The organism is Streptococcus sp. FSL K6-1323 (assembly GCF_038630745.1).
Lineage (GTDB): Bacteria > Bacillota > Bacilli > Lactobacillales > Streptococcaceae > Streptococcus > Streptococcus salivarius_D.
On record NZ_CP152039.1, the window covers coordinates 185,343 to 243,013 of the forward strand.

The 57,671-nt window shown below is 40.1% G+C and carries 54 protein-coding genes and 4 pseudogenes (2 of these 58 cut by a window edge); 49 read left to right on the plus strand and 9 right to left on the minus strand.

The window, feature by feature from the left end; genetic code table 11:
* The 15 genes from hslO to NST80_RS01110 form a co-directional block, all read left to right on the plus strand.
* Positions 1 to 656 carry the 3' portion of an Hsp33 family molecular chaperone HslO gene (gene hslO, locus NST80_RS01040; protein WP_013989978.1) on the plus strand. 211 nt of this gene lie to the left of the window's left edge, so the window shows 656 of its 867 coding nt (coding positions 212-867); the start codon falls outside the window, past its left edge; its stop codon occupies positions 654 to 656.
* On the plus strand, positions 649 to 1,626 hold the full coding sequence (gene dusB, locus NST80_RS01045; RefSeq protein WP_342504616.1) for a tRNA dihydrouridine synthase DusB: 978 nt from the start codon (positions 649 to 651) through the stop codon (positions 1,624 to 1,626). The genes hslO and dusB overlap by 8 nt, the downstream gene beginning before the upstream one ends.
* A gap of 163 nt (positions 1,627 to 1,789) precedes the next feature.
* The gene (locus NST80_RS01050) at positions 1,790 to 2,233 is read left to right on the plus strand and encodes a zinc-dependent MarR family transcriptional regulator (RefSeq protein ID WP_064521138.1); all 444 of its coding nucleotides are present in this window, start codon (positions 1,790 to 1,792) and stop codon (positions 2,231 to 2,233) included.
* Position 2,234: 1 nt separating this feature from the next.
* On the plus strand, positions 2,235 to 2,942 hold the full coding sequence (locus NST80_RS01055) for a metal ABC transporter ATP-binding protein (RefSeq protein ID WP_183138082.1): 708 nt from the start codon (positions 2,235 to 2,237) through the stop codon (positions 2,940 to 2,942).
* On the plus strand, positions 2,935 to 3,747 hold the full coding sequence (locus NST80_RS01060; protein ID WP_342504618.1) for a metal ABC transporter permease: 813 nt from the start codon (positions 2,935 to 2,937) through the stop codon (positions 3,745 to 3,747). Before NST80_RS01055 ends, NST80_RS01060 begins: the two co-directional genes overlap by 8 nt.
* Before the next feature lie 164 nt (positions 3,748 to 3,911).
* Positions 3,912 to 4,850 (plus strand): AEC family transporter, encoded by a 939-nt coding sequence (locus tag NST80_RS01065; protein WP_037600155.1) that lies wholly within the window; start codon positions 3,912 to 3,914, stop codon positions 4,848 to 4,850.
* 154 nt (positions 4,851 to 5,004) lie between these two features.
* Positions 5,005 to 7,191: a PTS transporter subunit IIBC gene (locus NST80_RS01070; RefSeq protein WP_342504619.1), complete on the plus strand. Its 2,187-nt coding sequence runs from the start codon at positions 5,005 to 5,007 to the stop codon at positions 7,189 to 7,191.
* A 97-nt stretch (positions 7,192 to 7,288) separates the two neighbouring features.
* On the plus strand, positions 7,289 to 8,104 hold the full coding sequence (locus NST80_RS01075) for an endonuclease/exonuclease/phosphatase family protein (RefSeq protein ID WP_037600399.1): 816 nt from the start codon (positions 7,289 to 7,291) through the stop codon (positions 8,102 to 8,104).
* Between the two features lie 103 nt (positions 8,105 to 8,207).
* Positions 8,208 to 9,557: a glucose-6-phosphate isomerase gene (locus NST80_RS01080; RefSeq protein WP_022496539.1), complete on the plus strand. Its 1,350-nt coding sequence runs from the start codon at positions 8,208 to 8,210 to the stop codon at positions 9,555 to 9,557.
* Between the two features lie 184 nt (positions 9,558 to 9,741).
* Positions 9,742 to 10,542 (plus strand): SDR family oxidoreductase, encoded by an 801-nt coding sequence (locus NST80_RS01085; protein ID WP_022496540.1) that lies wholly within the window; start codon positions 9,742 to 9,744, stop codon positions 10,540 to 10,542.
* Between the two features lie 62 nt (positions 10,543 to 10,604).
* Positions 10,605 to 12,431, plus strand: a complete 1,827-nt coding sequence (locus NST80_RS01090) for a PTS sugar transporter subunit IIA (RefSeq protein WP_079119902.1) — start codon at positions 10,605 to 10,607, stop codon at positions 12,429 to 12,431.
* A complete protein-coding gene (locus NST80_RS01095) occupies positions 12,431 to 12,928 on the plus strand; it encodes a transcriptional regulator GutM (RefSeq protein WP_022496542.1) in 498 nt (165 codons plus the stop codon). Before NST80_RS01090 ends, NST80_RS01095 begins: the two co-directional genes overlap by 1 nt.
* A complete protein-coding gene (locus tag NST80_RS01100; RefSeq protein WP_022496543.1) occupies positions 12,925 to 13,467 on the plus strand; it encodes a PTS glucitol/sorbitol transporter subunit IIC in 543 nt (180 codons plus the stop codon). Before NST80_RS01095 ends, NST80_RS01100 begins: the two co-directional genes overlap by 4 nt.
* Before the next feature lie 16 nt (positions 13,468 to 13,483).
* Entirely contained in the window at positions 13,484 to 14,464 is a 981-nt protein-coding gene (locus tag NST80_RS01105; RefSeq protein ID WP_022496544.1) for a PTS glucitol/sorbitol transporter subunit IIB, read from the plus strand.
* A 94-nt stretch (positions 14,465 to 14,558) separates the two neighbouring features.
* Positions 14,559 to 14,921 (plus strand): PTS glucitol/sorbitol transporter subunit IIA, encoded by a 363-nt coding sequence (locus tag NST80_RS01110; protein WP_022496545.1) that lies wholly within the window; start codon positions 14,559 to 14,561, stop codon positions 14,919 to 14,921.
* 353 nt (positions 14,922 to 15,274) lie between these two features.
* On the opposite strand, the pseudogene NST80_RS01115 reads toward NST80_RS01110, so the two are convergent.
* Positions 15,275 to 15,763 (minus strand): annotated as a pseudogene (locus NST80_RS01115) (transposase); the annotation flags it as partial.
* Between the two features lie 78 nt (positions 15,764 to 15,841).
* Here NST80_RS01115 and NST80_RS01120 point away from each other — a divergent pair.
* The 3 genes from NST80_RS01120 to glmS all read left to right on the plus strand — a co-directional run bounded on the left by NST80_RS01120 (position 15,842) and on the right by glmS (position 19,174).
* Positions 15,842 to 15,991, plus strand: coding sequence for an IS110 family transposase (locus NST80_RS01120; protein WP_230578903.1), 150 nt, complete (start codon positions 15,842 to 15,844; stop codon positions 15,989 to 15,991).
* A 46-nt stretch (positions 15,992 to 16,037) separates the two neighbouring features.
* A complete protein-coding gene (locus NST80_RS01125; RefSeq protein ID WP_022496547.1) occupies positions 16,038 to 16,721 on the plus strand; it encodes an IS110 family transposase in 684 nt (227 codons plus the stop codon).
* Between the two features lie 635 nt (positions 16,722 to 17,356).
* On the plus strand, positions 17,357 to 19,174 hold the full coding sequence (glmS, locus tag NST80_RS01130) for a glutamine--fructose-6-phosphate transaminase (isomerizing) (RefSeq protein WP_022496548.1): 1,818 nt from the start codon (positions 17,357 to 17,359) through the stop codon (positions 19,172 to 19,174).
* Between the two features lie 344 nt (positions 19,175 to 19,518).
* Here glmS and NST80_RS01135 read toward each other — a convergent pair.
* Positions 19,519 to 20,768: pseudogene (locus tag NST80_RS01135) on the minus strand (ISL3 family transposase).
* A gap of 314 nt (positions 20,769 to 21,082) precedes the next feature.
* Between NST80_RS01135 and NST80_RS01140 the strand changes: the two are divergent.
* The 12 genes from NST80_RS01140 to groL all read left to right on the plus strand — a co-directional run bounded on the left by NST80_RS01140 (position 21,083) and on the right by groL (position 35,263).
* Positions 21,083 to 21,955: an Rgg/GadR/MutR family transcriptional regulator gene (locus tag NST80_RS01140; protein ID WP_037600167.1), complete on the plus strand. Its 873-nt coding sequence runs from the start codon at positions 21,083 to 21,085 to the stop codon at positions 21,953 to 21,955.
* Between the two features lie 153 nt (positions 21,956 to 22,108).
* A complete protein-coding gene (locus tag NST80_RS01145) occupies positions 22,109 to 23,686 on the plus strand; it encodes an ABC transporter ATP-binding protein (RefSeq protein ID WP_022496557.1) in 1,578 nt (525 codons plus the stop codon).
* Between the two features lie 155 nt (positions 23,687 to 23,841).
* Positions 23,842 to 24,558 (plus strand): YebC/PmpR family DNA-binding transcriptional regulator, encoded by a 717-nt coding sequence (locus NST80_RS01150; RefSeq protein ID WP_002883635.1) that lies wholly within the window; start codon positions 23,842 to 23,844, stop codon positions 24,556 to 24,558.
* 125 nt (positions 24,559 to 24,683) lie between these two features.
* Positions 24,684 to 25,022 (plus strand): preprotein translocase subunit YajC, encoded by a 339-nt coding sequence (locus NST80_RS01155; RefSeq protein WP_022496558.1) that lies wholly within the window; start codon positions 24,684 to 24,686, stop codon positions 25,020 to 25,022.
* Positions 25,023 to 25,150: 128 nt separating this feature from the next.
* Positions 25,151 to 25,900, plus strand: a complete 750-nt coding sequence (locus NST80_RS01160) for an isoprenyl transferase (protein ID WP_060972221.1) — start codon at positions 25,151 to 25,153, stop codon at positions 25,898 to 25,900.
* A gap of 12 nt (positions 25,901 to 25,912) precedes the next feature.
* Positions 25,913 to 26,707, plus strand: a complete 795-nt coding sequence (locus NST80_RS01165; protein WP_342504620.1) for a phosphatidate cytidylyltransferase — start codon at positions 25,913 to 25,915, stop codon at positions 26,705 to 26,707.
* Between the two features lie 16 nt (positions 26,708 to 26,723).
* Entirely contained in the window at positions 26,724 to 27,986 is a 1,263-nt protein-coding gene (gene rseP / locus NST80_RS01170) for an RIP metalloprotease RseP (RefSeq protein ID WP_064525471.1), read from the plus strand.
* A gap of 70 nt (positions 27,987 to 28,056) precedes the next feature.
* The gene (locus NST80_RS01175) at positions 28,057 to 29,919 is read left to right on the plus strand and encodes a proline--tRNA ligase (protein ID WP_175060430.1); all 1,863 of its coding nucleotides are present in this window, start codon (positions 28,057 to 28,059) and stop codon (positions 29,917 to 29,919) included.
* 481 nt (positions 29,920 to 30,400) lie between these two features.
* Positions 30,401 to 32,341, plus strand: coding sequence for an ABC transporter substrate binding protein (locus NST80_RS01180; RefSeq protein WP_193757476.1), 1,941 nt, complete (start codon positions 30,401 to 30,403; stop codon positions 32,339 to 32,341).
* Positions 32,341 to 33,144, plus strand: a complete 804-nt coding sequence (locus tag NST80_RS01185) for an ATP-binding cassette domain-containing protein (protein ID WP_002883592.1) — start codon at positions 32,341 to 32,343, stop codon at positions 33,142 to 33,144. Before NST80_RS01180 ends, NST80_RS01185 begins: the two co-directional genes overlap by 1 nt.
* A 167-nt stretch (positions 33,145 to 33,311) precedes the next feature.
* Positions 33,312 to 33,599 carry a co-chaperone GroES gene (groES, locus tag NST80_RS01190; protein ID WP_002886462.1) on the plus strand — a complete coding sequence of 96 codons (288 nt, stop codon included), beginning with the start codon at positions 33,312 to 33,314 and terminating at the stop codon, positions 33,597 to 33,599.
* A gap of 44 nt (positions 33,600 to 33,643) precedes the next feature.
* Entirely contained in the window at positions 33,644 to 35,263 is a 1,620-nt protein-coding gene (gene groL, locus NST80_RS01195) for a chaperonin GroEL (RefSeq protein WP_049553846.1), read from the plus strand.
* 83 nt (positions 35,264 to 35,346) lie between these two features.
* Here groL and NST80_RS01200 read toward each other — a convergent pair whose 3' ends face one another.
* The 4 genes from NST80_RS01200 to NST80_RS01215 form a co-directional block, all read right to left on the minus strand.
* The gene (locus NST80_RS01200; RefSeq protein WP_045769223.1) at positions 35,347 to 36,192 is read right to left on the minus strand and encodes a superinfection immunity protein; all 846 of its coding nucleotides are present in this window, start codon (positions 36,190 to 36,192) and stop codon (positions 35,347 to 35,349) included.
* A gap of 90 nt (positions 36,193 to 36,282) precedes the next feature.
* Positions 36,283 to 36,588, minus strand: coding sequence for a DUF2752 domain-containing protein (locus NST80_RS01205; RefSeq protein ID WP_013989997.1), 306 nt, complete (start codon positions 36,586 to 36,588; stop codon positions 36,283 to 36,285).
* Positions 36,588 to 36,920, minus strand: a complete 333-nt coding sequence (locus NST80_RS01210) for a TM2 domain-containing protein (RefSeq protein WP_013989998.1) — start codon at positions 36,918 to 36,920, stop codon at positions 36,588 to 36,590. The genes NST80_RS01205 and NST80_RS01210 overlap by 1 nt, the downstream gene beginning before the upstream one ends.
* A gap of 184 nt (positions 36,921 to 37,104) precedes the next feature.
* A complete protein-coding gene (locus NST80_RS01215) occupies positions 37,105 to 37,974 on the minus strand; it encodes an RluA family pseudouridine synthase (RefSeq protein ID WP_118172033.1) in 870 nt (289 codons plus the stop codon).
* Between the two features lie 65 nt (positions 37,975 to 38,039).
* On the opposite strand from NST80_RS01215, the gene pbp2a reads away from it, so the two are divergent.
* The 5 genes from pbp2a to NST80_RS01240 all read left to right on the plus strand — a co-directional run bounded on the left by pbp2a (position 38,040) and on the right by NST80_RS01240 (position 42,111).
* Entirely contained in the window at positions 38,040 to 40,367 is a 2,328-nt protein-coding gene (pbp2a, locus tag NST80_RS01220; RefSeq protein ID WP_014633641.1) for a penicillin-binding protein PBP2A, read from the plus strand.
* A 48-nt stretch (positions 40,368 to 40,415) separates the two neighbouring features.
* Positions 40,416 to 40,568 (plus strand): 50S ribosomal protein L33, encoded by a 153-nt coding sequence (gene rpmG / locus NST80_RS01225; protein ID WP_002886472.1) that lies wholly within the window; start codon positions 40,416 to 40,418, stop codon positions 40,566 to 40,568.
* An 8-nt stretch (positions 40,569 to 40,576) separates the two neighbouring features.
* A complete protein-coding gene (gene secE, locus NST80_RS01230; protein ID WP_002883656.1) occupies positions 40,577 to 40,753 on the plus strand; it encodes a preprotein translocase subunit SecE in 177 nt (58 codons plus the stop codon).
* Between the two features lie 200 nt (positions 40,754 to 40,953).
* Complete coding sequence (gene nusG, locus NST80_RS01235; protein WP_002883644.1) at positions 40,954 to 41,493, plus strand: transcription termination/antitermination protein NusG; 540 nt, start codon at positions 40,954 to 40,956, stop codon at positions 41,491 to 41,493.
* Positions 41,494 to 41,622: 129 nt separating this feature from the next.
* Complete coding sequence (locus tag NST80_RS01240; RefSeq protein WP_118172034.1) at positions 41,623 to 42,111, plus strand: phosphatase PAP2 family protein; 489 nt, start codon at positions 41,623 to 41,625, stop codon at positions 42,109 to 42,111.
* A gap of 131 nt (positions 42,112 to 42,242) precedes the next feature.
* On the opposite strand, the gene NST80_RS01245 is transcribed toward NST80_RS01240, so the two are convergent.
* Together NST80_RS01245 and NST80_RS01250 are read right to left on the minus strand one after the other, a co-directional pair.
* Complete coding sequence (locus tag NST80_RS01245) at positions 42,243 to 43,052, minus strand: Cof-type HAD-IIB family hydrolase (RefSeq protein ID WP_118172035.1); 810 nt, start codon at positions 43,050 to 43,052, stop codon at positions 42,243 to 42,245.
* Positions 43,045 to 43,812, minus strand: coding sequence for a DeoR/GlpR family DNA-binding transcription regulator (locus NST80_RS01250; RefSeq protein ID WP_070847121.1), 768 nt, complete (start codon positions 43,810 to 43,812; stop codon positions 43,045 to 43,047). Before NST80_RS01250 ends, NST80_RS01245 begins: the two co-directional genes overlap by 8 nt.
* 193 nt (positions 43,813 to 44,005) lie before the next feature.
* On the opposite strand from NST80_RS01250, the gene leuS reads away from it, so the two are divergent.
* From leuS to NST80_RS01270, 4 genes are all read left to right on the plus strand, one after another.
* Positions 44,006 to 46,507 carry a leucine--tRNA ligase gene (gene leuS / locus NST80_RS01255; RefSeq protein WP_070847119.1) on the plus strand — a complete coding sequence of 834 codons (2,502 nt, stop codon included), beginning with the start codon at positions 44,006 to 44,008 and terminating at the stop codon, positions 46,505 to 46,507.
* A gap of 98 nt (positions 46,508 to 46,605) precedes the next feature.
* Positions 46,606 to 47,061 carry a MarR family transcriptional regulator gene (locus NST80_RS01260; protein WP_070655672.1) on the plus strand — a complete coding sequence of 152 codons (456 nt, stop codon included), beginning with the start codon at positions 46,606 to 46,608 and terminating at the stop codon, positions 47,059 to 47,061.
* A gap of 56 nt (positions 47,062 to 47,117) precedes the next feature.
* Complete coding sequence (locus NST80_RS01265) at positions 47,118 to 48,350, plus strand: acyl-CoA thioesterase/BAAT N-terminal domain-containing protein (RefSeq protein ID WP_070849284.1); 1,233 nt, start codon at positions 47,118 to 47,120, stop codon at positions 48,348 to 48,350.
* A 141-nt stretch (positions 48,351 to 48,491) separates the two neighbouring features.
* On the plus strand, positions 48,492 to 48,905 hold the full coding sequence (locus NST80_RS01270; RefSeq protein WP_070849287.1) for a YjdF family protein: 414 nt from the start codon (positions 48,492 to 48,494) through the stop codon (positions 48,903 to 48,905).
* 93 nt (positions 48,906 to 48,998) lie between these two features.
* Here the strand turns inward: NST80_RS01270 and NST80_RS01275 are convergent.
* Positions 48,999 to 49,151: pseudogene (locus NST80_RS01275) on the minus strand (GTP cyclohydrolase); the annotation flags it as partial.
* Positions 49,152 to 49,253: 102 nt separating this feature from the next.
* On the opposite strand from NST80_RS01275, the gene NST80_RS01280 reads away from it, so the two are divergent.
* The 10 genes and pseudogenes from NST80_RS01280 to NST80_RS01325 all read left to right on the plus strand — a co-directional run.
* Positions 49,254 to 50,120 carry an ABC transporter ATP-binding protein gene (locus NST80_RS01280; RefSeq protein ID WP_070849290.1) on the plus strand — a complete coding sequence of 289 codons (867 nt, stop codon included), beginning with the start codon at positions 49,254 to 49,256 and terminating at the stop codon, positions 50,118 to 50,120.
* Positions 50,120 to 50,962: an ABC transporter permease gene (locus NST80_RS01285; protein ID WP_183138088.1), complete on the plus strand. Its 843-nt coding sequence runs from the start codon at positions 50,120 to 50,122 to the stop codon at positions 50,960 to 50,962. Before NST80_RS01280 ends, NST80_RS01285 begins: the two co-directional genes overlap by 1 nt.
* Positions 50,963 to 50,980: 18 nt before the next feature.
* Entirely contained in the window at positions 50,981 to 51,436 is a 456-nt protein-coding gene (locus NST80_RS01290) for a LytTR family DNA-binding domain-containing protein (RefSeq protein ID WP_002886486.1), read from the plus strand.
* A 9-nt stretch (positions 51,437 to 51,445) separates the two neighbouring features.
* Positions 51,446 to 51,877 carry a DUF3021 family protein gene (locus NST80_RS01295; protein ID WP_037610676.1) on the plus strand — a complete coding sequence of 144 codons (432 nt, stop codon included), beginning with the start codon at positions 51,446 to 51,448 and terminating at the stop codon, positions 51,875 to 51,877.
* 81 nt (positions 51,878 to 51,958) lie between these two features.
* Positions 51,959 to 52,668 (plus strand): annotated as a pseudogene (locus tag NST80_RS01300) (MerR family transcriptional regulator).
* 211 nt (positions 52,669 to 52,879) lie between these two features.
* On the plus strand, positions 52,880 to 53,563 hold the full coding sequence (locus NST80_RS01305) for an ABC transporter ATP-binding protein (RefSeq protein ID WP_002886489.1): 684 nt from the start codon (positions 52,880 to 52,882) through the stop codon (positions 53,561 to 53,563).
* Complete coding sequence (locus NST80_RS01310) at positions 53,532 to 54,833, plus strand: FtsX-like permease family protein (protein ID WP_080562482.1); 1,302 nt, start codon at positions 53,532 to 53,534, stop codon at positions 54,831 to 54,833. The genes NST80_RS01305 and NST80_RS01310 overlap by 32 nt, the downstream gene beginning before the upstream one ends.
* Positions 54,834 to 55,017: 184 nt before the next feature.
* The gene (locus NST80_RS01315) at positions 55,018 to 56,472 is read left to right on the plus strand and encodes a nicotinate phosphoribosyltransferase (RefSeq protein WP_002886494.1); all 1,455 of its coding nucleotides are present in this window, start codon (positions 55,018 to 55,020) and stop codon (positions 56,470 to 56,472) included.
* A gap of 11 nt (positions 56,473 to 56,483) precedes the next feature.
* Complete coding sequence (gene nadE / locus NST80_RS01320) at positions 56,484 to 57,305, plus strand: ammonia-dependent NAD(+) synthetase (protein WP_002886496.1); 822 nt, start codon at positions 56,484 to 56,486, stop codon at positions 57,303 to 57,305.
* Positions 57,306 to 57,320: 15 nt separating this feature from the next.
* Positions 57,321 to 57,671, plus strand: partial view of a DUF805 domain-containing protein gene (locus NST80_RS01325; protein WP_002886497.1) — the 5' portion only. The gene runs 93 nt beyond the window's last position; 351 of the gene's 444 nt are visible here — the first part of the coding sequence; its start codon is at positions 57,321 to 57,323; its stop codon lies off the right edge, out of view.

Below are 57,671 nucleotides of genomic sequence, written 5' to 3' on the forward strand. Positions count from 1 at the left end.
CTTTTGGGCATATCATCTCAGTAGCTGATACCAAAGGACATGTTAAGGGCTACATCCAAAATCCAGGCGTGGACATCAAGAAAACAGCGACTGGTGAAGTTTTGGTAGGACCTTTCATGGGGCAAGGGCAGTTTGTCTCAATCATCGATTATGGAACTGGTAATCCTTACACGTCATCAACACCACTTATTTCTGGTGAAATTGGTGAAGATTTTGCCTACTATTTGACGGAATCTGAGCAAACGCCATCTGCTGTTGGTCTTAATGTACTTCTTGACGAAGAGGACAAGGTTAAGGTTGCTGGTGGTTTCATGCTTCAGGTCTTGCCAGGGGCTAGCGAGGAAGAAATCGCTCGTTACGAAAAACGCATCCAAGAGATGCCAGCCATTTCAACGCTTTTGGAGTCTGATGACCATATCGAAGCTCTCTTGAATGCTATTTATGGGGATGAGCCTTTCAAACGTTTGTCTGAAGAGGAGCTTAGCTTTGACTGTGATTGCTCACGTGAACGCTTTGAAAATGCCCTCTTGACGCTTGGTAAGGATGAACTTCAAGCTATTAAAGATGAAGATCATGGTGCTGAAATCATCTGCCAATTCTGCCAAAACAAGTATGAATTTTCAGAAGCTGACTTGGAGGAACTCATCAATGACTAAACTTAATTCGTCCTTCATGATTGGAAATGTAGAGATCCCTCACCGAACAGTCCTAGCTCCTATGGCAGGCGTGACCAACTCTGCCTTTCGTACCATTGCAAAAGAGTTTGGTGCTGGTCTTGTGGTAATGGAGATGATTTCTGAAAAAGGTCTCCTCTACAATAATGAGAAAACTCTCCACATGCTTCATATTGATGAGAATGAACATCCAATGTCTATCCAGCTGTTTGGTGGAGATGCTGAAGGCTTGAAGCGAGCAGCCGACTTTATCCAGACCAATACCAAGGCTGATATCGTTGATATCAACATGGGTTGTCCGGTCAATAAGGTGGTCAAAAATGAAGCAGGTGCCAAGTGGCTCAAGGATCCAGATAAGATTTATCACATTGTCAAGGAAGTCACGTCAGTGCTTGATATTCCTTTGACTGTTAAGATGCGTACGGGTTGGTCAGATAGTGATTTGGCTGTGGAAAACGCTCTTGCAGCTGAGTCTGCAGGTGTTTCTGCTCTTGCCATGCACGGGCGTACCCGTGAACAAATGTATACTGGTCACTGTGACCATGAGACGCTGGCTCGTGTTGCTAAAGCTATTACTAAGGTTCCATTTATCGGAAATGGTGATGTTCGTAGCGTTCAAGATGCTAAACTTATGATTGAAGAACTTGGTGTAGATGCGGTTATGGTGGGGCGTGCAGCTATGAACAACCCATACATCTTCACGCAAATCAACCACTTCTTCGAAACGGGAGAGGAATTGCCAGAGCTTCCATTTGATAAGAAATTGGACATCGCTGAAGACCACCTCAAACGTTTGGTAGATCTTAAAGGTGAGATGATTGCTGTCCGTGAATTCCGTGGTCTTGCACCACACTATCTTCGTGGAACAGCGGGAGCAGCTAAGGTTCGTGGAGAAGTCTCACGTGCCGAGTCTGTGGCTCAGGTCGAAGAAATCTTTGCAACTTTACGATAAATCTATATATGATGAAAACTTAACCAGCTTGGTTAGGTTTTTATTTTACCTTTATTCTTTCTTGATAGTGATGATAGCCCACAGTTAATCTTTTTCTTGGTCCACCCTTGCAAAACCTCTGTGTTTTCGATATAATTAACTGGTTAAGTAAATGGAGAAAGCAATGCTAGAACTAGAAGAACAAGTAAATCAATTGATTAATCAGATTTTGCTCAAGGCTGAAAATCAGCATGAGCTCCTCATTGGTCAGTGCCGTAGTCAGGTTAAGTTGACCAATACTCAGGAGCATATTCTCATGCTTTTGTCTGAGGGACGAAAGACCAATTCTGAGTTGGCTAAGACCCTCAATGTTAGTCAGGCTGCTGTTACCAAGGCAGTTAAAACCTTGGTCAAAGAGGGCATGTTGGAGGCTAAGAAAGATAAGGATGATGGGCGCGTGACCTACTTTGTCTTGACACAAGAAGCTCAACCCATAGCCCAAGAGCATGAGGAACACCACCAAGAGACCTTGGGGGTCTATCGGTCTGTATTGGAACAGTTCGATAATCAAGAGCGTCAGGTGATTGGACGTTTCTTGACAAAATTAGCAGAAAAAATCGAGGATTAAGATGCGCTATATTACAGTTGAAGGACTGAGCTTCCAGTATGATGCGGAGCCTGTTCTGGACAATATTCACTATCATTTGGATTCTGGGGAGTTTGTAACCCTAACTGGGGAAAATGGAGCTGCCAAGTCAACGCTTATTAAGGCTACCCTAGGAATTCTTAAGCCTAAGAAGGGAACTGTAACCATCTCTGAGACCAATAAAGATGGCAAAAAGCTTCGTATGGCCTATCTTCCCCAGCAAATTGCTAGCTTTAATGCAGGATTTCCGAGCACGGTCTACGAGTTTGTGAAGTCTGGCCGTTATCCTCGTAAGGGCTGGTTCCGTCGTTTGACTAAGCACGACTTGGAGCATGTTCAACGTGCCCTAGAGTCTGTTGGTATGTGGGAAAATCGTCACAAGCAGATTGGACATCTCTCAGGTGGCCAAAAGCAGCGTGCTGTTATTGCGCGTATCTTTGCTTCAGATCCTGATATCTTTGTTTTGGATGAACCAACGACAGGGATGGATGCAGGAACAGCCAATACCTTCTATGAACTCATGCACCACTCTGCCCATAAGCATGGCAAGTCTGTCTTGATGATTACCCACGACCCAGAGGAAGTCAAGGAGTACACAGACCGTAATATTCATCTGGTTCGTAACCAGAAATTGCCTTGGCGTTGTTTCAACGTCCATGAAAAGGATGGAGAGGAGCACAAACATGATTAGTGAATTATTAGCCTATGATTTTATGCAACGTGCTATTCTCGCCGTGATTGCTATTAGTATCTTTTCGCCAATTTTGGGGCTCTTCTTAATTCTTCGTCGTCAGAGCTTGATGAGTGATACGTTGAGTCACGTGTCCCTAGCTGGGGTGGCTGTTGGGATTTTCTTGGGACAATCAACCACTTGGATGACCCTTGTGGTTGTGGTTATTGCCGCTTTGGTCTTGGAATATCTCAGGGTCAGTTACAAGCATTATATGGAGATTTCAACGGCTATCCTCATGTCAATGGGATTGGCAGTGGCTCTTATTCTTAGTAACAAGGCGGGTAGCAGTAGCATGAGTCTGGATAGCTATCTTTTTGGTTCTATCATCACGATTAGCTCTGAGCAGGTTCATGCCCTCTTTGTGATTGCGGCTATTGTACTGGTCTTGACGCTACTATTTATTCGTCCTATGTATCTTTTGACCTTTGACGAGGACACTGCTCATGTAGATGGCTTGCCAGTACGTCTCATGTCGCTTCTCTTCAATATTGTGACAGGTATAGAGATTGCTCTGATGATTCCAGCAGCAGGATCACTTTTAGTTTCTACCATCATGATTCTTCCAGCAGCTATTGGTATGAAAATAGGTCAAACCTTTAAATCTGTCATTTTTTGGGCTATTGGTATTGGTTTGGTTGGCATGCTCTCTGGTATTTTTATTTCCTATTATTGGGAAACACCTGCTAGTGCCACTATTACCCTTATCTTCATCGCCTTCTTTGGTCTGGTATCAATCTTTGAACCTCTCTTAAAAGCAGAGTAAGTATATAGAAGAAAAGAGCTTGAGAAATCGAGCTCTTTTTGTGATATACTAAAGTGGTTTTTGAGAGAAGTTAAAATAAGAATGGTAGCTTTCTAGGCAGAAATGATGATTATATTTCTCTGGTATCCACTATCATTTGTAATAGTAACAAAAAAGGAGAAAACATGGAAATCTTTCTAACGAGTATATCGGGAATCCTAGTCATTTTGGGTATGATTTTAGTGGGATTCGTAATGGGTGAAAAAGGCTGGTTTGACGACAAGTCACGTGGTCTTATAGCTAAGCTAGTCACTCAAATTGCCCTTCCTTGTTATATGCTCTATACGATTACACAGCGTTTCACAGCGGCAGACCTACTTAAAATGTTGCCGGAATTGCGTTTTCCTACACTTTCTATGGTGATTTTACTCGGGATTGCGACAGCGGTGGCTAGAATTTTTGCAGTGAAAAAGGAGCGTCGTGGTCTCTTTATTTCCATGTTTTTTAATTCGAATACCATTTTTGTGGGGCTCCCTATCAATCAAGCCCTCTTTGGCGACGCTAGTATCCCCTATGTTCTTATCTATTATATGTGCAATACGACCTTTTTCTGGACCTTGGGGACCTACCTCATCCAACGTGATGGGGAAGGAGACGCTGAATTTGATTTAAGAACAAGTCTGAAAAAAATCTTTTCCCCCCCTCTAATGGGCTTCATGTTAGGCCTTCTTATTGTTATCCTCCATATTAAATTACCAAGCTTTTTAGCCAGTGACTTGCAGTATTTAGGTAGTTTGACGACTCCTTTATCTATGATTTTCATCGGTTTGTCAGTATCCAATGCAGGTGTCAAGCAGTTGGTTCTTAAAAAGGACCAGTTACTGATTTTGCTGGGACGCTTTGTGGTTGCTCCTCTCTTAATGGCTACCATCGTATATTGGGCGCCCCTCCCAACTTTGATGAAGCAAGTTTTTATCATCCAGTCGGCTATGCCTGTCATGACCAATGCTCCAGTCGTTGCTAAACTATATGGGGCTGATAGTGATTACGCTGCTGTCATGGTTACTGAGACTACCCTTGCTACCATGATTGTAATTCCAATTTTGATGGTCCTTATGGCTTAAAAATAATCAAGTAACCCCGGTTTTTCTGGGGTTTTTTAAATTTGTAAAAAAATTCAAAAAAAGTTTACGAAAACGCTTTACAAATTGTAAAAAGATGCTATAATAATTACATAAGTTATGCAAACGTTTGCATCAAAACGTAGGAGGAAATGAAATGAATAAGCTAAAAGAAAAATTTGGCTTTGAGTTCTGGCAAAAATTCGGTAAAGCCCTCATGGTTGTTATCGCGGTTATGCCAGCAGCAGGTCTCATGATTTCTATCGGTAAAACGATTGCCATGATTAATCCAAACATGGCACCACTCGTTATTACTGGTGGATTTCTTGAGCAGATTGGTTGGGGGGTTATCGGTAACCTTCACATCTTGTTCGCCCTTGCCATTGGTGGTAGCTGGGCTAAGGAACGTGCAGGCGGTGCCTTTGCGGCAGGTCTTGCCTTTATCTTGATTAACCGTTTGACTGGTTCAATCTTTGGTGTTACTTCAGATATTCTTGCTGATAAGGCTGCTACAGTCCACACCATTTTTGGTCAATCAATCAAGGTATCTGATTACTTCATCAGTGTTTTGGAAGCTCCAGCCCTCAACATGGGTGTGTTCGTAGGTATCATCTCTGGTTTCATCGGAGCTACTGCCTTCAACAAATACTATAACTTCCGTAAATTGCCAGAAGCTTTGTCATTCTTCAATGGTAAACGCTTCGTACCATTCGTAGTTATTCTTCGTTCAGCTATCGCAGCTATCGTCCTTGCTATCGTATGGCCAGTTATCCAATCAGGAATCAACGGCTTCGGTATGTGGATTGCCAACTCAAAAGAAACTGCTCCAATCTTGGCACCGTTCTTGTTCGGTACTTTGGAACGTCTTCTCTTGCCATTTGGTCTCCACCACATGTTGACTATCCCAATTAACTACACTCAATTGGGTGGTACTTACCACGTATTGACTGGTGCCGCTAAAGGTACTGAAGTATTGGGTCAAGACCCACTCTGGCTTGCTTGGGTTACTGACCTTGCAAACCTTAAAGGTGCACACCCAGAACAATACAAACACCTTCTTGAATCTGTTACACCAGCCCGCTTTAAAGTTGGTCAAATGATCGGTTCATTCGGTATCTTGATGGGTATCGTCGTAGCCATCTACCGTAACGTCGATGATGATAAAAAACATCAATACAAAGGGATGTTGACTGCAACTGCACTTGCAACATTCTTGACAGGGGTAACAGAGCCAATCGAGTACATGTTCATGTTCGTGGCTACTCCACTTTACATCGTTTATGCTTTGGTACAAGGATGTGCCTTTGCCATGGCTGATATCGTTAACCTTCGTGTTCACTCATTCGGTTCTATCGAGTTCTTGACACGTACACCACTTGCTATTAACGCTGGTTTGGCGATGGATATCGTTAACTTCATTTGGGTAACTGTACTCTTTGGTGTTATCATGTTCTTCATCGCGAACTTCATGATTAAGAAATTTGACTACGCTACACCAGGACGTAACGGTAACTATGAGCAAGATGATGATGCTCCATCAGAATCTGCTGGATCAGCAAGTGCTGGAACAAGCTCAGCAAGCTCACAAGTTATCAACATCATCAACCTTCTTGGTGGACGTGCTAACATCGTCGACGTTGACGCATGTATGACTCGTCTCCGTGTTACTGTTAAAGATGCTGATAAAGTCGGAACTGAAGAACAATGGAAAGCTGAAGGAGCTATGGGTCTTGTCATGAAAGGACAAGGGGTTCAAGCTATCTATGGTCCTAAAGCAGACGTATTGAAATCTGATATTCAAGACGTTCTTGATTCAGGTGAAGTTATTCCTGAAACACTTCCAAGTCAAATGACTGCTGTTCAAAAAGCAGAAGCTACCTTCAAAGGTGTGACTGACGAAGTACATTCAGTTGCTGATGGTCAAGTTATCAACATCGAAGATGTTAAAGACCCAGTATTCTCACAAAAAATGATGGGTGACGGTTTCGCTGTAGAACCAGAAAACGGTAAAATCGTTTCACCAGTAGCTGGTAAAGTGACAAGCATCTTCCCAACTAAACACGCTCTTGGTTTGGTAACAGACAATGGTCTTGAAGTTTTGGTTCACATCGGACTTGACACTGTTAGTCTTGAAGGTAAACCATTCGACGTTAAAGTTACTGAAGGTCAAACAGTTGCTGCAGGTGATCTCTTGGTTGAAGCGAACCTTGATGCTATCCGTGAAGCAGGTCGTGAAACATCTACAGTTGTTGTCTTTACAAATGTAGATGCAATCAAATCAGTTAAAGTAGAACATACAGGTAAATTGGCTGCTAACGCTCCAGTTGCAAAAGTAGAACTTTAATTTGCTAAACGATAAACAAGCAGACAGCCCTTGGGCTGTTTTGTTTGTAAATGACCCTATGTCATTTCTAGATGCAAGTCAGAAGAGGGATAAACTTATGAAATTTCTAACTTTAAATACCCACAGTTGGATGGAAGAAGATGCAGAAGGGAAATTCCAAACCTTAAAGGAACAGATTCTTAAAGCTCAGTATGATATTATTTGCTTCCAAGAAGTTAACCAAGAAATAGAGACTTCTGTTGTAGACACGGATGATTACTATCATGCACTTCCATCAGCAACACCAATCCACCAAGATCACTTTGTCCGTCTTCTTGTGGAAAAGTTGGCTGAAGAAGGTCTTCAATACCATTGGACTTGGGCTTATAATCACATTGGTTATGATCACCTTAATGAAGGGGTTGCCGTCTTGTCACGTCAACCATTGACAGCTAGCGAAATCTTGGTTTCAGATGTTGATGATCCAACTGACTACCATACACGCCGTGTAGCAGTTGCTGAAACCACTGTAGATGGCCGAGAAGTGGCTGTTGCTAGTGTTCACCTTTCATGGTGGGACAAAGGTTTCCAAGAAGAGTGGGTACGTATTGAGGAACGTTTCAAAGCTATTGGAAAACCACTCATCCTAGCAGGTGACTTTAACAACCCAGCAGGTCGCGAAGGTTATCAAGCCATTTTGGCTAGCCCACTCAATCTTCAAGATAGTTTTGAAGTAGCTAAAGAAACAACTGGTAGCTATACAGTTGGACCTGGTATCGATGGCTGGAAGGGCAATGAAGAGCCTTTACGTATCGATTATGTCTTTGCAAGCCAAGAGTGGACAGTAAATCGCCTTAGTGTCATTTTTGATGGAAACAATCAACCTCTAGTAAGTGATCACTATGGCCTTGAAGCAGACCTTGCATTTAGATAGTAACTGTAGCCTATCTTGACCTAATAAGGGTAAAAAGTATTGTCAAAAGATAAATAAAAGAGTAGAATAAAGGGTAGAATTGATTTTTTTAAAGGAGAAACTAATGGCTCATATTACATTTGATTATTCAAAAGTATTAGACAAATTTGTTGCACCACATGAAGTGGAATACATGCAAGCACAAGTTACAGCAGCAGATAATGCTCTACGAAACGGAACAGGTCCCGGAGCAGAAATGACAGGCTGGTTGAATCTGCCTGAAGAATATGATAAAGATGAATTTGCTCGTATTCAAAAGGCGGCTGCTAAAATCCAATCTGATAGTGAAGTGTTAATCGTCATCGGTATTGGAGGATCTTATTTAGGGGCACGTGCAGCGATTGATTTCTTGAATAATTCTTTTGTAAATCTACAAAGCAAGGAAGAACGTAAGGCACCTCAAATCCTCTATGCTGGAAACTCTATCTCATCAAGCTATTTGGCTGATTTGGTAGACTATGTATCAGACAAAGATTTCTCTGTCAACGTTATTTCTAAGTCAGGAACAACTACAGAGCCTGCTATTGCTTTCCGTGTCTTCAAAGAACTCTTGGTTAAGAAGTATGGTCAGGAAGAAGCAAATAAACGGATTTATGCAACTACAGACCGCGCTAAAGGTGCAGTTAAGGTTGAAGCAGATGCTAATGGCTGGGATACTTTTGTAGTGCCTGATAGTGTTGGTGGTCGTTTTACAGTATTGACAGCAGTGGGACTCTTGCCAATCGCAGCTGCAGGGGCTGATATCAGCAAGTTGATGGAAGGAGCAAATGCTGCTCGCAAGGCTTATGCTTCTGATAAGTTGGCTGAAAATGAAGCATATCAATATGCAGTTGTACGCAATATCTTGTACCGTAAAGGTTATCTGACAGAAGTTCTAGCTAACTACGAACCATCATTGCAATACTTCTCAGAATGGTGGAAGCAATTGGCTGGTGAGTCAGAAGGTAAAGACCAAAAAGGTATTTACCCAACTTCAGCGAACTTCTCAACAGACCTGCACTCTTTGGGGCAATTTATTCAAGAAGGAACTCGTATCCTCTTTGAAACAGTTATTCGTGTAGATAAGCCTCGCAAAAATGTGTTGATTCCTGAATTAGCAGAAGACTTGGATGGCCTTGGCTATCTGCAAGGAAAAGATGTTGACTTTGTCAATAAGAAAGCAACAGATGGAGTGCTGTTAGCTCATACAGACGGCGGAGTGCCAAATATGTTTGTGACCCTGCCTGAGCAAGATGAGTTCACTTTGGGCTATACTATTTACTTCTTTGAGTTAGCTATTGCTCTTTCTGGCTACCTGAATGGTATCAATCCATTTGACCAACCAGGTGTGGAAGCATACAAGAAGAATATGTTTGCCTTGCTTGGTAAACCAGGCTTTGAAGAGCTTGGTGCTGAGTTGAATGCACGTCTTTGATTCTCATATGCTTTGAGTTCATTTAGAATATAAAAAGATCCACAAGTTCATTTCTAGTGGATTTTTTAGTACAAGCCTCTTAATTAGTTTATTAATTTTTTGAACAGTGTAAAAAAGAGTGTCTTAATTCTTTTATGAAAGCGCTGTATAATTGCCTTGTAAATAAAATTTGAGAGGTATCAAAATGAATGATTGGTTAGACATTAAAGGCAAAACAGTTCTTGTGACGGGTGCGTCATCTGGGATTGGTAAGGCAATAGTCGAAGAATTGTTGGAATTAGGAGTCAATGTAGCGAATTTTGATCTTAGCGACAACGATTTGCGTCACCCGAATCTATTATTTGTAAAAGTTGATGTAACTTCTCGCTCTGAAGTAGAAGCAGGAGTCGCTAAAATAGTTGAAAGATTTGGCAATATTGATGCGGTAGTCAATAATGCGGGGATTAATGTACCTAGATTATTAATCGATGCAGAAAATCCTAAAGGTCCTTACGAGTTGGACGATGAGACGTTCGAAAAAATAACAATGATTAATCAAAAAGGTTTGTATTTGGTTAGTCAGGCAGTAGGACGTATTTTAGTGAAAAATGGAAAAGGTGTAATTGTGAACATGGCTTCAGAAGCAGGCTTGGAAGGTTCTGAAGGACAAAGTGCCTATGCTGCAACAAAAGCAGCAGTCTATAGTTACACTCGTTCATGGGCGAAAGAGCTTGGTAAGCATGGTGTACGTGTGGTTGGAATTGCTCCAGGAATTATGGAAGCTACGGGACTTCGAACTCTTTCTTATGAGGAAGCTCTTGCTTATACCCGTGGAAAGACGGTAGAAGATATTCGAGCTGGTTATGCTTCAACCTCAACGACTCCATTGGGACGGAGTGGGAAACTACGTGAAGTAGCTGATCTTGTAGCGTTCTATATTTCAGACCGTTCTAGCTATATAACAGGTGTCACTACAAATATTGCCGGAGGTAAAACTCGCGGATAAAACAATGAAGGTGGGGAAGAGAGTTGACCTTAGTAAATCGATGGTATAATATTTTAGACAAAATGGTTTCGCAGCCAACTTATTCCTTGGTAGATATGCGCTCAGAACTGGATATTAGTTTGCAAACCTTGCAAAAGAGTATCCAACAATTAAATGATGTTTTGGCTCCTAATATCCAGATTATCTCACAAGATGATCTGTTAATGTTGGAAGTGTATGACTATACAGAGTTGGAAAGGATTTTATCTGGTAGTTTAAAACAGGAGAGTGACTTCAATTCTTCCAGTAAAAGAATTGCCTATTTGCTAAAACGTTTAATTGAGTCAACCTCCCCTCTTCTTATTGACGACTTGGCTGAGGAAGTAGGTGTTAGTAGAAGTACCCTTAATAAGGATTTAAAACAAGTAAAATCTTTGGCAGAGAGTTACTCTATTACTATTTCAGGAAAGCCCAACCGTGGGCTGGAGGTCTTGGGGAGCGAGCTGAATTTGCGCTTGCTCTATATTCACCAAGTGGCTCCTTACTTTGAAGAAAGGACACTCACTGAGGCAACCTCTTCTTTTCTGGAGACGCTAGTCCAGGACTATAAAATCCCTAAAGAAACACAGGAACTCCTTCGAAAGACCATTTCAATTATGGTGGAACGTATTCATACATCTAAGGTGTTGAATTGTCCTATTCCTTATTATAAGAATGATTTAACAGAGACACCTTTGGCTGAGAAATTAATCTATCATATTGAGATGACTTATAAGATTTCCCTCAGTCAGTTTGAAATAGACTTTTTGTGTTTTCCGTTTAATGTCCGTTTTATTGACACTTTAAGCAAGCCGTCTTATCAATCTGAACAGGTTGCAAACATTTTTCAAGGGATTGTCAAGAAAGTCAAAGAAACAATGTTGGTTCACTTTGATGATGAAGAATTATTTGAAGAAATAAAGTCTCATCTAGGCGCTTTAATCAATCGACTGATTTTCCATGTGCAAGCTAATGATATATTTCATGGCGAGGTTCAAACTCAATATCCTTTTGCTTTTGAAATGGCGAAAATTGCTGGAGAAGAACTATCTGCAATTTTGGGTTCAGAATTGGAATTATCTGAAATCGGATATCTGGCTTTGTATTTTGAAATGATTTTAAGAAAGCAAAATTCTGCTGTTAAGGGTTCTCGCAAGCAGATAGCTGTAGTTTGCACAACAGGAAGAGGAACCGCTGCGATGATTATTCAGCAACTCAGACGAGTCCTTGGAAATGATGTAGACATTACTCAGTATTCTGAAGAGGATTTTAATGTGGAATTGAATCAGGACTATTTCGCGATTTTTACGACAGTTCCTCTAAAATATAAAGATTCTAAATCTCCAGTCATTCAAGTTAATCATCTTTTTGATGATCAATGGCTGCAGGAAGAATGGCAGAAAGCCAATGCTTTTCATCAAAAAAATCTAGAAACAGTTAGCTTACGCTTTCTTCGATTAAGCCCCCAAAAAACCTATCAGCAATACTTGCTAAATATGGTTGCAGAGTTAGGGAAACTTCAGATGATTGATAAAGGTTTTATAGAACGGATAATTGATAGGGAGAAAAAGCAATCAACCATTTTTGGTGGAGGAATTGCCTTCCCCCATACAATTAACCAGGGTTATGCAAAGACTATTTTAATGTTTGGAAAACTAGAAGAGCCTTATCAAAAAGGAGATGAATGGATTGAATTTATCTTTCTAGTCGCCATTCCCTCAGAAATTGAAACAAAAATGGAAAGTGAATTACTGGAATTGTATGATGATATTTTTAGAATTGCAGGAGAGCCTTCTCTGAAAGAGGCATTGAGATCGGTAGAAACAGAGACAGAGTTTCTATCATTTTCTAAGAGCAAAGGAGTATTTTAATGAATTCGCTAATAATTTTCGCCGTATTTGTAATGGCAGCTTATATATTTCAAATGTTCCTCGGCTGGCAGCAACTCAAAGACTTCAATAAGACCTATACGATGCTCCGAAAACTGGGTCGCGTAGCGATTGGCAGGAAGTCCGGAAGAATCAAATCCGGTACGATTGTCATGTTCGCGGTTGATGAAAACGGTCGGGTTCTTAAAGCTAGCAAAATGCAAGGAGTCACAATCTTAGCGCGTTTTCAAAATATGGACGATTATGTTGGAGAAGACATCCATTATTTTGACAAGTATAATCCTCTTGTGAGAAAAGAAAATAAGTTGATGCAATCAGCCATAGAAGATGCTAGAAAAGTCTATCTTTTGCATGAGGCAGGTATTGAGAAAGAGACAAGTTCATCTGATTCTTTTTTGGGATTTGGCTTTTATGCGAATTACTTACAATTATCTATTAAACAGTTATTAAAAAAAAATAAGAAAAGGGGTTCCTTATGAATCACATTACAAAATTTGCAGAGAATTTTATGAAACTCTTCCAATTAGGTGGAGAAACCTTTATTAGCTGGATGACAAATATTGTACCGCTTGTCCTAATGCTATTGATTGCAATGAATACCCTTATCGCTTTCTTGGGAGAAGAGAAGGTCAATTCCCTGGCTAAGATTTCTGCCAAAAATCCTGTTAGCCGGTATATGATTTTACCTTTCATTTCAGCCTTTATGCTGGGGAACCCGATGTCAATCAGTATGGGACGTTTTTTACCAGAATATTATAAACCTAGTTTTGTAGCAGCTCAGATGCAGTTCTGCCACACTTCAAATGGTGTATTTCCGCATATCAATCCTGGGGAATTGTTTGTATGGATGGGAATCGCGACAGGGATTCAAACTTTAGGCTTGAGTCAAATGGACTTAGCCATTCGTTACATGCTTGTTGGGATTGTCATGAACTTTGTAGGTGGCTGGGTAACAGATTTTACAACTGCTTATGTTGCGAAACAGCAAGGGGTTACCTTGAGTAAAACATTTGATTGATAGAAAGAGTGAATTTATGTCATATAAGAGTATAAAAGTTGTTAAAGGAAATGGCGGTTTCGGAGGACCTTTGGTCATTACTCCTAGTGAGGCAAAGCATAAATTTATCTATATCACTGGCGGCGGAGAAAAGCCAGATATTGTGGATAAAATTGCTGATTTGACAGGTATGGAAGCTGTTAATGGATTTAAAACATCTATTCCTGATGAGGAAATTGCTTTGGCAATTGTAGATTGTGGCGGAACTCTTCGCTGTGGAATCTATCCTAAGAAGGGGATTCCGACGATCAATATTGTCGCTACAGGTAAAAGCGGACCTCTAGCTCAGTATATTACAGAGGAAATCTATGTATCAGCAGTTGGTCTTGATCAAATTTCCGCTGCTAATGAAGATGAAAAAGCGACAACGGTGGTTACTGAAAAACCAACTTACGATACTAGTAAAAAAATCACAGAACAAAAAGCAGAAACAAGTATTGTAGCAAGAATTGGGATGGGGGCTGGTAAGGTTGTTGCGACTTTCAACCAGGCTGCTCGTGAAGCCATCCAAACAATGCTCAATACTATTATTCCTTTCATGGCCTTTGTTTCTTTACTAATTGGGGTTATTCAGGGTTCTGGTGTTGGAAATTGGCTGGCAAAACTAATGGTTCCTCTAGCTGGGAACATTTGGGGACTCATTTTGATTGGCTTTATCTGTTCCTTGCCATTCTTATCTCCTTTGTTGGGCCCTGGAGCTGTTATCAGTCAGATTATCGGAACCTTAATTGGAGTCGAAATCGGAAAAGGAAATATTCCGCCTCAAATGGCTCTGCCAGCTATATTTGCTATCAACACTCAAAATGGCTGTGATTTCATTCCTGTAGCACTTGGGCTATCTGAGGCGAAAGCTGAAACTGTTGAGGTTGGTGTCCCTTCTGTTCTCTATTCACGTTTTCTCAATGGTGTTCCTCGGGTCTTAGTAGCTTGGGTCGCTAGTATTGGTCTTTATCAGTAGAGCATGGTTAGGTTGTGCACACATATAAAAAATAGTATCTTAAACTTATCTATTAGGAACATGAAAGATTAGAGAAAGGATGGATCGGAATTAGATGAAGAAAATTTTTGAAGCTAAAGTAATTCAAGTGGGACCTGAAGCTCAGAATATGATTCAAGACGCTAATATGCTCATTTTATTTGGAGAAGAAGCTCCGGGAGACTTAGCAGAGTATTGTTTTAAGATTGATAACAAAAATCTGCTAGGTTCAATACTAGAAGGCGGCAAGCTGGTGGTAGATAATCAGGAATATTCGATTACTGCCGTGGGAAATGTAGTAGAAAAAAATTTAACTGGACTGGGCCATATCACTATTTCTTTTGATGGTTCAAAAGAGGGCAGTCTGCCGGGCACTCTCCATGTTGCAGCAGACCAAGCAGTAGTAATTGAGAAAGGTTCTACCATTCAGATTTTCTAAGTAGCTCAAGTAGGATAGAAAATCAAATCCTGTAAACTATCAAAGCAGCAGCCTAAAACTAAACGCAGCCTCCCTTAGGGGAGGTTCGGATTGAAGACAAAGTCCTTAGAAGACACTTTTCTAAGGGCTTTTCTTTTTGTAAAGTTGTATAATAGAGGTAAGAAAAGTTGTGAGGTGCTAGCTATGTTTCACAAAGAAAAACCTGATTATCATCGCTGCCAATATGGCTTCTATACGATAGACGAATTGGTCCCAGAAGATCACTTTCTTCGCCAATTGGAATCAGAGGTTGATTTCGACTTTATGATACTGTCAATAATTTTGTGTAAACACTCAAGTAGAGTTATAGAGTGCTAATCAAATAAGCTTTCAAGTGTGTCAGAACATTGTCCAAACCCTTTATGGATTCGTTGACTTTGCTTGAAATTATAATCTTCAAACAAAGTAACTAAGTAACGTTCCAGAGCCTCCTCGTTAGGAAAAAGAACCTTCTTTTTCGTTTGACGTTTGATTTCTTTGTTAAGAGACTCAATGAGGTTTGTCGAATAAATGCTGTGCCAAATTTGATAGGGAAACTGAAAAAAAGTTAAAAGATTATCCGTTTTCTCCAGGCTTTCCGTGACTTTCCTATACTTTGGTTTCCATTCGGCGATAAAGTCCTCTAAAGCTTGTACTGCCATTTCTAAATTTTCAGCACGATAAATCATTTTAAATTACCCCAGAATAACCGCTCGATCAGATCGTTTCACCCTACTAGCCAGATTTCGACTAATATGAATCAAGCAACGTTGTTGTTTAGCTAATGGGTAAGCCTGACTGATAATCTGCTCAAGCCCTTAGAATCACAAAAACAACTAGATAGCTTACGAGTACGTAAAACAGATAAGATTGACGCTGAAAAACTAGCTACGTCTCAGTTCATCCTCAATCGTAAACCAAGCTATGTCCAAGAAGTGCTTTATCAAGAATTACGCGACCTCAGCCATTTCTATCAGAATCTTACTGGGGATATTTTCTGCGCTAAAAATCGTCTGCACAAGGTTCTACAGGTCTCTTTTCCTGAATTGTAAAACATCTTATCTTCACCAACTGTGGGAACAATATTGGAACTTGGTCATGACTTTTCCATGTAATAGTTTTGTACTGGAGTTAGATGACGCCGAATTAACAGCTATCATCCGTCAGTCTACGGCAAAACGCATCTCTGAAAAACGTGTGACTTACTTAGTAGATAAGCTTACAAAACTAGCTAATCAGTCTTATTGTGAGGTCAAGAAAACCTCTCCAATGATGGAAGAGATCAAATACTATGCAGGGGAGTTACTTAGGCTTTCTGAATATAGACAAGGCGTTTTAGAGGAGATGGTAACTTTGGCTCAACCTTTGCCAGAATACGAGATTCTTCTCTCTATTCCTGGAATCACTGAAACCACAGCGACAAGTATTATTGGCGAACTTGGTGACATTCGTCAATTTCATTCTGCCAATCAAATCAATGCTTTGATCAGCATTGACCTCAGCCACTATGAATCTGGGGACTTTCTAGCAAAGGAACATATCACCAAACGTGGGAATCCCTATGCCATAAAGGTTCTCTTTAAGTGCATTCATAACATAGCTTCAGCTGGCTACACCAATCCTTGTCATATAGCAGACTTCTATGAGAAACGGAAAAGACAATCGCAAGTGACTTCAACCAAACCACACACGATTGCCTCTACACATCGTCTCATTAGAACAATGTATTACCTCATAACACATAACAAGCTTTACGATTATACTTCTACCCAAAATCGGTAAAATTGTTTATGCCATATGATTGTAACACCTTATCAAAAAACCACTAGGTAAGGTGTTGTTTTTGCGTGCACTTTTTACACTAAACTTTAGTTCAAAAATAGACAAACTCCTTAGTTTGACTATGTAATTCAATCTATTTTTTTATCAAATGCCTTGATATGCTTGACAAATGGTAGAAAAGGACTCAGTCCTGTGCAATACAGAACTAAATCCTTTGGATAAATTAATTGTCTAACTTTTTGGGGTCAGTACAATTTTTATGGGACTTTTTGTGTATACTCAAAAAGCTCTATAATCTCTACAGTGGTTTTACAAATCACAGAAATAAAAAAATCTGAATTATTAGCGAAATTTTGTTCTTTAAAGGAAAATAGAGTTTAATTGGAAGTGGTATAACAAATTTCGTTTTTATTCATTTAAATAGTTGTTAAGAAAAATTGATTTAGATTATCTGATAATAAGTTTTTACTTGACAAATTGAAGATAGTCATCTTTTATGACTATACCAATTTAATTGTTGACAACTAATAAAACTAGGTATATAATGACTTTGTTCGGTTCAATAATAGGATATTGAACTATACCAATTTGTAGGAAAGGGATAGTAATTTAAAAGTTGCTACAGGTAATAATTAATGTGTGGAATTGTTGGAGTTGTTGGAAATAGTAATGCAGTGGATATCTTAATACAGGGTCTCGAAAAGTTAGAGTATCGCGGTTATGACTCAGCAGGTATTTATGTGACTGATGCCCCAGATAAAGGTTGTCTAGTTAAATCAGTTGGTCGTATTGCAGATCTTCGTGCTAAAATTAGCTCCGATGTTAAGGGATCAACTGGTATTGGTCACACGCGTTGGGCAACACATGGTCAAGCAACTGAGGATAATGCTCACCCACATACTTCGGAAACAGGGCGCTTCGTTTTAGTTCATAACGGAGTTATTGAAAACTATCTCCAAATTAAAGAAGAATACTTGCAAGGACACAAATTTAAAGGTCAGACAGATACTGAGATTGCAGTTCACTTGATTGGTAAATTCGTTGACGAAGATGGATTATCAGTTCTTGAAGCCTTAAAAAAATCTCTTCATATTATCCAAGGGTCATATGCGTTTGCTCTTGTTGACTCTCAAGCACCAGATACGATTTATGTTGCCAAAAACAAATCTCCACTTTTGATTGGTGTTGGTGAAGGTTACAACATGGTTTGTTCAGATGCCATGGCTATGATTCGTGAAACTAGTCAATTTATGGAAATTCACGATAAAGAGTTGGTTGTTCTGACCAAAGATGCTATCACAGTTACCGATTATGAAGGAAATGCTATTGAACGCGGTACTTATACAGCTGAACTTGATCTTTCTGATATTGGTAAAGGAACTTATCCTTACTATATGTTGAAAGAAATTGATGAGCAACCTACTGTAATGCGTAAATTGATTTCTACCTATGCAGATGATGAAGGAAATATCACTGTTGATCCAGCTATTGTCAAGTCAGTACAAGAAGCAGATCGTATTTACATCTTAGCAGCTGGGACTTCATATAATGCTGGTTTTGCGTCAAAAGCTATGTTTGAAAAATTGACAGATACACCAGTTGAAATAGGTGTTGCATCTGAGTGGGGTTACAACATTCCACTTTTGAGCAAAAAACCAATGTTTGTTTTGCTTAGTCAATCAGGTGAAACAGCAGATAGCCGTCAAGTTTTGGTGAAAGCTAACGAAATGGGAATCCCTAGTTTGACTGTTACCAATGTACCTGGTTCTACGCTTTCTCGTGAAGCAACATATACGATGCTTTTACATGCAGGGCCTGAAATTGCTGTAGCTTCTACAAAAGCTTATACTGCTCAGATTGCGGCTCTAGCTTTCCTTGCGAAAGCTGTTGGTGAAGCAAATGGCAAGAAAGAAGCACTTGAGTTTGATTTAGTGCATGAGTTATCAATTGTTGCTCAGTCAATTGAAGCGACTCTCTCTGAAAAAGATATGATTTCTGAGAAAGTTGAGAACTTGTTGGCTACAACTCGTAATGCTTTCTACATTGGTCGAGGAAATGATTATTATGTAGCTATGGAAGCATCATTGAAGTTGAAAGAAATCTCTTATATTCAATGTGAAGGCTTTGCTGCGGGTGAGTTGAAACACGGTACAATTTCATTGATTGAAGATGGTACTCCAGTTTTAGGATTAATTTCTGCAAGTGAAGTTGTGGCTGCTCATACTCGTGGTAATATTCAGGAAGTTGCTGCTCGTGGAGCTAATGTTTTAACAGTCGTTGAGGAAAAATTAGCTAAAGCTGATGATGATATTATTGTCAATCAAGTACATCCATTCTTATCACCGATCTCAATGGTTATTCCAACTCAGTTGATTGCTTACTATGCTTCTCTACAACGGGGTCTTGACGTGGATAAACCACGAAACCTTGCAAAAGCAGTAACAGTTGAGTAAGTTAGTTTCCGCATTCTAAATTTTATTAGCTCTTTTTTATCATTTATCAAGTCTATCAAAGCTTTAAGTTAAAAATGAGATAAGACAGTACTATTCTGAGTTTATTGTCTTAGTTTTAACAATTTTTGAGCCATAAAAAGGCATGCTAAAAAATACCTTTCCTGGTATTTTTGATCAAGGTTTCTTGCCAGTTTGTCAAGTGACGTATAGCGCTATACTACAATTTTACAAGACCCCACTACTTTAACCTAACGAAAAAGTAGTGAGTACTCTCTGGTTGGAGATTTTCTCACTACTCATCTTAGTATGTTTGTCAACTGTAGTGGGTGGCGAAAAGCTAACATCTAGAGAGGACCAGATAGGTCTTCTCTTTTTTTATGTTTAGAGTGATGAAGATACGTTTCTTAAAGTTGATGAAGTTTCTAAAACCGAAGCCCAACCGTTTGATGTCTTTAATCAACTTGTTAGTAGCTTCCAGTTTTGCGTTTGAATAGTCTGTTTCTAGTGCATTTTGGATGTATTGCTTGTGTCTAAGAAAAGTCCTAAAGACCGTTTGAAAATAGTGATTGACCTTGCTTCTATTTTCCTCTATCAGCTCAAAGAACTCATCTACTCTCTTCTCCTGAAAGTGAAAAAGCAAAAGCTGATAAAGAGTATAGTAGTCGGTGAGCTCTTCTGAAAAGACCAATGTCTTCTCAATGACTTCATGTGGGCTTAAGGTTTGACAAAATGTCTTCGAGTGAAATGAGTTACAAGATAGCTTACGACTGTCCTTTTGAAAAAGTCGCCAGTGATTTTTCAAGGCTCGATAAGGTAGTGACTTCTTATCGAACTGGTTCATAATCGCAATTCTTGTCTTTAAAAAGGCACGTCCAAGGTACTGGATAATGTGAAATCGATCAAGAACAATTTTGGCGTTAGGGAAAAGTCTTCGAGCTAGTGGCATATAAGTTCCTGACATATCTATCGTGATAAACTGTACCTTTTGGCGAGCTTTCAACGGATACTTCAAAAAGTAGTTTCGAATAGTGGTTTGACGGCGATTATCGAGGATAGTTATGAGTTTGTTGGTCTCATAGTCTTGCGCCACAAAAGCGAGTTCACCTTTCTTGAACCCAAGCTCATCCCAGGACATAACAGCTGGGAGTTTGTCATAATGCTCCTTGAAAGTAAACTGGTCAAGTTTACGATAGACAGTGGATGTCGATACACGAAGTCTTCTGGCAATATCCGTTAATGATAGCTTTTCAGTTAGAAGTTGAGCAACCTTTTGTCGGACAAGGTTTGAGATTTGGTGATTTTTCTCAACGATTGATGTCTCAGCGACCGTGACTCGCCTACAACTTTTACACTGGAAGCGACGTTTCTTCAGACGTAGTAGTGTCGGAGTTCCAGCTTGCTCTAGAAGAGGGATTTTAGAAGGTCTTTGAAAGTCATATTTAATCATCTTTCCTTGGCAATGTGGGCATGGTGGTGCAGGGTAATCCAGTTTTGCATGAATTTCGATATGAGTATCAGTTTCAAAAACAAGAGAAATAATGATGTTAGGGTCTTTAATTCCGATTAATTCTGTGGTATTCTTAATAGGTCTCATAAGTTCTTCCTAATGGTAGTTTCGTCGCTTTTCATTATAGTTCTTATGGGACTTTTTGTGTATACTCAAAAAGCTCTATAATCTCTATAGTGGTTTTACCCACTACAGAAATTATAGAGCCGTAATCAGATAAGATCAGCTTTGGCTGGTCTTTTTTTAACCATTTGTAGGCTAAAACTCTCCATTAATGATTTCTTGTAGCTTAATTTACGAACTTTTATTCTAAACGTTTCGGACGGGCTAGTTGGGTTTTGTGGCTCTTTAATTTAGGGATGATTGTTGCTATAATTAGTTCAAGCATAGGAGGATGAATCATGATTGGACCTGTGGAAATGGGTGCTTTGTTGAAAAAAATTCGTTTATCAAAGAATTTGACATTGAAAGAACTTGCTAGTGATTATTTATCAGTATCTTTCTTATCAAAATTTGAACGTGGAGAATCTGATATCTCATTATCTAGATTTTTTCTTTTGTTAGATAAATTGGATGTCAGTATTGAAGAGTTCTATGGTATTTTATCTCAAGATAATCCGACTCATACTGAAAAGTTATTAGAAAGTGCTAGTAAGGCTTATTATCAAAACGATAGTTTATCGTTACAGAAGTACGCTGGAGAAGAGCGTCGTAAATTTGAGCTCACACAAGACAAATCATTTCTCTATAACAGTATTATGCTAGAATCTTTTTTGGCAAGTGTTTCAAATAAAGAGGTTGATGAAAATAAGGTAAGGGAATTAACAGACTATCTTTTTAGCATTGAACAATGGGGAAAAAGAGAGTTAATCATATTAGGAAATAGTATGTCGTTTATTTCCACCCAGACACTTAATGTTTTGACCAAGGAGATTGTGTATAGAACTAGACTTTTTGGAAATAGCGACTCAAATCAAAGAATCCGAATTAGTCTTCTTATTAATGCAGCTTATGAATTTTTACGACGTGATGAACTAGATTCAGCGAAATACTATTTAGATTTAGTCAATGATAGTGGAATTCCTGAGGTCCTCTTATATGAAAGACATGAGTTGATATTTGTAATGGGGTCTTACTTGATAAAGTCGGGTGAAGTTGCTGAAGGGAGAAATCTAATTGAGGGGTGTTTAGAAACTCTTAGGACTTTAGGTGCGGAAAAGTTATTGCTTGCTAAGGAATCAGAGTATCAAGAGTTGTTAAATTCCACTATATGACAATTTTATAGAGTGAGTTAAAAAATAGAATAAACTAAGACCATAGTACGACATCACTATGGTTTTTAATTTTCAATGGATATATGGTATTCCAATGTCTTCAATTTATCCAACTGATTATATACCAAGGTGATTTAGATTGTGAGGAAATCTATGAGAACCTATATTCTTAAATACAAGTATGACAATTTAGTTCATATCCTACTGTTAGCACTGAATGCTGCTATTTTCGTGAGTGCCTCGGTAACCTTAGCTTTAATGACGAATCAGCTGGTATCTAAGCGAATCCAATCTTTTTTAGCTCTCTTAGGTCTAGAGGTAGGTCTTTACATTATTTATTTAGTTTTGAATTATATTATTGCGGTACATCAAACAAAATTAATCCAAAAAATGACTTTGTCTATTCGTCAGTCTTATCTTAGTAAAATTATTCACCATTCTTTTAGTGAATTTAGAAAGAGTGATATTGGAGAGCATCTCTCAGTATTAAATAATGATATCCAATTGATTGAATCAAATGGCTTTTCAAGTATTTATACTCTTTGTTCAACAGTATTCACCACTTTGTTTTCAATTATCGCCTTATTAAGTTATGATGTAAGGATTGTTCTGCTAGCCATTTTTTTAACTTTGTGTCTGACTTATCTTCCCAAACCATTTACCAATAAAATGCAGAAATCAATGGAGATATTTTCCAAAGCGAATGAGGAGCTTGTTTCTGGAATAAGCGATCAGTTATATGGATATGCGGATGTTTATTACGCTAGTCGTAAACAGATATTTCTTAGACAAGTGAGGTCCATTGTTGAGAAATATATTGTACAAAAAATTATTTTTACAAAAAGAAAGACTAGCACTGAGACGCTGATGGCTTTATTTTCAGTTATCGCCCAGATGTTGATACTTCTTCTAACTGGCTTGTTAATTATTTTTGGAAATATTACTGTTGGAACCATTACCTCAGTAGGACAGATATCAGGTAATATTTTTAACTCTCTATCCACCATTAATCAGCTGCAAGTGACCATTAAGTCTGTCAATCCTATCTTAAAAAAATTTCACGATTTTCCAGAGGGTCCAAAGACTTGTATAGCGACAATTCAGGATGTTCATTTTGAGAATGTAAGTTATCATTTTGGAGAGAAGGCTATTTTTGAGGGATTCACCCAAACCTTTAAAAAAGGAGGCAAGTATGCTATTACTGGATGCTCAGGTAGTGGGAAGTCAACCCTGCTTAATATATTCCTAGGCAATCTTAAAGATTACGAGGGAACAATCTTGTTTGGAAAATTGGAGTCAAAAGAGATTGATGAGAACTCAATCGTGTCTAAATGTGCCTATGTTGGGAGTCAAACTCATATCTATAATGATACCTTGAGGAACAATCTAACTCTTTGGAATGAAGTTATTACTGATACGCAGATCAAGGAAGTTCTTGAAAGAGTTAATCTTTTATCTTTCTTAAGTCGTATAGATGAGCAAGTAAGCGACGGTAGCTTTTCGGAGGGTCAAAAACAAAGAATAGGCCTGATAAGAGCGTTTTTAAAAGGAAGTTCTGTTGTGATTTTTGATGAAGCCACTGCAAATCTTGACCATAATAATGCTACTCGTATTGAGCACCTTTTATTAAGTGATCCTAATATCACTTATATCACGGTTACCCACCATCTTATAAAGGGAAATGAACCATATTTTGATAAGATTATTCGTTTGGGAGAGGGGACTGAGTAAATGTTTCATATGATAAATGCTTAGGATTTATTTCAATTTTACTAACGGCAGTCAAAGTGCTATAATGTAAGGGATTGTGAATTTAGCAAGCTTTGCTATTTTCAAAAAAGAAAAAACAAATCAGAGATACAAATCTCTTAGAAGAGGTGAATCCCATGGGACGTAAATGGGCTAATATCGTTGCTAAGAAAACTGCTAAAGATGGTGCAAACTCTAAGGTTTACGCTAAGTTTGGTGTCGAAATTTATGTGGCTGCTAAACAAGGTGAACCAGATCCAGAATCAAACTCAGCTTTGAAATTTGTTTTGGAGCGTGCTAAACAAGCGCAAGTGCCAAAACACGTTATTGATAAGGCCATTGATAAGGCTAAAGGTAACACTGATGAAACTTTCGTTGAAGGACGTTATGAAGGTTTTGGACCAAATGGTTCTATGATTATCGTAGATACTTTGACTTCAAACGTTAACCGTACAGCTGCTAACGTACGTACTGCCTTTGGTAAAAACGGTGGTAACATGGGTGCTTCAGGTTCTGTTTCATACATGTTTGATAAAAAAGGTGTTATCGTTTTTGCAGGTGAAGATGCAGACGCAATCTTTGAACAATTGCTTGAAGCAGATGTAGAAGTTGAAGATGTAGAAGCAGAAGATGGTACTATCACTGTTTATACTGAGCCAACAGATCTTCACAAAGCTTTGGAAGCTCTCCGTGCTAACGGACAAGAAGAGTTCCAAGTGACTGAACTTGAAATGATTCCACAAACTGAGGTTACTCTTGAAGGTGAAGACCTTGAAGTTTTCGAAGGACTTATTGATGCGCTTGAAGCAGACGATGATGTTCAAAAGGTATATCACAACGTAGCAGATATGTAATCTCATTCAGCACTTTCCGTCATAAGGAAAGTGTTTTTATGTGGTCTGTCTAAGGATTTGTCTTGCTTGTCCTGACTTAATCTGATATAGTAGTAGCCAAGTGAATTATTGGAGGAATACGAAATATGAATATGATGCTAGTTTTGGCCATTTATGTGGTCGCAATTGTTGCTTATGTGGCTTTCAGCCGTCGTCGCCAAGCAAAGGCCCAGGAAGATCGTTTTGCAGGTCTTGCTAAGGGTGCTGAAGTTGAAACAATTGGTGGTTTGATTGCTGTTGTTGATGAGATTGATAAAGAGAATAACCGTATCGTTTTGGATGCAGAAGGTGTCTTCTTGACCTTTGATTTGAGTCGTTCAATCATGAAAGTGATTACGCCAGCACCAACTACAGAGACAGCAGAAACAACTAAAAAGACAATTATTGAAGAAGATTCAGCAATTGAGTCTTCTGATGAAAACTAAGATGTGTATTTGAGACTAGGTTAAATCCTGGTCTTTTTGCGTTTTCTAATCTTATCGGTATTAAAAGCTGTTCAGAACCCCTGAAAATGTGGTAAAATAAAGGGTAAACTATATTTAGAGGATATTCCATGTTTAAATTTAGAAAAAAATCTCATCAAGAGGTTCTAGTCAATATTCCCAACCATATTGGCATTATTATGGATGGAAATGGCCGTTGGGCTAAAAAACGTCTACAACCACGTGTGATGGGGCATAAGGCTGGGATGGATGCCTTGCAAAAGGTAACTATCGAAGCGTCACAACTTGGAGTTAAGGTATTGACAGTCTATGCCTTCTCAACTGAAAACTGGTCACGCCCACAGGATGAAGTGAAATTCATCATGAATTTGCCAGTTGAATTTTTTAACAAGTATGTACCAGAATTAGATAAAAACAATGTTCGTATTTTAACTATTGGGGATAATAGTCGTCTACCTAAGGAAACCTTAGATGCTCTTGAAAAAGCAGTTGAGCAGACGAAACATAATTCTGGTTTGGTACTCAATTTTGCACTTAACTATGGTGGCCGTGCGGAGATTGTATCTGCAGTTCAAGCGATTGCTAAAGAAGTTGAAGCAGGCAAACTCTCTCTTGAAGCTATTGATGAAGATCTTATTGCTAAGCATTTGATGACAGACAAGTTGCCTTACCTCTATCGTGATCCGGATTTGATTATCCGTACAAGTGGTGAGCTTCGTCTTAGTAATTTCTTGCCTTGGCAATCGGCCTATAGTGAGTTTTACTTCACGGATGTTTTCTGGCCAGACTTTGACCAGAAAGGTTTACGTCAAGCTATCTCTGACTACAATAAACGTCACCGTCGCTTTGGTGGTGTCTAGAAAGGACCTCTCATGCAAGAACGTTTAATTGGTGGGGGTGTGGCAGCAGCCATTTTCCTCCCATTGCTCTTTATCGGTGGTCTTCCTTTCCAACTTTTAGTTGGAGCTATGGCCATGGTTGCGGTGTCTGAGATGCTTCGTATGAAGCACTTGGAGATTTTCTCTATCGAGGGTATTTTATCAATGGTGGCAGCCTTTATCTTGGCTGTTCCGATTGACCAGTATTTTATCAGCCTTCCAACAAATGCTAGTGTGACAGGATTTGCTGTTATTTCATTTTTGATTCTAGCAGGAACTGTCCTTAATAGCGACCACTATTCTTTTGATGATGCAGCTTATCCCATTGCTTCAGCCTTTTATGTTGGTTTTGGTTTCCAAAATCTTATTGCGGCACGTATGGATAGCTGGGAAAAAGTTCTTTTTGCCCTTTTTATTGTTTGGGCAACAGATATTGGTGCCTACCTCTTTGGTCGTCAATTTGGTCAGAACAAGCTATTGTCAAAAGTATCACCAAACAAGACTATTGAAGGTAGTGTCGGTGGTATCTTATCAGCAATCATTGTAGCCCTTATCTTTGGTTTGATCAACCACGGAGTTTATGCTCCTCACAGCTTCTTCTGGTTGCTTATCTGTACTATTCTCTTTAGTATCTTTGGTCAATTTGGTGATTTGGTAGAATCAGCTATTAAACGCCACTTTGGCGTTAAAGACTCAGGCAATCTCATTCCTGGACACGGTGGTGTTTTGGACCGTTGCGATAGCTGGATCTTCGTTTTCCCAATCATGCACTTCCTAGGACTTTTTTAAGAGTGGAGGTGTCTAGATGAAAGCTATTATTACCTTTTTACTGATTTTCTGTGTGATTGTCGTCTTCCATGAATTTGGTCATTTCTTTTTTGCCAAACGCTCAGGAATTTTGGTTCGTGAATTTGCCATTGGTATGGGACCGAAAATTTTTGCACATACAGGTAAGGATGGTACCGTTTATACTATCCGTATCCTCCCTTTGGGTGGTTATGTCCGTATGGCTGGTTGGGGTGAAGATACAACTGAGATTAAAACAGGTAGCCCTGCCAGTCTAACGATTGGATCAGATGGTAAGGTAAGACGTATCAACCTTTCGGATCGCCAGGTTGACCAGACGGCTTTGCCTATGAACGTCACTGCCTATGATTTGGAGGATAAGTTAACCATTACAGGTCTAGTCCTAGATGAGACCAAGACCTATGAGGTTGATCATGATGCCACTATCGTTGAGGAGGATGGTACAGAACTTCGTATCGCTCCTAAGGATGTCCAATATCAAAATGCAAGCATTTGGGGACGTTTAATTACCAACTTTGCTGGTCCTATGAATAACTTCATTCTTGGGGTGCTTGTCTTTATTATCTTAGCCTTTGTTCAGGGTGGCGTTCAAGATACATCGACCAACCGTATCCAGGTAGCCGATGGAGGCGCTGCTCAGGTGGCAGGCTTGAAAAATGGTGATGCTATCGAGGCTATCAATAAGGACAAGGTTACTGATTGGGACAGCTTGAAGGAAGCATTGACAGAGAATACCCAGAAATTCTCCAAAGGTGACAGCCTTTCTGTGACAGTTAAGAGAAGTAACGGTCAGGAAGAAACAATCTCTGTTAAACCTCAGGAGAACCAAGGTAGCTACTTTTTGGGTGTTTCTCCTGCTTTAAAAACAGGTCTTAAAGATAAGATTTTTGGTGGTTTCCAAATGGCTTGGGAAGGGGCCTTCAAAATTCTCGTAGCACTTAAGGGACTTATCACCAACTTTAGTTTGAATAAACTTGGTGGACCGGTTGCTATGTTCCAGATGTCTGCCCAGGCTTCAGAAAATGGCTTGATTTCCATTCTTAACCTTATGGGGATGCTCTCAATTAACCTGGGAATTTTCAATCTTATCCCAATTCCAGCCCTTGACGGTGGAAAAATTGTTATGAATATTATTGAAGCCATTCGTCGTAAACCACTTAATCAAGAAATTGAAAGCTATATTACACTTGCAGGTGTTGCCATCATGGTTGTTCTTATGATTGCAGTCACTTGGAATGATATTATGCGTGCTTTCTTTTAATTAGAAACAAAGAAACGAAAGGAAGTCTAAGGGACTTGACCCAAGGGCCAGCCTCCTTAGTATGTAAATGATGAAACAAAGTAAAATGTTGATTCCAACACTTCGTGAAATGCCAAGTGATGCTCAAGTTATCAGTCATGCCCTTATGGTACGTGCGGGTTACGTGCGTCAGGTTTCTGCTGGTATCTATGCTTATATGCCATTGGCAAATCGTGCTATCGAGAAATTCAAAACCATCATGCGTGAGGAGTTTGAAAAAATCGGTGCGGTTGAAATGTTGGCGCCAGCGCTTTTGACAGCAGATTTGTGGCGTGAGTCAGGCCGTTATGAAACTTACGGTGAAGACCTTTATAAACTTAAAAACCGTGATAAATCTGACTTTATCCTCGGTCCAACTCACGAAGAAACGTTTACAGCCTTGGTTCGTGATGCGGTTAAATCATACAAACAATTGCCACTTAATCTCTACCAAATCCAATCAAAATACCGTGATGAAAAACGTCCTCGTAACGGTCTTCTTCGTACACGTGAATTTATCATGAAGGATGCTTATAGTTTCCACCAAAACTATGAAGATTTGGATGTCACTTATGAAGACTACCGTAAAGCTTATGAGGCTATCTTTACACGTGCTGGCCTTGAATTTAAGGGTATCATCGGTGATGGTGGTGCCATGGGTGGTAAGGATTCTCAAGAATTTATGGCGGTTACTCCTGAGCGTACAGATCTCAACCGTTGGGTAGTTCTTGACAAGTCAATTGCTTCATTGGATGAGATTCCAGAAGATGTCATGGAAGAAATCAAGAAAGAATTGACATCATGGTTGGTATCTGGTGAAGACACAATTGCCTACTCTACAGAGTCAAGCTATGCAGCTAACCTTGAGATGGCAACAAATGCCTACACACCAGCGACTAAGGTTGTGACTCAAGAAGAAGTGACTCGTGTTGAAACACCAGATTGCAAGTCAATTGATGAAGTTGCTGCTTTCTTGAATGTTCCAGAAGAACAAACCGTCAAGACTTTGCTTTTCATTGCTGATGATGAACCAGTGGTGGCTCTTCTTGTCGGTAATGATCAGGTTAACGATGTGAAGTTGAAAAACTACCTTGCTGCTGATTTCCTTGAACCAGCTACAGAAGATGAAGCACGTCAAGTCTTTGGCGCTAACTTCGGTTCTCTTGGTCCAGTTAACCTTCCTGAGAATGTTCGTATCGTTGCGGACCGTAAGGTTCAAGATGTGGCTAATGCGGTCGTTGGAGCCAATGAAGATGGTTACCACTTGACAGGGGTTAACCCAGAGCGCGACTTCAAGGCAGAATACGTGGATATTCGTGAAGTTAAAGAGGGTGAAATTTCACCAGATGGTCAAGGTGTCCTTCAGTTTGCGCGTGGTATCGAGATTGGTCATATCTTTAAACTTGGTACACGTTACTCTGAAAGTATGGGTGCTAATGTTCTTGATGAAAATGGCCGTGCTGTTCCAATCATTATGGGATGTTACGGTATCGGTGTTAGCCGTATCTTGTCAGCTGTGATCGAACAACATGCACGTCTCTTTGTTAACAAGACACCAAAAGGTCAATACCGCTATGCATGGGGAATTAACTTCCCTAAAGAATTGGCTCCATATGATGTTCACTTGATTACAGTTAACACTAAGGATGAGGAAGCCAATGCTTTGACAGAACGTTTGGAAGCTGCTCTTATGGCTGAAGGTTATGATGTCTTGACAGATGATCGTAATGAGCGTGTTGGTTCTAAATTCTCAGACAGTGACCTTATCGGACTTCCAATCCGTGTGACAGTTGGTAAAAAAGCCAGCGAGGGTATTGTCGAAGTTAAAATCAAGGCAACTGGTGATACTATTGAAGTTAATGCCGATAACTTGATTGAAACACTCGCTATCTTAACAACCGAACAAGATGCTTAATCTAAAAAATCTTTTCTTGCAAGAGCAGGAAGAGATTTTTCTTTTGCAGTGACAATGATAAATTGAGAGAAAAGAGAGTAAATTCCAATTTGACAGAATTGTCTAAATAGTGTAAACTTAAAACTATCATAACTACGGAGGCATCACATGCTTAACAAAGCGACCCATTTGGGAAATCTTAAAGCTTTTTATTACTTTAGTTTCTTTAGATAGGACGTTTGTGTTTCAGGATACAAGCGTCAGTCAGTTTGTATCTATGAAGCTAAAGCATTTTGTGATGGATTAGCCGATTAGATGAATAGGTCTAACCGGTGACATAAGCTAGCCTGTGCTAGTCAAGATGCATAAAACCAGTTGGGCCTGTCCTAACTGGTTTTTTTCATACCGTGGTCTATTTTTAATTTTCATTTGACTCTATCGTCTCGGAAAAAAGATGACAGAAAATTGGAAATAGATAGAATAAAAAATAGAGGTATACAAGATGAAGAAATTCTTGGTCAGTATGATGGCTGTCATTACAGCTGTCCTCTTGGTAGCATGTTCCAATGCTTCTAATAAAGATTTGGTTCACGTCGGTGTGCTCCAATATGTGGAACATCCTTCCTTGTCAGCGACACGTAAAAGGTTTATTGAAGAACTCAAAGAGGAAGGTTATGTCGACGGTAAGAACATCAAAATCGATTATCAGAATGCACAAGGAGATCAGTCTAACTTGCAGACGATTTCTCAGTCGCTTATTGAAGATAATGATGTCATGTTGGCTATCGCAACCCCAGCAGCCCAGTCTTTGAGTAGTTTGACAAAGGACAAGCCAATTCTCTTTACAGCTGTTACAGATCCAGTTTCAGCTAAATTGGTTAAGTCTATGGACAATGTTGGAGGAAATGTGACAGGGACAAGCGACATGTCACCAATCAACAAACAAGTCGAGTTGTTAAAAAAGGTCCTTCCAAACACTAAAAAAGTTGGGATTATGTACACGACCAGTGAGCGTAACTCAGAAGTTCAGGTTGAAGAAGCCAAGAAATACTTCAAGGAAGCTGGTATTGAAACGGTTATCAAAGGAATTTCATCAACCAATGATATCCAAGACACAGCCAAGAGCTTGATGAGTCAAACCGAAGTGATTTTCATCCCAACTGATAATACCATTGTTAGTGCTATTAATACCTTGGTAGATCTTTCTAAAGAGACTAAGGTTCCAGTTGTTGGTAGTGACGCTGGTAGTGTAGAAAAAGGTGTCCTGTTCACTTATGGAACTAACTATGAAGCGCTTGGACGTCAAACAGGTAAGTTGGCAGGCCGTGTTCTCCGAGGTGAGAAGGTCAAGGATGTCGATGCCGAGTATCCTAAAACCCTAAATGTTGTGGTTAACCATGACATGGCTAAAGAACTTGGTATTGATGTTTCTAGCATTAGTGACGAGGAATCTAAAGCATCAACACAAGATGACAAACCAATTGCTAAAAAAGATAAGGGTGTCATTAAGCTTAAGGTCAATAAGTCTTCTAAAAAAGGATTTTCAAATGTGGTGCTAACAGCCATTTCTCAGGGGCTTCTCTGGGCTATTATGGCTATCGGGGTCTTCATTACCTTTCGTATTTTGGACCTTGCTGATTTGACAGCTGAGGGGGCCTTCCCACTTGGTGCTGCTACGACAACTATTATGATTATCCGTGGGATTAACCCAATCTTTGCGACTCTAGGTGGTTTTGTAGCTGGTATGTTTGCCGGAGCGGTGTCTGGCTTTATGCATACGAAAATGAAGATACCAGCACTCTTAACAGGGATTATTACCTTAACAGGGCTCTATTCAGTTAACCTTTTGGTTCTTGGCAGTGCCAATGTCTCTCTTTCAGGACATAACACGCTTGTGACTATGGTGATGGATCTTGGTCTATCTAAGCTGAATGGTGTGATTCTATTAGGACTGATTTTTGTTAGTCTGGTAGTACTTATGTTGGTTGTTCTCCTTAATACACAGGTTGGACTTGCTCTTCGTGCAACAGGTGATAACCTTGCCATGGGTGAAGCTAATGGTATCAAGGTTGACCGCATGAAGATTCTTGGCTACATGATTTCTAATGGTTTGATTGCCCTATCAGGGGCCCTCCTAGCTCAAAACAATGGCTATGCGGATATGAATATGGGTACTGGTACAATCGTAAATGGCTTGGCTGCAATCATCTTGGCTGAGGTTATCGTCAAGTATCTACCACTTGGCAAACGCCTCTGGTCAATTGTCGTAGGAGCTGTTCTCTACCGTTTGGTCTTGGTTATTATCCTTGCCATGAACGTTGATGCTCAAATGTTGAAATTGGCTTCAGCCATCTTGCTTGCTATCATCCTTTATGTGCCAGAAGTACGCCAAAAATTGAAAATCAGACCTAACAAATCCTTGACTCCAGGAGGTGACAAGTAATGGCTTTACTTAGTTTACAACAGATTCACAAAACCTTTGAAAAAGGCACAGTCAATGAAAATCACGTCCTTCGTGGTTTGGATCTCGACATTGAGCAGGGAGATTTTATCTCTGTTATTGGGGGAAATGGTGCTGGTAAATCAACCTTGATGAATTCAATTGCTGGTGTTCTTAGCATTGATGAGGGGGATATCTTGTTGGAGGGGCAATCTATTAAGAAAGCATCTGTAGATGAGCGCTCTAAAGACATTAGTCGTGTTTTCCAAGATCCTCGAATGGGGACAGCGACAAACCTTTCTATCGAAGAAAATATGGCGATTGCTTATCGTCGTGGTAAGAAACGTAGCTTCTTTAAAAAGTCTATCACTGAAAGCGAACGTCAAGTCTTCAAGGAAGCCTTGGTAGATCTTGGTCTTGGTCTTGAGAATCGTATGAAGACTGATGCTAATTTCTTGTCAGGTGGACAACGTCAGGCCTTGACACTTGCTATGGCAACCTTAGTGCGTCCAAAAATCTTGCTTTTGGATGAACACACAGCAGCACTAGATCCTAAGACAAGTGATATGGTCATGAATTTGACACGTAAGATTGTTGAAGAACAAGAATTGACAACCCTTATGATTACCCATAATATGGAACATGCTATCGAATATGGGAACCGTCTAGTCATGCTCTATCATGGTAAAATCGTCGTCGATGTGCGAGGTGAGGAAAAGAAAAACCTCACAGTTGCAGAACTTATGGACCTCTTCCACAAAAATAGTGGACAAGTCCTCAATGACGATGCCTTGGTACTCGGTTAATAAACAAAAAAGGAAACTGTCCAAAGTTCAGATTTTGGGTAGTTTTTTCTTGACTATTTTTGACCAAGTGCTAAAATAAATATATGGATTAGCACTCGTGGTTTATGAGTGCTAAAAATAACGTTTCACACGTTACTAATAATAAATAACATTTGGAGGTAATTGGTATGGCATTGAAACCATTGGGTGATCGTATCGTTGTCCGTTTTGAAGAAACAGAAGAAAAAACAGCTAGTGGCTTTGTATTGGCAGGAGCCAGTCATGAAGCTACAAAAACTGCTGAGGTTTTGGCAGTAGGCGAAGGAATCCGTACTCTTACTGGTGAATTGATTGCACCTAGTGTTGCAGCAGGCGATAAAGTTCTTGTTGAAAATGGTGCAGGTATCAATGTTAAAGACGGAGATGATTCCGTTTCAATTATCCATGAAGCAGATATTTTAGCAGTCCTAGCTTAGGTCTATGCTAATCAGATATAAAGTAAGATAAAGAAGGAGTAACTATGGCAAAAGATATTAAATTTTCATCAGATGCACGCGCAGCAATGGTCCGTGGTGTTGATACTTTGGCTGATACGGTTAAGGTAACGCTTGGTCCTAAAGGTCGTAACGTGGTTTTGGAAAAAGCTTTTGGCTCACCTCTTATCACTAATGATGGTGTGACAATTGCTAAAGAAATTGAACTCGAAGATCACTTTGAAAATATGGGTGCTAAGCTTGTCAGCGAAGTGGCTTCAAAAACGAACGATATTGCCGGTGACGGAACAACTACAGCCACTGTTTTGACACAGGCTATCGTCCGTGAAGGTCTCAAAAATGTAACGGCTGGTGCTAATCCAATCGGTATCCGTCGTGGGATTGAAGCAGCTGTAGCTACAGCTGTGGAAGAGCTTAAAGCCATTGCACAACCAGTTGCTAATAAGGAAGCTATTGCCCAAGTCGCAGCGGTTTCATCACGTTCTGAAAAAGTTGGTGAATACATTTCAGAAGCTATGGAACGTGTGGGTAATGACGGTGTTATCACTATTGAAGAGTCACGTGGTATGGAGACAGAACTCGAAGTGGTTGAAGGTATGCAGTTTGACCGTGGTTATCTTTCTCAGTACATGGTTACTGATAATGAAAAAATGGTCGCTGACCTTGATAATCCATTTATCCTTGTGACTGACAAGAAAATTTCAAATATTCAGGATGTCCTTCCACTCTTGGAAGAAGTGCTTAAGACAAGCCGTCCACTCTTGATCATTGCTGATGACGTGGATGGTGAAGCTCTTCCGACACTTGTTCTTAACAAGATTCGTGGAACTTTCAATGTTGTTGCTGTTAAGGCACCTGGCTTTGGTGACCGTCGTAAAGCGATGTTGGAAGACATTGCCGTATTGACAGGAGCAACTGTCATTACTGAGGATCTTGGTCTTGAGCTTAAGGACGCAACTATGGCAGCACTTGGTCAAGCTTCGAAAGTAACTGTGGATAAAGATAGCACAGTTATTGTTGAAGGTGCGGGGAGCGCAGAAGCGATTGCTAACCGTGTTAACCTCATCAAGTCTCAATTGGAAACAACAACATCTGAGTTTGACCGTGAAAAACTTCAAGAACGTTTGGCTAAATTGTCAGGTGGGGTTGCAGTTGTTAAGGTTGGTGCGGCCACTGAAACAGCCCTTAAAGAAATGAAACTTCGTATCGAAGATGCCCTTAACGCTACTCGTGCCGCTGTTGAAGAAGGTATCGTAGCAGGTGGTGGTACAGCTCTTGTTAACGTCATTGCTAAGGTTGCTGAACTTGATCTTGAAGGTGACGACGCTACAGGGCGTAATATTGTCCTCCGTGCCTTGGAAGAGCCAGTTCGCCAAATTGCTTATAACGCTGGTTATGAAGGTTCAGTTATCATCGATAAATTGAAGAACAGCCCAGTTGGTACAGGCTTTAACGCTGCTAACGGTGAATGGGTAGATATGGTCGCAGCAGGAATTATCGACCCTGTTAAGGTCACACGTTCTGCCCTCCAAAATGCTGCTTCTGTAGCAAGTCTTATCTTGACAACCGAGGCAGTCGTTGCCAACAAACCTGAACCAGAGGCTCCAGCAGCACCAGCTATGGATCCAGGAATGATGGGTTACTAAGAGTTTAAAAAGCAAAAGAAAAAACCTAGGAAAAGTAGAGAAACTTTTTCTGGGTTTTCTTTTTTTCAATTATTTGTTGTTAATTACTGAAAAGGGTTAAATGTATCAGAACTTCCTTGTTGCCCGGCCATTTGCATCATCATTTGTTGCTGTTTGATACGCTCTGCTTCCTTATTCATATTGATAGAAACAACAAGAAGGATGACCCAACCGATGAAGGTCCAGTTTAGGAGGATGGATAAAACAAAGACTAGCCATTTCTCGTCTGTTTTGTTTAGGAGGGCTGGTAAGATAATAAGTGCTACAAAAGGTAAAGAAAAAATTAGGAGGAAAAGTGCTAAGGGTAACGTTGCCCCAACTTCATCGCTAGCAACTCCAATTAAATATATTCCGAGGGCCCAGATGATAAATGGAATATCAGCGATGGCTAACATGATGAGGTTTGTTTGGGTTTTCTTGTCTTGTTTCTTCCAAGTTTCGTTTAGATTTTTGCTTGCTTGTTGGAAAGTTTCACCAGTTTGATTCGCAAATTGGTTAACAGTCTGACTGGCAGTTTCTACAACAGGTTTAACTTGTTCCTGGAAGGTCTTTGCTTGCTTTTCTTGAGCTAGGTTAGTTGCTTGGAAAGTCTCTTCTTCATCTGCTGTAGAGTTAGTGAGTGGTTCTTCAGCAACATCATAGCTGTCAACATTTTTTTCGGCAGTTTCTACCACTTCTGTTGATGGTGCAGATTCTGCTGGTTCAACAACTTCTGAATCTTGCTTAGTTTCTACAGTCTCTTTTTGTGAGACAGTTTCTGTTACTTCGACAGTTTGTTTGGGAGTTTCTCGGACAAACTCGCCTTTCTGAGCTGCTTCAGCCATTTCTTGAATACTTGGATTACGACCATTAACTGCTTGGAAAAAATCGATCCAATCTTGTTGCTTCATGTGTATAACCTCCAGATATCTTGATTAAAAAATGTTGATAATTTACAATTATAGCAATAGTGTAAGGGGACCGCAATGGGAGTCTTTACTTTATTTCCTTATAATCTTCTTATCACTAAAGATGGGAAAGAGAAAGAAATAGGTTAGGATATAGACCACTAGAGGATATATCAGTGGATTATAGTCCCAGGCTCCTTGCCAATCTAGGTGTAAGAGTCTAACACTAGCGCGTGTTAGGCCTGTGCTCCAAGCTTTAAGGCCAAATGGTCTTAGGATTAAACTGAGTGGTGTTGGAAGATGCAAAAGGTAGACTCCATAAACTGCCACTAAAACTAAGAGATATAATCTAAAAAAACGCTGGTGGTAGGCCCACAAGCGTGTAAAATAGTTTTTCATTAGCCAATAACTGCAAAGAGTTTTTGAGCGTTTGATTGGCGAGTAGCATCCATGATGAGGAATAAGTCAACAATTGACCAGATACCACATCCACCACACGTCAAAAGTTTACCAACACCGAGACCAATTTGTCCTAACAAAAAGCGGTCAATTCCAAGAGTCCCACCTAGAAGTGAAATAATCAACAACATTGTTGGATCTTGGAAGCTGATTGAGTAAAGCATTGAAAGTTGTTGCTCAGGAAGTGCTTCAAGACGTTGACGGATGTACTGAACTTGTTCTGTTGGGAAATACTTGGCGTTAATGGTTATCCATTGATCGACTGGATTCATAAATTAAATACCCCTCAAATTTTAAATGATATGTAAAGGATAACATATTGTAAAGGGAGATTCAAGGCGGTCAAGGCTTTTGAAGTCAATAAAAGCAACTTATTTGCAAGCTTCCACTGTGTCATAACTAGAGGATCATTAGGATAATCCTTTCGCACTATGCTTGAGAATGAGCCTACTTCTATTATTTGTGATTTCTCAACCCTTGTTCAAAACTGTCTGAGCTCGCCTTAACAGTGATTTTGTCGAGTGTTAAGGGATGGGTGAAACTAAGGGTGTGGGCGTGGAGCATAAGTCGAGATGCGGGTCGGTGGCTATAAAGAGGGTCCCCCAGAATGGCATGCCCATGGTGGGCCAAATGCACACGAATTTGGTGGGTCCGACCGGTTTTTAGTTGGCAGTTGACCAGACTAGCTCCTTTGAAGGCTTTGAGGCGCGTGATGGTTGTATAGGCAACCTGCCCTTTTCTAGGATCAACCACTCGTTTTCTACGGTCATGGCGGTCGCGTCCAATCTTGTCTTTGTACACAGTCTCCTTGGTCTGAAATTTACCTTCAGCCAAAGCACAGTATTGGCGCTGAATCTTCTTATCTTCCAAGAGTCGATTGAGAATTGGCAGGATAAAGGGATTTTTTGCGAAAAGCACAGCTCCACTAGTTTCCATGTCTAGTCGATGAATGACGTAACAGGTTTGCCCACAATAGGCCGAAACATGGTTAAGTAGAGCAATTTCTGTGGGTTCATTACCATGCGTCTTCATTCCTTCAGGCTTATTGACCACGATGAGATGCTGATCCTCATAGAGAGGCTCTACCAGACTGGCATTTCCCATAGGGATAATCTTTTCAGGGTAGTCCTCTGTATCAAAGGTCAGGCTAATCTTATCACCTTTTTCAACAGGACTCTGCCAATTAATAGTCTCTCCATTGATGAGGACGTGCTTTTTCGTGCGTAGGAAATGACGGATCTTACGAGGAATGAGGAGCTTAGTTTCTAGCAAGTCTTTGACAGTTGTTGCAGGATAGGGATTGATAATTTCTACGTGTAAAGTCATGGTTTCATTATATCATGAACGTTTAAAAGAGGACAGAATCTGTAAAAACTTGGTATAATAGGGTTATGACATTTTTTGATAATCTAAAAAACAAACTTTTTAAAGAAGAAAATAGCGGAAAGGGCAAGGATTCCCAACCTGCTGAAAAATCGAAGAATTTACAAAATAAGATAAAGGGACTCTTTGCTAAGAAACCTGATGAGGTTGAACAAGCTGTTGAAGACCTAGATATGTCTCAGGAAAGTCAAGAGACGTCACGTTATCAACGTTCTAAGCAAAAGAAACCTATTGATACGACCAAACCTTTAGGTAAGGTTCAGGCGTTCTTGAGCAAGTTTACACTTTCGCCAAGAAATCCTATTCGCCGTTTCTGGCGTCGCTATCATATTGGTAAAATTCTCTTTATCTTGGTAGCTATGTTGGTTCTGACAGTTGGTTCCTACCTTTTCTATATTGCCAAGACGACCAATGTTTCAGATCTTCAAGATGCCTTGAAAGCTACGACGGTTATCTATGACAAAGAAGGTAATCAAGCTGGTTCTTTGTCAGGGCAAAAAGGGACTTATGTGGAGCTGGATGCCATTAGTGATAGCTTGGAGAACGCTGTCATAGCAACTGAGGACCGTACCTTCTATGAAAATAGCGGGGTTAACGTCAAGCGATTCCTCTTGGCCATTGTGTCCATGGGACGCTTTGGTGGTGGTTCGACCATTACCCAACAGTTGGCTAAAAATGCCTTCTTGACACAAGAACAGACAGTCACTCGTAAGGCCAAGGAATTCTTCCTCTCTTTGGAATTAACCAAGAAATACAGCAAGCAAGAAATCCTTACCATGTACCTCAATAATGCCTACTTTGGAAATGGGGTTTGGGGTGTTGAAGATGCCAGCCAAAAATACTTCGGGACAAGTGCTGCCAATCTAACCGTTGATGAAGCAGCGACCCTCGCGGGTATGCTTAAGGGACCTGAAATTTACAACCCAATCGATAATATCCAAAATGCGACCAACCGTCGAAACACTGTCCTCGCCAACATGGTTGATGACAAGAAGTTGAGTCAGGCAGATGCCGACAGTGCGGCTGGAGTTGATATGGCTAGTCGTCTGGATGATACCTATCAAGGGACTGGCGATGACTACAAGTATCCGTCTTACTTCGATGCCGTCATTGAAGAAGCTACGAAAACTTATGGCTTGAGTGAGGATGAAATTGTTAAAAATGGCTACAAGATCTACACAGAGATGGATGCCAATTCACAAGCTAACATGCAGCAAACCTACGAAAATACTTATCTCTTCCCTACATCAGAAAGTGATGGTAGTACAGCCCAGTCCGCTAGTGTGGCACTTGATCCAACAACTGGAGCGGTCCGTGGTCTAGTAGGTCGTGTAGGTGGTACCAGTGATACAACCTTCCGTAATTTCAACTATGCAACCCAAGGTAAGCGTAGTCCTGGTTCGACCATCAAACCTTTGGTAGTTTATGCCCCGGCCTTGGCTTCAGGGTGGAGTATCAACAAGGATCTCCCTAATAAACCAATCGACTACAACGGCTATACCCCAACTAACTATGGTGATATTGAGACAGAGGATATCCCCATGTATCAAGCTTTGGCCAACTCCTACAATGTCCCAGCAGTTTACCTATTTAATCAAATCGGTATTCAAAAAGGGATCAGTTACGGTCAAAAATTCGGTCTCAACTTTGACAATGTTCCAGAAGAACTGGGGATTTCACTTGGTGGTGGTGTGACAGCCAGTCCTCTTCAAATGGCTCAGGCATATGCGACCTTTGCTAATGGTGGTGAGATGAACACGGCTTATTTCATCACTAAAATTGAAAATGCCAGTGGTGACATTATTGCTACCCATAGTAAGAAGTCTAAACGTGTTATCAGCCAGTCAGTAGCTAACCAGATGACCAGCATGATGCTTGGTACCTTCTCAAATGGTTCCGCTGTGAATGCCAACTACACAGGTTATACGATGGCAGGTAAGACAGGTACTGTTCAGGCTGAATTTAACAAGGATTTGACTAGCGACCAGTGGGTGATTGGTTATACTCCTGATGTGGTTATGACGACCTGGATTGGTTTTGATAAGACTGACGAGAGTCACTACCTAACAGGAGCTAGCTCGGGAACAGCTTCGACGATTTTCAGCTACATCGCTGCGGATGTTTTGCCAAATACACCAGGTACTGAGTTTACCGTTGAAAATGCCTATGCAGCTGATGGTCAAACACTAGACTATACGGCAGATCCAAATGACTCGCGCAATAGCAGTAACAAGTCATGGACAGACAAGGCATCAGACGTTGTGAATGACGTTAAAGATCAAGCAAGCAGCCTTTGGGATAAGATTACAGACTCCTTCTCAGGTCTATTCAGATAGCTTGTCAATTGCATTTAAAAGTGGTAAGATAAAAAGAACGGAGGCGTTATGGCACAGAAAAAAGCAAGCCTAGCGTGTGCTGAATGTGGGAGCCGAAACTACTCAATTAATGTGAGTAGCACTCCCAAACCAACACGACTAGAAGTTAACAAATTTTGTAAACATTGTAAAAAATACACCTTGCATAAGGAAACAAGATAGGAGACACCGTGAGACAAACTGGAAGTATTTTCAAAGTCTTGAAAGACACGACTTGGCCAGACCGTAAACAACGCTGGCACGATTTTATTTCAGTTCTTGAGTATACTGCGTTCTTCACTGTCATCATCTATGCATTTGATGAATTGTTGAGTCGCGCTATGTCAGCACTGATTAACTTTTTCTAAAGAAAACACAAAAAGAGTGGGAATGCCTGCTCTTTTTTGTTATAATAAATGCAGATAAAAGCGAGAACAAGGGCCACCAGGCTTTTTTATTACGCTTTGAATTAAACCTTAGACATTCACTGACATTTAACACTCGCATCTAGAAGATAGCTAGCCAAAGGTGTTTAAATGTCATTTAGAAAAAAGAAAGGAATCCTAAAATGCTAGATTCATTCGACAAGGGCTGGTTCGTCCTTCAAACCTATTCAGGATACGAAAACAAAGTTAAAGAAAACCTTTTGCAACGTGCCCAAACTTATAATATGCTTGAAAATATCTTGCGTGTTGAAATTCCAACTCAAACGGTTAATGTTGAGAAAAACGGTAAAGTTAAAGAAGTAGAAGAAAACCGCTTCCCTGGTTACGTTCTTGTTGAGATGGTAATGACAGACGAAGCATGGTTCGTTGTTCGTAACACTCCAAACGTTACTGGTTTCGTTGGTTCTCACGGTAACCGTTCTAAACCAACACCACTTTTGGAAGAAGAAATCCGTCAAATCTTGATTTCAATGGGTCAAACCGTTGATGTCTTTGATACTAATATCAAGGTTGGTGACGTGGTTCAAATCATCGATGGTGCCTTTATGGGTCAAGAAGGCCGTGTTGTAGAAATTGAAAACAACAAGGTTAAAATCATGATTAATATGTTTGGTTCAGAAACAGCTGCTGAACTTGAACTTTACCAAATCGCTGAACTTTAAGATAGACAAAAAGAGGTTGGGCTAAGAGACTTCAACCTTGGAAGACTATCTCATTAAACTTGAGGGGAGAGGCTAGAAGCTAGATTTTTGAAATTTAGTTCTGTGTCACTCCCTTTTTTCTAACGGATGATGATGAATTACAAACGATTTTACGATAGGATTAGCGCTCCTTTGCGTTCTTACGCTAAGGTTTTAGAAGGGTTGAACAAGCTTATAACTAGGACTTTTTACCTGCTTTTCCCTATATTTCTTATTTGGGTATGGCTAAGGAATGGTTGGTTTGTTCTCTCTATGACAGTGCTTATTATGGGGGGAGGCTTTTTCCTTCTTTCTCTTGGTCGTAGCCTCTATAATCGACCGCGTCCATACCAGACCTGGGCTATTCAACCCCTTATTAAGAAGGACAGTCTGGGCAAGTCCTTTCCCAGTCGGCATGTTTTCTCAGCGACTGTCATTGCTATGTTGGCACTGACGCTTAACCCCTGGCTAGGTGGGGCCATGCTTTTTCTGGCGGGGGCTCTAGCTTTTTTGCGCGTGCTAGGTGGTGTTCACTATCCTAGTGATGTTCTGGCAGGCTATGCCATTGGGATTCTTTTAGGTCTCCTTCTTTATCTTTAGAAAATTTGGGTCTTCTTCGAGAGAGGAAGGCTTTTTTCGTTGAAAAAGGAAAGGCACCTCTAGGGCACCTTTCCTTTTGTTCTAAAATTCGAGTTGGCAATTAAAGGCTGTTCCCACCATTAGATATTAGCTTAGTTTAGGACATGTTCTCTAATAGCTTGAGCGACTCCATGCTCATCATTTGAAGCCGTTACTAAGTTTGCTGTTTCCTTAACCCCTTCAGGTGCATTGCCCATAGCAATTCCTAGGCCAGCTAGAGCTAGCATAGGACTATCGTTGAAGTTATCTCCGATAGTCATGACTTCTTCAAGAGGAAGGTCATAATATTTGGCAACCTCAAGGAGAGCGTGTTCTTTAGAAACATGTTTGGCAGTGACTTCTAAGTAGTTATCTTTGGATAAGTAGAAGGCTGTCTGTGGAAAATCCATGCTTAGGAGTTTTTGGTGGAGGTCCTGGATAACTTCAGGCTCATCAATCAACAATAGCTTGTGGATAGGTGGTTCTGAGTCTGAGACCGTGTCTTGCAGTTCCTTAATAATAGGAGATTCACCCGTGATACTTCCTTCCAACTGAGACCATTTGTCTAGTTCGTTGGTGATCCAGTCCTTGCCAGAGTAGATATTCACAGAGACACTTGGATAATCTGTGGATAAGTAGTTAAGAAGGTCTTGGATTTCAGCTTTATCCACAGGGTGTTGGATGATAGTACGATCACCCTCAAGTACTAAGGCGCCGTTGTAGCAAGCGATGGGATTGTCATGAAGTCCCAGTTTATGAGCAATTGGTTGCATCCCTAGTGGCGAACGGGCAGAAGCTAAAACAAAGGGAATATTTGCTTTTTCAAGCTCTGGCATTACCTCAATCAGTTGCTCATCTACCTGGTGGTTACTAGTGAGAATAGTGCCATCAATGTCACTGATAATCAAACGAATATTACTCATAGTCGCTATCCTTTCCATCGTATAAAATCGTTACTTTATCTTTAAGAGACTCGACCAAATCAGGATCAGGTTTCTTATCTGTAATCCAGTAGTCAAAGTCTTCAATCTTGCCCAAGATATATTTGGAGTGCTTTTCATATTTATCAGATTCAGCAATAAGTATCTTGATTCTAGCAGCTTGCATGGCCAGTTGTTTGACAGCAACGTCCTCTTCATCTTCATAGCTGACCACTCCTTGACTGAGACTAGCCGCTCCGAAGAAAGCTAAGTCAAATTGTAGATGTTGCAAGAGCTGGGCCTCGTGAAGCGAATAGTAGAAGCGGTTTTTGCTGTAAAATCTTCCTCCCAAGAGATGAAAGTCGATTTCTTCTTTGCCACTTAGGACCAAGGCATTGTCCAAAGAGTGGGAGTAGACAGTGACGCTCTTAGTCAATTTTTGTGAAACTTCAAGCATCAGGGTAGAGACATCGAAGAAGAGGAGAGATTGGTCTTTGACCAAGCTAAGCGCTAGGTCTGCTATTTTTTTCTTGTCTTCAGTGAGTCCTTTCTGACGTTCTTGGAAGCCAAGAACAGTGGTATTTTTTACTGGGAGAATGCCACCATGGGTACGCTGAGCCAGATTCCTCTGGCTGAGGCAGTCGAAATCTCTTCTGACAGTGTCTTTGGAAACACCTAATGCGTCAACCATTTCCTTAACAGATAGGTTTCCGCGCTCCTCCAAAAGTGTTAATATTTTCTCTAATCGTTGTTCCTGATACATGAGTCACCTTCTTTCTGATACTAGTATAGCATCTTTTTGCTTTTTTGTTACATAAAAGCGCAAAAAAACTTAAAAAGAATGAAAAAAGTGCAAAATAGATTCAGGCGAATTTGCCTCTTAAAGTTCCCTTATCATCTTTAAAAATCCTTCAAAAATGCTATAATAGAAGCATTACGAATATTGGAGAGAAACCATGAGTTTTTACAATCATAAAGAAATCGAGCCTAAGTGGCAAAAATACTGGGCTGACCATCACACTTTTAAGACAGGAACAGATGCCTCAAAACCTAAGTTTTATGCGCTTGACATGTTCCCTTATCCATCTGGAGCGGGTCTTCACGTAGGACACCCAGAAGGTTATACAGCGACTGATATCCTCAGCCGTTTCAAACGTGCGCAAGGTTACAATGTCCTTCACCCAATGGGATGGGATGCCTTTGGTTTGCCTGCAGAGCAATACGCTATGGATACAGGGAATGACCCAGCGGAATTCACAGCAGAAAACATTGCCAACTTCAAACGCCAAATCAATGCGCTTGGCTTCTCTTACGACTGGGACCGTGAAGTCAATACGACAGATCCGAACTACTACAAGTGGACGCAATGGATCTTCACTAAGCTTTACGAAAAAGGTTTGGCTTATGAAGCTGAAGTGCCAGTAAACTGGGTTGAAGAATTGGGAACAGCTATCGCCAACGAAGAAGTTCTTCCAGATGGAACATCTGAGCGTGGTGGCTATCCAGTTGTTCGCAAACCAATGCGCCAATGGATGCTTAAAATCACTGCCTATGCTGAGCGCTTGCTCAATGACTTGGATGACCTTGACTGGCCAGAGTCTATCAAGGACATGCAACGCAACTGGATTGGTAAATCAACTGGTGCCAATGTCACTTTCAAAGTAAAAGGGACAGACAAGGAATTCACAGTCTTTACGACACGTCCAGATACTCTTTTTGGTGCGACCTTCACTGTTTTGGCTCCTGAGCATGACTTGGTAGATGCCATCACAACACCTGAACAAGCTGAGGCTGTAGCTGACTACAAACATCAAGCCAGCCTTAAATCAGACTTGGCTCGTACAGACCTTGCCAAGGAAAAAACAGGGGTTTGGACTGGTGCTTATGCCATCAACCCTGTCAATGGTAAAGAAATCCCAATCTGGATTGCTGACTATGTTCTTGCCAGCTACGGAACAGGTGCTGTTATGGCCGTACCTGCCCACGATGAGCGTGACTGGGAATTTGCTAAACAGTTTGACCTTCCAATCGTAGAAGTGTTGGAAGGTGGAAACGTTGAAGAGGCTGCTTACACAGAAGATGGCCTTCACGTCAACTCTGACTTCTTGAACGGTCTCAACAAAGAAGAAGCGATTGCTAAAATCGTGGCTTGGTTGGAAGAAAAAGGCTTTGGTCAAGAAAAAATCACTTACCGTCTTCGTGACTGGCTCTTTAGCCGTCAACGTTACTGGGGTGAACCAATCCCAATTATTCATTGGGAAGATGGGACTTCAACAGCTGTTCCAGAAAGTGAACTCCCACTTGTCTTGCCAGTAACCAAGGACATCCGCCCTTCAGGTACTGGTGAAAGCCCATTGGCTAACTTGACAGACTGGCTTGAAGTGACTCGTGAGGATGGTGTCAAAGGTCGTCGTGAGACTAATACTATGCCACAATGGGCAGGTTCAAGCTGGTACTACCTCCGCTATATCGATCCACACAACACAGAGAAATTGGCCGATGAGGACCTCCTCAAACAATGGTTGCCAGTCGATATCTATGTGGGTGGTGCAGAACACGCCGTGCTTCACTTGCTTTACGCTCGTTTCTGGCATAAGTTCCTCTATGACCTCGGTGTTGTACCGACTAAAGAGCCATTCCAAAAACTCTTTAACCAAGGAATGATCTTGGGAACAAGCTATCGTGACCACCGTGGCGCACTTGTGGCGACTGACAAGGTTGAAAAACGTGACGGTTCCTTCTTCCATGTGGAAACAGGGGAAGAGTTGGAGCAAGCACCAGCCAAGATGTCTAAATCCCTCAAGAACGTTGTCAATCCAGACGATGTGGTGGAACAATACGGTGCTGATACCCTTCGTGTCTATGAAATGTTCATGGGACCACTTGATGCCTCAATCGCTTGGTCTGAAGAAGGATTGGAAGGAAGCCGTAAATTCCTTGACCGTGTTTATCGTTTGATTACAAGTAAAGAAATCGTTGCGGAAAACAATGGCGCTCTTGACAAGGTTTATAACGAAACTGTTAAATCTGTTACTGAGCAAATCGAGTCTATGAAATTCAACACAGCCATTGCTCAGCTCATGGTCTTTGTCAATGCTGCCAACAAGGAAGATAAACTCTATGTGGATTACGCCAAAGGCTTTATCCAATTGATCGCCCCATTTGCGCCTCACTTGGCGGAAGAACTCTGGCAAACAGTCGCAGAAACAGGTGAGTCTATCTCTTATGTAGCTTGGCCAACATGGGATGAAAGCAAATTGGTTGAAGACGAAATCGAAATCGTCGTTCAAATCAAAGGTAAAGTTCGTGCCAAACTCATGGTTGCGAAAGACCTTTCACGCGAAGAGTTGCAAGAAGTCGCTCTTGCTAATGAAAAAGTCAAGGCAGAGATTGATGGTAAGGAAATCGTGAAAGTGATTGCGGTACCTAATAAACTCGTTAATATTGTTGTTAAATAAAAATAAATCCTTCAGAGCCTAGCTCTGGAGGATTTTTTAGGTTCAGCTTGACAGGAAATAGTAGTTTTGTTAATGTTGTTAACAAAAAGAGGGACACTATGAATAAGAAAGAACTGCATAAGTTTAATAATCGTTTTAATAGTTTTGTTTTAGCCTTTGAACAGTTGAAAAAAGATCAACATCGGAACAGTATTGATAAATCAATCACTATTAATGAAGTCCATTTGATTGACCTAATAGGTCGGAATCAGCCTGTGAATTTAGTGACATTATCTGAGTTACTTGAAGTCTCTAGGAGTGCCATTACTCAGAGTGTTAGACGTTTAACCAAGAAAGACCTTGTTTCTTTTGAATTTGCACCGGATAATGAAAAAAATAAATATCTGATATTATCCCAAAAAGGGGTTGACGTTTTTAACATTCATAAAGAGCAGCAAGAACATATTGAGACAGCCATTTTTTCAGTTTTAAAAAACTATAGTGATGAGGACCTTCAAATGGTTATGAAACTGATGGATGATGTTGAAAAGGTATGGCAAGAATTACCGTGGTAAAAATCACGGTAATTTAAAAACTATATTGTTAATCACATTAACAAAAAGGGGAAGATATGAATATAAAAATTGAACTGATCTCAGAGTCTGATTTAGCAGACGAATCTTTTAATATTGTCATCGATGGCTTAAAACCAAGAGAAATCTATCGAGTCGAAATGTTTCTATCCGATTATTATTGTATCAATGCTCCCATGCTTTTAGCTCATGATGTTTTATGGAAATCAACAGCGACTTTTGTATCAGATAAGAATGGTATTATTGATATTTCACAAACTCCATCTTGTTCTGGCTCTTATGAAGACATTGCAACAATGGGGTTATTCTTTAATGCCAAACCCTTGACCAATAGGAAAAAGAAACTTCCAAATTCTCTTTCTAAAATTCCCTTATTAGATCACTTTTTTGTGGAAATCAAAATTATACAAGGTAATACTGTCGTCGCAAAGAGAACTTTCACAAGATATTATATGAGTTCGCAAATTAGTCATCAAGATATTTACGAGAAACATTTTCAAGGGAGACTCTTTTATGATAAAAAGGCAATAAAAGCACCAGCATTGATTATTGTGAGCGGTAGTGAAGGAAGGATTGAAAAGGCACAGAATATAGCTCAGCTTCTATCTTCTAGAGGTTATATTTGCCTAGCAGTTGCCTACTTTGGTTTAGAGGGGTTGCCAAAACATTTGGAACGTATTCCTTTAGAGTGCCTTGTGGAAGCAAAGGATTATCTACGTCAGCATCCTCAAGTAGATAGTGAAAGAATTGGAATCTATGGACGGTCTAAGGGAGCAGAGTTAGTTTTAGCTGAGGAGAGCATTTTTAATGACGTTCAATGTTTGGTACTAAATTCACCCTCTGATGTGGTGTATGAAGGGATAAAAGGAAAATGGAACTCCCATACTTCTTCTTGGACGTATTTGCAAAAAGAACTTCCTTATCAAAAGTTTCGACTTAGAGATTATCTGTTCAGCAAACTTTTAAAAAAATCCTTCCCTAAAGATTGCTCTGCTAGGATAGATATTGGTCAAATGCACTCACCAATCTTATTGCTCGGAAGTACTGTTGATGAAATATGGGATGCCTCGTCAGCAATTGGTGATATTGTTTCATATTATAAAGGACACCACATTACATTTAAAAAATACCATGAAACAGGTCACATGTTGACAGTGGCTCATCAACCCAATCATCGCTATCGAAAAGATTGGCGTTTACTGATGAAAGAGAGCAAGGATTCTTGGTTAGCTACGATTCATTTTTTTGATAGGCATTTGAAGAAGCAATAACATAAGATTATAAATATGCTATAATAGTCCCAACTAAGATAAAAACACAGTTCTGGTTGGTAGTCCAGACGTAGGCAAGCCTATCAGTAACCTTCCTCCTTGGTTGTCCATTCTTAGGGATAGATTTAAGGAGGTGCTGTCGTGGAAACAATTTCAATTGGATTGACAGTTTATTTTGAAGATGGATTTTGGCATGGTTTGTTCGAACAAGTTTATCGAGAATCTTATCAAGTTTGTCGTGTGACATTTGGTCAGGAGCCAAAAGATGATGAAATTCTAGAGATTTTACAGACTCAGTTTACCCAATTATCTTTTAGTCCAGAGACTACAGCTAATCAACATGTAAAAATTAAGAATCCTAAACGATTACAGCGAGCTGTGAAGAAACAAGTAAATCAGAAAGTTTCTTCCAAGTCGAAAGAACTATTGCAGTTGCAGTACGAGGAAAGGAAAAAGATTTCAAAACATCAATCTAGTGTCCAAAAGCAATTGCTCAAACAAGAGAAATTTGAACGCAAACAGCAAAAACGAAGAGACAAGAATAAAGGACATTAATGTGTTTCTCTTTAAAGAAACAGCTCTTTTCTAAATAGAAAGGAGCTGTTTTACTAGTATTGAAGAATAGATTTTAACTGTTTCCAAATCTAGTTACTTATCGCCAAAAGGTTTACCGATGATAGTTTTAAATTCAGGACAATACTTACTTGCCTCAAATTCAATGACATCATATTGGGCAATCTCATTTTGATAGAATGGATCGTGTGTAATGATTTCTTGAACAGCTTCCTGATTTTTAGCTCTTCCATCTCGCCACTTAGACTCTCGTTTTAACCACTTATCCCTAAAAGCCGTTTTTTAAACGGCTTTTTTGCTAGACTGGTTCTATCAAAAGGAGGGGAAAAAATGATTTTACAAGCTAAAAACATCAGTAAACGATATGGAAATCATCTAGCCGTAAACAATATTCACTTACAGTTTGAAAAGGGAACGTTTAATGCGATTCTAGGGCCAAATGGGGCGGGGAAATCAACAACGATTTCCATGTTGATTGGTTTGAAACAACCAACGCAAGGTGAAATCATCTATGAACCAGGTACTAAGATTGGTGTGGTCTTCCAAACCAGTGTTTTAGATGAGATGTTGACGGTTAGGGAAAATCTGGCCATTCGTGCGAGACAGTATAAAGGCTTGAAACCCAATCGTGTATCTAGTCTCATTGACCGGCTAGGTCTATCAGCTTTTCAAAAGCAGAAATATGGGACGCTTTCAGGTGGTCAAAAGCGTCGGGTTGACATTGCACGTGCTTTGCTCTCACAACCAGATATTCTGTTCTTAGATGAACCAACGACAGGTCTGGATATCCAAACTCGGAAGTCTATTTGGGATTTGCTCTATCAATTGCAGAGAGAAGAGGGAATGACCGTTGTACTGACCACGCATTATCTTGACGAAGCAGATGAAGCTGATCAGATTTATATTGTGGACCATGGGAAATTGATTGCTCAGGGATCGGCATTAGATATTAAGAGCCAGTATGCAAAAAACATCTTGAAGATTCGTTTCAAGGAGATAGAGCAGATAGAAAGTCTTAAAACTTCGGGAATGTCAGTAGAGCAACAAAGTCAACTGGAGTATGTTTTTCAACCTGAGAGTGAAAGGGAAGCCATTGATTACCTGGCACAAGTTAGAGATAGAATAGCCCATTTTGAGTTTCGTCCAGGGACCATGGATGATGCCTTTATTGCACTTACAGGAAGGGAGGTTCGCTAATGCTAGCCTTACTAAAGCGAAATTTTTTATTGTACTTCAGGAATCGTCCAGGAGTTTTCTTCTCCTTGTTGGGAGCCTTGATTTCCTTTATTCTTTATATTATTTTTCTTCAAAAAAATCTAACAGATGCTTGGGCTGAACTCCCCAATAGTGGTCCTTTATTAAATAATTGGTTGATGAGCGGGACGCTGGCTGTGACAGGGATAACGACGAGTCTGGCTGCCCTGACTCAGTTGGTAAAGGACCGTGAACATCAAGTAGATCAGGATCTTTATTTATCGAATCATGGGAAATGGCGGTTACCATTTTCGTATCTAGCGAGTGCAATCAGCATTTCTTTTGCCATGCAGGTCCTTATGTATGTGCTGATGTGTAGCTATTTTAGAGAAGTGCCAAAATTATACATACTACACGAACTTCTCCTAATTATGATGCTTAGTAGCCTGCTTTCTAGCTTAGTGAATGCCATTTTTGTTTACTTTTTCCAATCCGTAGACAGTCTTGGAAAGTTTGCGACCATAGTGGGGACAGCTTCTGGTTTTTTGGTAGGAACTTATGTACCTTTGGGCGTTCTACCTGATTTTGCACAACTACTAATGAAATGTACCCCAGCAACTTATATTGCATCACTTTATCGGAAAGTCCTCATGAAAGAAACATTAAGTGAGACCTTTAAAGGTCAAGATAACCTTCTTCAAGAGTTTCAAGAAAAAATGGGCGTTCAGCTCAAGTGGCAAGGTTTATTGACAAAGGAAAATACTTACCTTATAGTGTTAGGAGATATTCTTCTAGCAAGTATTCTTTGGATTATTTTAGTGAAAAGAACTAGTCAGAAAAAATAAGTGAGAGTTGGAATAGGAATGAAACTTCGTTTTGAAGAAAAATCGGATATTTCGGCAAAGGATCCCTGTGTGGTCATCCAAGCAGAGCGATTGTCTGATCAAGCACGAGAGGTAATGGATTATCTCGAACAATTTTCAGTTGTAAATCAAGTGGTGATTCCTATTAAAACGGATGATCATTTGGTTATGGTAAAAATTGATGACATTATCCTAGCTGAGATTGATAAGAATGTGTTAACGATTTATACCGTAAACAATACCTATACGATGAGAGAGACACTGACAAACTTTCAGCATCGCATCAATCGTCGAAGTTTTTTACAGATATCACGTCATGCTGTGATGAATATAGACCACTTGGAGTCTTTATCAGATAGTTTTTCTGGCAATATGATGGCTAAAATGACAGGTGGAGTTAAGTCTAGTGTCAGCCGAAAATATGTCAAATCTTTGATGGATTATTTAGGGGTGTAGGAGGAACCAATGAAACGTTTAATTGCTTATTTTGTATCCGGCGTGAGAACGGGATCGTTCTTTTACCTTGCACTCCTTTTACTTGGTCAATTATTTCCCCAGATTATCTATCCCAAAGTTAGTGTAGGAAATATTTTAGCCCTCTTTATGATGAGTGGTTTAATGGGAATGCTCTCGTGGATTTTGGAAGAGCTTGACCGCATGTCGTACAGATTAAGAGTAGTCTTGCATTTCTTGTTGACGGCGATTGTACTTACAGTGACTTGTCTGATATCAGGCTGGTATGAGGCTTTAACGAACCCTGCTATCTGGATTGTTTTCATTTTTGTTTATATTATTATCTGGCTTTATCTCATTTGGCAAATGCATATGAGAACACAGCGTATTAATCAAGCTTTACTGCATCGTCGAAGCCAGAAAAAGAAAAGTAATAAATTATAGTAAACTTCAAAAAAATACTCTTTTTCCTCTTGACCCTCACGCCACGTCATAGCCTATACTCTTAATCAGAGAGGAGTTCTAATGAAATCTGTAAAAGAAGTGAGCCAACTATCAGGTGTCAGTGTGCGCACCCTTCATTATTATGACGAAATTGATTTGCTGAAACCGTCAGTTGTGGCTGAAAATGGTTACCGTTACTATAATCGCGATGCGGTTGTCCGTTTGCAAGAAATATTGCTTTACCGTGAGTTAGACTTTCCTCTCAAAAAAATTAAGGAAATCGTAGGTCAACCAGGTTATGACAAAGTTCAAGCGCTTAGGGATCAGATTAAGCTCTTAGAGCTGAAAAAGTCCCGGTTGGAAGCCGTCATAGCTCATGCCAAGGCCTTACAAATGGAGGAAGAAGAAATGTCATTTGAAGCATTTGATCAAAAAGCTGTAAAAGCCTTTCAGGAAGAAGCTCAGGCTAGATGGGGTCAGACAGAAGCTTATCAAGCTTTTGCGGCTAAGGAGAGGAATCCTTCCCTGAAGTTACAAAAGAGATGACTGCAATCATGTCTACCTTTGGACAGCTCAAGGAGTATAATCCTGGGGATGATAGTGTTCAGGAGCAAGTAAAGGTGTTACAAGACTATATTAGTCAGCATTTTTATCCATGTGACCAAACGGTATTAGCTGGTCTAGGTCAGATGTATCAAACAGATAATCGCTTTTCTAGTTTTATCGATAAAGTCGGAGGAAGAGGTACTGCCGCCTTTCTCGCAGAAGCTATTCGTATTTATTGTCAATAAACTAAGGCCAAAGTCTATAAGACTTTGGCTTTTTTCATGCCATAGTGACATTTATGTCACTATTTTTATAATCATTTAATGTTTATAATTAATGTATCGTTTTAGAAGGCGATTGGTTAAGTGTTTCTGATATTTTGCTTGAAATTTTCTTGCAGATAATCAGATATAAACTAATCAAATTCTAATCTAAATCAAATTTACGGAGGAAATCATGTCCATTTTAACCATCGACCACATCTCAAAGTACTATAATCTCGACGGTACGAACCAAGAGCGCGCTTTGAACGATGTTACACTTGAGATTGCATCAGGAAAGATCACTGCTATCTACGGTCCATCTGGCTGTGGTAAGACCAGTCTGCTTAGTATTATTAGTGGCTTGGATAGTCAGTATCAAGGAAATCTTTATTTCAAAAATCAAAACATGCGAGATTTTTCAGAGCGTGATTTGACCTATTTTAGAAAGGCTCATATTGGCTTTGTCTTTCAAAATTTCAATCTTATCCCTCATCAATCAGTCCTTGAAAATGTCAAGATGCCTCTTTACGTTAAAAATATGACTGATAAAGAGATGGTCGATATTGCGGAAAGGGAGCTCAGCCGTCTTGGAATCGGAGACTTTATCAAGAAAAATGTTAAGCAGCTTTCTGGTGGGCAAAAACAACGTGTGGCCATTGCCCGTGCCCTAGTCAATAATCCAGAAATGATTGTGGCTGATGAACCGACAGGTTCTCTTGATTCTCAGTCTCAGGAAAATGTTCTCGAAATTTTTAAAGAGCTAGCTGAGGCAGGTAAAACTGTGATTATTGTAACCCATAACCCTGAAGTGGCGGATTATGCGGATGTTGTCATTAAAATGAAGGATGGTGAAGTCGTTGAAACAATCGAAAAATAAGGGGTTGACCCTCAAGAATAAACTCAAATTGTCATTGAACAACTTTATGGAACGTAAGTGGCGTAATCTTTTGATTGCGACGGCAACTTCCATTGGTTTTATCGGTGTCTTGATTTCCTTTGGTTTGGGAAATGCTATTGTTGGTATGATTAATGACAGTACCGATGGTGGCAATATTCCATCCCAGATTCAGATCAGTCTTAGTGCTAAATCAGCAGCCAGAGGGGTTCTAAATGCGGATGACGAGAAGTTTATTCGTAGCCAGATTAAGAGTGATGACATTAAGTATTTGGAGAGTCCCTTTGGAATGAACATGGCAAGTCTTACCCTTGATGGCAAGACCATGGACTTCAGCAAGGACCTTCCTAACTATTCTCAGGTTATTAGTCTCTACAAGAACACAAAAATCTCTACATCTCGCAATGATAAGGATAAAATTTCAGCTGGGAAGCCTTTTAAATCTGAAGATGAAAAGGGCTTAACCCTTCCGATGAGTTTTGTCAAACGCTACAACCAAGAAACAGGGAAGAAGCTCAAGGCTAAAGACTTTATCGGTAAAGAGATTTCGGCTCAGATTGTTGAAAATACTGCTGAGGGAACTAAAGTAGCTGATATCAAGACTAAGATTGTCCGTATTGTTGATGACAGCGAGGATGCTGAAGAGAGCAATAGCTATCTGCCAGCTAAACAATTGGAAGAATTACTCAAAGAAAATGGCTTTACCAAAACAGTCTCTTACATGCTTTTGGAGCTCAAAGATCCAGCCAAGACCAAGGAAGTCACTAAAAAATTGCAGAAAAACAAGAAGTATCTAGTTCTTTCACAGCAGGCCATCCTAGATGTTATTATTAAATTCATTCGTGTGATTCAGGCCCTCTTGATTATCCTTTCGTCACAAGCTATCCTAGTTTCAGCTGTCATGATTGGAATTATCATCTATATTAACATCATGCAACGCTCAAAAGAGATTGGTGTTATGAAGGCTGTCGGTTATCTTAATCGTGATGTGAAAGCTATCTTTGTTTATGAGGCCCTCTGGATTACGGGTATCTCACTAGCTCTTGCCCTCCTTGTATCGCAGGGCATTGGAAGCTTGGCTAACATGATTGTTTCACATCTCTACCCAAGTGTCAGCAAGGTGTTTGACCTAAATCTGACATCAATTCTCATCATGTTTGGTTTCTCACTCTTGATGGGCTATCTGTCAGCCTACCTTCCAGCCCGTAAAATCAGTAAAATGGACCCTGTCGAGTCCCTAAGATATGAATAGAAATAAAGAGTAGTCTCCTCAGGCTACTCTTTTTTGTCAAAACAAGCATTAGAAAAATCGGAAAGTCCAAACAATAATTAACTTTCTGAAAAGTGGAGACAATTGCTCAAAAATGCTATAATAGTCAGTATATACAGGCTATTAATAACAAAAAAAGAAGTACCTATTCGATTGGAGGAATTCCATGTATAAAGATGATAGTTTAACCTTGCACACTGACTTGTATCAAATCAATATGATGCAGGTTTACTTTAACCAAGGTATTCACAATAAAAAGGCCGTTTTTGAAGTTTATTTCCGTCAACTTCCGTTTAAAAATGGCTTTGCTGTGTTCGCAGGTCTGGAGCGTATTGTCAACTATCTTGAAAATCTGACCTTCTCAGAAACTGATATTGCTTATCTAAAAGATTTAGGTTATCCTGAGGATTTTCTGGACTATCTAGCCAACCTAAAACTCGAGTTGACTATCAATTCAGCTCTTGAGGGTGATTTGGTATTTGCTAATGAACCGATTTTCCAAGTGGAAGGTCCCTTGGCCCAGTGTCAGCTTGTAGAGACTGCCTTGCTAAATATCCTCAATTACCAGATTCTTATTGCTACCAAGGCAGCTCGTATTCGTTCTGTCATTGAGGATGCTCCTCTGTTGGAATTTGGGACACGTCGTGCACAAGAGATGGATGCAGCAATCTGGGGAACACGTGCAGCCGTGATTGGTGGTGCTGATGCAACGTCAAATGTACGTGCCGGCAAGATTTTTGGAATCCCAGTTTCTGGTACTCATGCCCATGCCCTTGTTCAAGCCTATGGCAACGATTATGACGCCTTTAAAGCCTATGCATCTACTCATAAGGACTGTGTGTTCCTTGTAGATACCTATGACACCCTTAAGATTGGTGTTCCTAATGCTATCCGTGTCGCTAAAGAGCTAGGTGATAAGATTAATTTCTTGGGTGTTCGTCTTGATTCAGGTGACTTGGCTTATCTATCGAAGCAGGTTCGTAAGCAATTGGATGCAGCTGGTTTCCCTGATGCTAAGATTTACGCTTCAAACGACCTTGATGAAAATACTATCCTTAACTTGAAGATGCAGAAGGCTAAGATTGATGTTTGGGGAGTAGGTACTAAGCTCATCACTGCCTATGACCAACCAGCCTTGGGTGCTGTTTACAAGATTGTCTCAATGGAAGATGATAAGGGAGTCATGCATGATACTATCAAGTTGTCCAATAATGCTGAGAAGGTTTCGACACCAGGTAAGAAGCAAGTTTGGCGTATTACGAGTCGTGCTAAGGGCAAATCAGAAGGTGACTATATCACTTTCGCAGATACGGATGTTAATGCTTTAGATGAAATTAATATGTTCCACCCAACATATACTTACATCAATAAGACGGTTCGTGATTTTGATGCAGTGCCACTCTTGGTTCCAATCTACGACAAGGGGCAACTAATCTACGACTTACCAAGTCTTGATGAAATCAAGGCTTATGCGACTAAGGAATTGGACGAACTTTGGAATGAGTACAAGCGCGTGCTTAACCCTCAAGATTATCCAGTTGACTTGGCTAAAGATGTCTGGGATAACAAGATGACCTTGATTGATAATGTCCGTAAGAAAGCCCATGACTTGTCAGAGTAAAGGGAGAAATTATGACTTTGCAAGAAACTATTATTGCTCAACTAGGCGTTAAACCTAGCATTGATCCAAAGGAAGAAATTCGAAAATCCGTTGATTTTTTGAAGGCCTACATGCTCAAACATCCATTCCTTAAAACATATGTTTTGGGAATCTCAGGAGGTCAAGATTCTACATTGGCTGGTCGTCTGGCACAACTTGCGATTGAAGAGCTCCGTGCAGAGACAGGAAAAGACTATCAGTTTATTGCCATTCGTTTACCGTATGGTGTCCAAGCAGATGAAGATGATGCCCAACGTGCTCTTGCTTTTATCAAGCCAGATGTGAGTCTTGCGGTTAATATCAAAGAAGCTGTAGATGGTCAGGTTGCTGAACTTGCCAAAGCAGGTGTCACCGTTTCTGACTTCAACAAGGGAAATATCAAGGCCCGTCAACGTATGATTACCCAATACGCGGTCGCGGGTGAAAATAGTGGGGCAGTTATTGGGACAGACCACGCCGCTGAAAACCTTACGGGCTTTTTCACAAAATTTGGTGACGGTGGTGCGGATATTTTGCCGCTCTTTCGTCTAAACAAGCGTCAAGGTGCAGCCCTTCTTGCAGAACTTGGTGCGGATAAGGCCCTATATGAAAAAGTGCCAACAGCTGACTTGGAAGAGGATAAACCAGGAATCGCTGATGAAGTGGCACTTGGCGTGACCTATCGTGAAATTGATGACTACCTTGAAGGCAAAGAAGTCTCAGCCAAAGCCCAGGAAACGATTGAGTCTTGGTGGCGTAAAGGTCAACACAAACGTCACTTGCCAATCACCATTTTTGATGATTTTTGGAAATAAGAGGAGAAATGAGTTATGATCAAAGCTTATATTGATTTTTGGAAGCGTGCCTTTGACTTTAGCGGCCGTTCGACTCGTCCAGACTTCTGGTGGGCTTATTTAGTTAATGTCATTATTATTACTATTCTTACTGTTTTTTGTGTTCTTATTCCTTTCTTCAGTAATGTTGATCTTAGTGACCCAGCTCTGTTGAATAATCAGACTGAACTACAAAAAATAATTTTCTCCTATGCTTGGCCACTAATGCTTTTTAGCTTAATTGAACTTATCCCTCAATTGTCTCTACAAATCCGTCGTTTAAGAGATGCAGGATTTCATCCGGCTTGGGTACTTCTAAGTTATATAGGGCTTATACCATTCTTAGCT

Coding starts and splice junctions, on each gene's coding strand:
- dusB (WP_342504616.1), top strand. CDS start 649: ATGACTAAACTTAATTCGTCCTTCATGATTGGAAATGTAGAGATCCCT.
- NST80_RS01050 (WP_064521138.1), top strand. CDS start 1,790: ATGCTAGAACTAGAAGAACAAGTAAATCAATTGATTAATCAGATTTTG.
- NST80_RS01055 (WP_183138082.1), top strand. CDS start 2,235: ATGCGCTATATTACAGTTGAAGGACTGAGCTTCCAGTATGATGCGGAG.
- NST80_RS01060 (WP_342504618.1), top strand. CDS start 2,935: ATGATTAGTGAATTATTAGCCTATGATTTTATGCAACGTGCTATTCTC.
- NST80_RS01065 (WP_037600155.1), top strand. CDS start 3,912: ATGGAAATCTTTCTAACGAGTATATCGGGAATCCTAGTCATTTTGGGT.
- NST80_RS01070 (WP_342504619.1), top strand. CDS start 5,005: ATGAATAAGCTAAAAGAAAAATTTGGCTTTGAGTTCTGGCAAAAATTC.
- NST80_RS01075 (WP_037600399.1), top strand. CDS start 7,289: ATGAAATTTCTAACTTTAAATACCCACAGTTGGATGGAAGAAGATGCA.
- NST80_RS01080 (WP_022496539.1), top strand. CDS start 8,208: ATGGCTCATATTACATTTGATTATTCAAAAGTATTAGACAAATTTGTT.
- NST80_RS01085 (WP_022496540.1), top strand. CDS start 9,742: ATGAATGATTGGTTAGACATTAAAGGCAAAACAGTTCTTGTGACGGGT.
- NST80_RS01090 (WP_079119902.1), top strand. CDS start 10,605: ATGGTTTCGCAGCCAACTTATTCCTTGGTAGATATGCGCTCAGAACTG.
- NST80_RS01095 (WP_022496542.1), top strand. CDS start 12,431: ATGAATTCGCTAATAATTTTCGCCGTATTTGTAATGGCAGCTTATATA.
- NST80_RS01100 (WP_022496543.1), top strand. CDS start 12,925: ATGAATCACATTACAAAATTTGCAGAGAATTTTATGAAACTCTTCCAA.
- NST80_RS01105 (WP_022496544.1), top strand. CDS start 13,484: ATGTCATATAAGAGTATAAAAGTTGTTAAAGGAAATGGCGGTTTCGGA.
- NST80_RS01110 (WP_022496545.1), top strand. CDS start 14,559: ATGAAGAAAATTTTTGAAGCTAAAGTAATTCAAGTGGGACCTGAAGCT.
- NST80_RS01125 (WP_022496547.1), top strand. CDS start 16,038: ATGACTTTTCCATGTAATAGTTTTGTACTGGAGTTAGATGACGCCGAA.
- glmS (WP_022496548.1), top strand. CDS start 17,357: ATGTGTGGAATTGTTGGAGTTGTTGGAAATAGTAATGCAGTGGATATC.
- NST80_RS01140 (WP_037600167.1), top strand. CDS start 21,083: ATGATTGGACCTGTGGAAATGGGTGCTTTGTTGAAAAAAATTCGTTTA.
- NST80_RS01145 (WP_022496557.1), top strand. CDS start 22,109: ATGAGAACCTATATTCTTAAATACAAGTATGACAATTTAGTTCATATC.
- NST80_RS01150 (WP_002883635.1), top strand. CDS start 23,842: ATGGGACGTAAATGGGCTAATATCGTTGCTAAGAAAACTGCTAAAGAT.
- NST80_RS01155 (WP_022496558.1), top strand. CDS start 24,684: ATGAATATGATGCTAGTTTTGGCCATTTATGTGGTCGCAATTGTTGCT.
- NST80_RS01160 (WP_060972221.1), top strand. CDS start 25,151: ATGTTTAAATTTAGAAAAAAATCTCATCAAGAGGTTCTAGTCAATATT.
- NST80_RS01165 (WP_342504620.1), top strand. CDS start 25,913: ATGCAAGAACGTTTAATTGGTGGGGGTGTGGCAGCAGCCATTTTCCTC.
- rseP (WP_064525471.1), top strand. CDS start 26,724: ATGAAAGCTATTATTACCTTTTTACTGATTTTCTGTGTGATTGTCGTC.
- NST80_RS01175 (WP_175060430.1), top strand. CDS start 28,057: ATGAAACAAAGTAAAATGTTGATTCCAACACTTCGTGAAATGCCAAGT.
- NST80_RS01180 (WP_193757476.1), top strand. CDS start 30,401: ATGAAGAAATTCTTGGTCAGTATGATGGCTGTCATTACAGCTGTCCTC.
- NST80_RS01185 (WP_002883592.1), top strand. CDS start 32,341: ATGGCTTTACTTAGTTTACAACAGATTCACAAAACCTTTGAAAAAGGC.
- groES (WP_002886462.1), top strand. CDS start 33,312: ATGGCATTGAAACCATTGGGTGATCGTATCGTTGTCCGTTTTGAAGAA.
- groL (WP_049553846.1), top strand. CDS start 33,644: ATGGCAAAAGATATTAAATTTTCATCAGATGCACGCGCAGCAATGGTC.
- NST80_RS01200 (WP_045769223.1), bottom strand. CDS start 36,192: ATGAAGCAACAAGATTGGATCGATTTTTTCCAAGCAGTTAATGGTCGT.
- NST80_RS01205 (WP_013989997.1), bottom strand. CDS start 36,588: ATGAAAAACTATTTTACACGCTTGTGGGCCTACCACCAGCGTTTTTTT.
- NST80_RS01210 (WP_013989998.1), bottom strand. CDS start 36,920: ATGAATCCAGTCGATCAATGGATAACCATTAACGCCAAGTATTTCCCA.
- NST80_RS01215 (WP_118172033.1), bottom strand. CDS start 37,974: ATGACTTTACACGTAGAAATTATCAATCCCTATCCTGCAACAACTGTC.
- pbp2a (WP_014633641.1), top strand. CDS start 38,040: ATGACATTTTTTGATAATCTAAAAAACAAACTTTTTAAAGAAGAAAAT.
- rpmG (WP_002886472.1), top strand. CDS start 40,416: ATGGCACAGAAAAAAGCAAGCCTAGCGTGTGCTGAATGTGGGAGCCGA.
- nusG (WP_002883644.1), top strand. CDS start 40,954: ATGCTAGATTCATTCGACAAGGGCTGGTTCGTCCTTCAAACCTATTCA.
- NST80_RS01240 (WP_118172034.1), top strand. CDS start 41,623: ATGATGAATTACAAACGATTTTACGATAGGATTAGCGCTCCTTTGCGT.
- NST80_RS01245 (WP_118172035.1), bottom strand. CDS start 43,052: ATGAGTAATATTCGTTTGATTATCAGTGACATTGATGGCACTATTCTC.
- NST80_RS01250 (WP_070847121.1), bottom strand. CDS start 43,812: ATGTATCAGGAACAACGATTAGAGAAAATATTAACACTTTTGGAGGAG.
- leuS (WP_070847119.1), top strand. CDS start 44,006: ATGAGTTTTTACAATCATAAAGAAATCGAGCCTAAGTGGCAAAAATAC.
- NST80_RS01260 (WP_070655672.1), top strand. CDS start 46,606: ATGAATAAGAAAGAACTGCATAAGTTTAATAATCGTTTTAATAGTTTT.
- NST80_RS01265 (WP_070849284.1), top strand. CDS start 47,118: ATGAATATAAAAATTGAACTGATCTCAGAGTCTGATTTAGCAGACGAA.
- NST80_RS01280 (WP_070849290.1), top strand. CDS start 49,254: ATGATTTTACAAGCTAAAAACATCAGTAAACGATATGGAAATCATCTA.
- NST80_RS01285 (WP_183138088.1), top strand. CDS start 50,120: ATGCTAGCCTTACTAAAGCGAAATTTTTTATTGTACTTCAGGAATCGT.
- NST80_RS01290 (WP_002886486.1), top strand. CDS start 50,981: ATGAAACTTCGTTTTGAAGAAAAATCGGATATTTCGGCAAAGGATCCC.
- NST80_RS01295 (WP_037610676.1), top strand. CDS start 51,446: ATGAAACGTTTAATTGCTTATTTTGTATCCGGCGTGAGAACGGGATCG.
- NST80_RS01305 (WP_002886489.1), top strand. CDS start 52,880: ATGTCCATTTTAACCATCGACCACATCTCAAAGTACTATAATCTCGAC.
- NST80_RS01310 (WP_080562482.1), top strand. CDS start 53,532: ATGGTGAAGTCGTTGAAACAATCGAAAAATAAGGGGTTGACCCTCAAG.
- NST80_RS01315 (WP_002886494.1), top strand. CDS start 55,018: ATGTATAAAGATGATAGTTTAACCTTGCACACTGACTTGTATCAAATC.
- nadE (WP_002886496.1), top strand. CDS start 56,484: ATGACTTTGCAAGAAACTATTATTGCTCAACTAGGCGTTAAACCTAGC.